The organism is Vibrio sp. 1F263 (genome assembly GCF_041439035.1).
Classification (GTDB): domain Bacteria; phylum Pseudomonadota; class Gammaproteobacteria; order Enterobacterales; family Vibrionaceae; genus Vibrio; species Vibrio tasmaniensis_A.
In genome coordinates this window covers 1-57,671 of record NZ_JBGONI010000018.1, presented here as the reverse complement: position 1 = coordinate 57,671, position 57,671 = coordinate 1, and the positions used below count along the sequence as shown (strand labels likewise).

Sequence of the window (57,671 nt, the reverse complement as noted above, 5' to 3'; positions counted from 1 at the left end):
TAGTTTACGTAAAGCTCTAATCTATATAGAGCTTATTCAATTCGCTCTAATCTATGCCAAGAATACGTTTTACTGGCTTAAAGCTTTTACGGTAATGCTCGGTTACGCCATGTTTTTCAATCGCTTCAAAATGCGCTTTTGTCGGGTAACCTTTATGTTTAGCAAAACCAAACTCTGGATGAAGCTTATCAAGTTCTTCCATCTCTTGGTCACGAACCACTTTAGCGATGATAGACGCTGCGCTGATTTCAGCCACCCGTAAATCCCCTTTTACAATAGCCAGACCGGCCATCGGTAGCTCAGGGACTCGGTTTCCATCTATTAGCGCCATATCAGGTTGAACACTCAGCCCTGCAATAGCACGCTGCATAGCTACCATAGTTGCTTGTAAGATATTCAACTCATCAATTTCTTGTGGGGAACAACGCCCCACAGACCATGCCAAGGCTTTCTCTTTAATTTCAGGAAGCAGAGCAAGGCGCTTTTTCTCAGACAGTTTTTTTGAATCGTTCAAGCCTTCGATTGGGTTATTCGGATCGAGGATAACCGCGGCGGTAACTACATCACCAACTAACGGCCCACGCCCCACTTCATCAACACCAGCAAATAACTGGTAGCCTTGAGGATACTCAAAAGGAGGAAATTCTTTTTTCTCTTTTACTGCCATGACAATTCTCTTTGTAACTTTTAAGCAAATGCTTTTGAAAGAAGCACTTTATGATTCAACAAACTCTCGACCGATCAATTTCAGAACTGCGTTAGCCGCTTGTTTATCCGCGTCTTTACGAATCCAGTGATGCATTTCAGTAAAGCGTTCAATCAATGGCGCGTTGTCAGTTGAAAGCATCTTATCGACCGATGGGAAAAGGTAATCTGGGTGACACTCTTCAAGAATGTGTTCTTTTACGATTTCTTCACCCGCTAGGATATTCGGTAACGAGACAAATTCTGTGATCGACAATTTCTTCACGATATAGCCAGTGAGCTTGTTGACCTTGTAGCCTACGACCATCGGACGCTTAAGCAACATACATTCAAGTGCAACGGTACCAGAAGCTAGTAGAACTGAGTCGGAAGCGGTAATCACGTTTCTCGCAGTATCTTCCACTAGTGTGAATTCCAACTCAGGTGCCGTCGATTGCCAGATTTCTGTAAACTGTTTCTTGCGCTGTTCATTAACCAATGCAACAACAAAATTGATATCAGGGTACTTTTGCTTAATGCGCTGACAAGTTTCGATAAATGGTTGAGCAATCAAACTCATTTCACCACCACGGCTACCTGGCAATACCGCTAACCACGGCTTATCTTGATCTAAACCTAAAAGATCGCGAGCCTCTTTCTTATTCGGGTCCAGTGGAATGGTATCAGCCAACGTGTGGCCAACGAATTCACAAGCAACGTTATATTTATCGTAGAACGCTTTTTCGAACGGTAGGAAAGCCAATACTAAGTCGGTTGCTTTATCGATTTTAAAGATACGCTTTGGACGCCAAGCCCATACAGAAGGACTCACGTAATGCACCGTTTTGATGCCAGTATTCTTAAGATCTAACTCAAGTCTCAGGTTGAAGTCAGGCGCATCAATACCAACAAACACATCTGGCGGGTTTTGAGTAAAATACTTAACTAGTTCCGCTTTCACTTTTAGCAAGCGAGGTAAACGACCAAGCACTTCTACAAGCCCCATCACGGCAAGCTCTTCCATTTCGAAAAGAGACTCACAACCAAGCGCCTTCATTTTTGGTCCGCCAATACCCACGAAATCAGCATTCGGATATTGTGATTTGATCGCTTTAATAAAGCCTTCGCCAAGCGTGTCACCAGAGAGTTCTCCGACAACGATACCTACACGCAGAGGTTCATTCGAAACAAAGTCCAAGCTATTGGTTGCTGCTTCTTGCTGTGCCATAGTTTTCTAATTCCCTTCTTGCCTAAAACAAAAAAGATCGCCTAACGAGTAGCGATCTTTTTGTTATACCAATCTAACGAGGTAACTATTGTCATACTCATATTGATTGGTACATAACCACATCAAGTATTAACGAATAATACCGCGCTCAGAGCTCTCTAGCATTTCTAACATAGGAGTTACCGAAGCAAACTCTTTCGCCATTTCAACTAAAGCGGCTTTCGCTTCTTCAAGTGTTTTGCCTGAACGGTATAACTCTTTGTACGCTTTCTGTAATGCTCGAATTTCTGGTTTCTCAAATCCGTTACGCTTCAAGCCCACTAGGTTGAGGCCGAATGGAGCGGCATGATTACCCTGTGCAAGCACGTACGGCAGTACATCTTGAACAACCGCAGAACAGCCGCCAATGTAAGCGTAAGCACCAATTGAACAAAATGGGTGAATAGCAGAAAGCGCCATAACACCAGCATAATCGCCAACCTTCACGTGACCGCCAAGGATAGCGTTATTACCAATGTGAGTGTGGTTTCCAACGATTACATCATGCGCTACGTGAGCATTTACACAAAGTAAGTTGTCGTCACCAATCACTGTGGTTGCTTTGTCTTGAGTTGTACCACGGTGGATCTGAACTGCTTCACGAATCACATTACGGTCACCGATCACAACAGTCGTGTCTTCACCACCGTATTTCTTATCTTGGTTTTCTTCTCCAATCACTGCGTGTGGGAAGATTCGGTTTTGCTTACCAATTGTCGTGTGACCTTTGATCACAACATGCGACATCACTTCAGTGTCGTCACCAATTGTCACGTTACCAGCAATGTAAGTGAAAGGACCAACCGTCACGTTAGCACCGATAGTTACATCACCTTCGATTACTGCTGCCGGGTGAATTTTCGCTGTTTCATGAATCATATTAAAACTCTCTACGAGCACATTTAAGTTCAGCTGAACATACAACTACGCCGTCAACTTTCGCTACACCGTTGAACGATGCAATGCCACGACGTTCTTTTAAGAACTCAACTTCGATAACCAATTGGTCACCAGGCACTACTGGCTTGCGGAACTTCGCTTTATCTACGCTAGCAAAGTAGTAAAGCTCATTACCAGAAGGAGCACCAAAAGATTTAAATGCTAGAAGACCTGTTGCTTGCGCCATTGCTTCTAAGATCAACACACCTGGGAATACAGGAAGTTGTGGGAAGTGGCCTGTGAACTGAGGTTCGTTAACAGAAACATTCTTAATCGCAGTCAGTGTTTTTTCTTTTTCAAAGCTAGTCACACGATCAACCATTAAGAATGGGTAGCGATGAGGTAATAGTTCCTGAATTTCAGTAATGTTCATCGTTGTCTGTTCAGTAGTCAAAGTCGTATTCCTATGTATATTCTTTATTTAATGAGAAGGATTATAAACGAAAAAGACTCGCTGTACGCGAGCCTTTTATTAGAAATGCTGGAATTATGATTCCGCGCTGTTCTCGATAAGTTTTTCAACGGTTTTCAAACGCTTGTTCATTTCATCAATACGATGAACTCGCGTTGCTGTTTTACGCCAATCTTTATTTGGCTGCAAAGGAATACCTGAAGAGTACATGCCTTTTTCGGTGATACTGCGCATTACCATCCCCATACCGGTGATTGTAACGCCGTCAACGATTTCTATATGACCATTAATCACACAACCGCCACCAATAATACAGTACTTACCTATCGTTGTGCTGCCGGCGATGATAGTACCACCTGCAATAGCAGAACCATATCCGATGTGAACATTATGAGCTATCTGAAGTTGGTTATCTAAGATAACGTTATCTTCAATAATAGTGTCATCTAATGCGCCACGGTCAACGGTAGTACACGCGCCGATTTCTACGCGGTTACCAACACGAACTGAACCGACTTGCGGGATCTTAACCCACTCGCCTTTCTCATTCGCATAACCAAAACCATCGGATCCAATCACTGTACTAGATTGAATCAAACATGCTTCGCCAATCACCACTTCATGGTAAACACTTACGTTAGCCCAAAGCTTAGTACCTGCGCCAATTTTTGCATTTTGACCAATAAAGCAACCAGCACCGATAACGACGTCATCACCAAGCACTACGCCAGTTTCAATCACAGCATTGGCACCAATAGACACATTTTGTCCAATGGTCGCGTCGCCTGAAATTGAAGCAGAATCAGCAATACCCGTAGCTGGCGCTGGCGTGGAATCAAGCGCTTGAGCAACCTTAGCAAAAGCAACATAAGGGTCGCTGACCACAATAATGTTGGTCTTACACAGTTCACGCTCGCTCTCTTTAACCATAATAGCGGATGCTTTACAGTCACCAAGGTGCTTGCTGTACTTCACGTTCGAAAGGAACGTAATATTTCCTTCTTGCGCTTTATCCATAGGAGCGACTGCTGAAACGGTAACTGCACCGTCTCCGTGTAGCTCTCCACCGGTAATCGTTGCCAATTCGGCTAAGGTCAGATTCTTCATAAAACTTATTTCAGTGATTTAATTACTTTTTCAGAGATGTTGTATTCTGGCTTACCGTACTGCAGAGCTTGAATATCAACGATCATGTCGTAGCCTTCTTTCTCTGCAACTTTAGTTACAGCATCTTGAATTACTTTGAATAGCTTCTGCTTCTCTTGTGCTTCACGACGTTGGCTTGCTTTTTCTAGTGCTTGAGCTTTGATTTTGTATTTGCTGTCTAGTTGGCCGACTTCAATACGAAGTTTCTCTACTTCATCAGGCCCTAATAGCTCACCATCACGCTTAAGCTTTTCAATCTTAGTCTTAGCTTCAGCTTGGATACTTTGAAGCTCAGCAGCTTTATCTTTGAACTCTTCCTGCATTTTTTGAAGAACAACTTCACGCTGAGGTAGAGCCTGGAATACTTGTGCAGTATTTACATAGCCCACTTTTTGCGCAGCTTCAGCCGCTGTTGCAAAGAAAGAAGAGCTAAGAACTACAAGGCCTAAACCTGCTGCTTTAATCATATTTTTCAAAATATTGTCCTTTAAAGATTAGAAAGTTCTACCAATGGTGAATGTGAAGAATTCTTCGTCATCGCCTTCGTAGATTTTGATTGGTTTCGCTAGAGAGAAAACCAATGGTCCCATCGGTGACATCCACTGAAGAGCGGCACCATAAGATGAACGGTAATTTGTTGGGTCAGAGTAATCGTAGTAGTACTGTTGACCGCTATTCGGTGCGCCACGGTCTACGAATTCGGTATCCCAGACACTTGCCATATCGAAGAACACGCTAGTTCGAATCTGACTGCGCGCTTCATCAGAAGCAAACGGTGTTGGTACGATTAACTCTACGCTAGCCAAAGCAACCGCATTACCACCAACCGAATCATCGGTTGCAGAATTGTACGTCGGGTTGTTGCCCGTGCTATTTCCGTAAACAGCTTTTGGACCAGCTGAGTTAGAACCAAAACCACGTAGTGTTGTAAAACCACCCGCGTAGTAGTTTTCGTAGAATGGGAACAAGTTATCATTACCATCCGTTTGACCATAACCGTTACCATAGCCTAATCGACCACGCATCAATAGTGTGAACTCATGCTTTTTAGTCAACGGAATGTAATGTTTTACATCGTATTGCGCTTTGAAGTATTTAGCATCCGAACCAGGTACTGTCATTTTCGCGAAAGCACGTTGGTGGTTACCTTCAGTAGGGAAGAAGCCACGGTTAAGGTTGTTGCGCGTCCAAGAGATATTGATATCGAAGTCATCGGTTAAGATATGCTCATCACCGTATTGGTCAATACTTCTCGCAAACTGTTCAACTTGAATATAGGTAGGAACGTTACCGATCTTGTTGTGCGTATAACCAAAACCAAACTCGAGACGGTTCAGCTCATCCATAGGGAAACCCCATGTTAAGCTCGTACCATAACTTTGGTTGGTATAATCGACAATACCCGCTTCAGAGGCTTCAAATTCGTTGTAGAAGATTTTGCCGCCCATACTCACGCCATCAAGGTTCCAGTATGGGTCGCGGTAGTCTAAGCTCACATTCTTTTGGTAATCGTTCATCATGGCGCTTACGCCAACACGGTTACCAGAACCTGCAAAGTTATCTTGCTGTAAACCAACCTGGAAGCTGACACCCGATTCAGTACCGTAGCCAACACCGAAGTTGACGCTACCCGAGTTCGCTTCCTTAACGTTGTAAACCAGATCCACTTGGTCTTCACTGCCAGGAACACGTACCGTTTGCACATCAACCGTTTCAAAAAAGCCTAAACGGTTAAGGCGGCTCTTACCTGTATCAATCGACTTGGAGTTCAGCCAGCTGCCTTCCATTTGACGCATTTCACGACGCAGTACTTCATCTTTCGTTGAGTTGTTACCCGTGAATCGAATATCACGAACGTAGATACGGCTGCCCGCTTCTACATTGATAACCAACGACACTTCTTTGGTCTCATCGTCAAATTCAGGAATAGTACGAACTTGTGGGTACGCATAGCCAGATTCGCCTAGAATTCGTTTCACGCTCTCTTCTAAAGACGTTACAGAAGAACCGTTATATGTATCGCCATCTTCGAATGGCACTAACGCTTCGAAGTCAGCCTCGCGGCCGATAAGCTCACCACGGAAAGAGACATCTTTAACGGTATAAGCTTCGCCTTCGTCTAGGCCTAGCGTGATGTAAACACCTTTCTTATCAGGAGAGATCGCAACCTGAGTCGAATCTACCTTAAACTTAAGGTAACCACGGTCAAGGTAGTAAGATTTCAACGCTTCGATATCACCAGCCAGTACTTGCTTCTGGTATTTTTCATCCGCAAGGAAATTCCACCATGCAACATCAACGTTCAAGTTGAAACGACTAAGTAGATCAGCGTCAGAGAAAACTTCGTTACCGATAAAGTTAATTTGCTGAATCTTAGCGGACACGCCCTCAGTAAACACAAACTTAAGGTCAGAACGGTTACGAGGCAGAGGCGTCACTACGGCTTTCACTGTCGCGTTGTACTTACCAACACTGTAGTAAAAATCTTCAAGGCCCTTCTCAATGTTACTCAGTGTAGTACGGTCAAGGGCTTCACCTTCACGAACACCAGATGCATCTAGGTTCTGCTGAAGTTGTTCTTCTTTGATCGCCTTGTTACCTGAGAATGAGATGCTTGCGATGGTCGGTCGTTCTTTGACTTGAACAACTAAAACATCATCATCGCGAAGGACTTTAACGTCCTCAAAGTTGCCTGAAGCATACAGTGCACGAATGATCTCAGATACATCGCCGTCATCCACTTCATCGCCAATACGTACTGGCATTTTCAGTAGAGCTGCACCAAGTGCAACACGCTGTAAACCTTCGATCTTGATATCTTGAACTACAAAGTTTTGTGCTCCGTTCGCAGCCACACTAGTGGCCAATAGACTTGCGAACAGAATTTGCTTAATCGCCATACTTATTCTAATTATTCCTTGCTACTACCAATGCCTGTGAGAAACCATTCACAGACGAGTAAAATCATTAAATATTGCCAGAGCCATCAAAGAGAAGAGGATTGCGCCTCCCACTCTGTATCCCATTTCTTGAACTTTTTCAGGTACAGGTTTACGAGTAACGGCCTCAATAGCGAAAAAGAGCAAATGTCCGCCATCAAGCATAGGCAGCGGAACTAAATTAATAATACCCAAGTTAACACTAATCAGAGCTAAAAAACCTAAGAAGTAAACCAAACCGTAATCGGCGGTTGCCCCTGCGCCTTTAGCAATTGAAATTGGGCCACTCAAGTTATTTAAGCCAACATCACCAACGATAAGCTTCTTAAGCATTGTCAGTGTCAAACCTATGATTTGACCTGTTTTATCAAATGCTTTTCCTACAGACTCAATTACACCAAATTGTAACTCAAAGCGATAATCTTCTGGCCATTCTGCGACTTCGGGAGCAATACCCGCATAGCCGATTGTAGAACCATCAGAAAATTCGCGACTATTCGGCGTCATAACCAATGACCGCTCAACACCATTTCGTAATACGACAAGGTCCAAGGGCATCATTGGGTGTGAACGGATTAATTCAACAACCGACTTCCACTGTTCAATAGGCTGACCATTAATTTCGACAATTTTGTCGCCAGATTCTAGCCCTGCAGAATAGGCAGCACCGTCATCAATAACTTGAGCGAGCACTGTCGATATCTCTGGAGAATACGGTCTAAAACCAAGCGTTGTCATTGCTGACTCAGTTTCTGGGTTGAACGACCAGTCAGAAATATCCAATGTTATCTGTTGTTCAAAGCCGATGTCGTCTTGAGAAGAAACCGTTACAGTCATGGACTCATCACCAATATGTGATATCAAACCCAAGTTTACTGATTCCCAATCTGCGGTTTTGATTCCTGAAATAGATTTAAGTTCCATTCCACTTTCAATTCCGGCTTGTGCCACGATAGATTGAGGTGTTACCTCTCCAATCACAGGCTTAACCGCTGGTACACCAATCAAAAAAACCAGCCAATATGCGAACACGGCAAATATAAAGTTGAATGCTGGACCTGCACCCACAATTGCTGTTCGTTTCCACAACGGTTTCTTATCAAAAGCGTATTGCTGTTCGTCTTCAGAAAGATCATCAACACGACCATCAAGCATCTTAACGTAGCCGCCCAATGGAATGACAGACAAGCTGTACTCTGTGCCATCGCGGCCAACTTTACTCCAGATCGATTTACCAAAACCAATCGAGAATTTTTCTACTTTCACACCGCAACGACGAGCAACCCAGAAGTGTCCAAATTCATGAACAGCGACCAGAATACCAAGCGCTACAATAAAGGATGCGAAGTTCCACAGAATTCCACTCATGCTAGCTGCTCTTTTATAAATTGAATGGCTATTTGACGAGACATATTATCGAGCTCGAGAAGGCTTTCCAAGCTATCTAAGCCCTCAGAGTTATGTTGTTCACATACTTTGTTCATAACATGCTCGTTAATGATAGCAATATCGGTAAACTTCACTTGATTGTTCAAGAAAGCATCGACTGCAATTTCGTTTGCCGCATTAATCGCTGTTGTTGCATGCTGACCCAAATAGCACGCCTCAATGGCTAATCTCAAACATGGGTAACGAGTTAAATCGGGCTCTAAGAAGGTAAGCTCGCCCACTTTGGTGAAATCCAGAGGCTTAACACCCGCTTCTGTGCGTTCAGGATAAGACATCGTCAAAGCGATTGGCGTTGCCATATCGGGTTCGCCCATTTGAGCGAGCACCGAGCCATCCTTGTACTGAACCATAGAATGAATCACAGACTGAGGGTGGATAATGACTTTGAGTTGCTCTTGAGAGGCATTAAATAACCATTTCGCCTCAATGTACTCTAAGCCTTTATTCATCATAGTTGCTGAATCGACAGAGATCTTAGGGCCCATTGACCAGTTTGGGTGTGCAATCGCTCGTTCTGGTGTTACCGACTCTAGTTCTGCAACGTCTGTATAACGGAAAGGACCACCCGAACCAGTCAAAAGAATATGGTTGATACCGTTCTCTTCTAAATCACAACGGCCTAGGTTAGTTTGTACGTTTTGAGGCAAGCATTGAAAGATAGCATTATGCTCACTGTCGACAGGAAGCAGTTCAGCGCCGTACTTGTCTACGGCATCGATAAACAACTGTCCAGACATCACCAACGCTTCTTTGTTAGCCAGCAAGATGCGCTTACCAGCCTTAACCGCTGACATCGTAGGAAGCAAACCTGCCGCACCCACAATCGCAGCCATTACCGTGTCCACTTCATCTAGAGAAGCGATCTGACACATGCCTTCAGAACCAGAAAGAACTTTGATGTTTGGGTAATTCGTAGACAATACTTCAGTCAGCTTAGATGCTGCATCAGGGCAAGCCATAGCAACATAGCTTGGTTGCCACTTTTCAACTAACGCCAGCATCTTTTCAACATTCGAGCCTGCAGCCATTGCTACGACCGAATAGAGTTCTGGGTTTTGTTCAACGACTTTTAGTGTACTTGCACCAATTGAGCCGGTAGCGCCAAGGATAGTTAGATTTCGCATCACATATGACCGTAGAAATGTAATAAAGGGCAGAATCACTGCCCTTTTTTATTAGAATGCTAAATAAAGCAGAGCAAAGACAGGGAACGCAGCCGTTAAGCTATCTATTCTATCAAGTATACCACCATGACCAGGAATCAGATTACTGCTGTCTTTCACCCCAGAAACACGTTTAAACATGCTTTCAACAAGATCACCAAGAACAGAAATAACGACGGTCACAAGAGTAATAACAATCATGTGGAGAGGACTTGTGAATTGGATATCAAACAAGTCAGCAAAGATCCAGGCCACGATCACTGCTGTAATGATACCACCAATAAGACCTTCAATCGTTTTATTAGGACTCACCGCAGGGGCCATCTTGCGCTTGCCAAAGCTCTTTCCTGAAAAATAAGCACCACTGTCGGCAGCCCACACGATCAAGCAAACGAACATTACCAATTTTGCGCCGTGGTAAGGATCAACATCGATACCGTTCGCACGTAAGATAACCACACTCCAGAAGAATGGTAGCAAAGTCAGCACGCCAAATGCGTGACGAAGAATTGATGAGTCTTTCCATGCTGGCATAGACTTAGGATAAGTCACTGCCATACCACTCGCGATTACCCACCAAATTGAACCAATCGTTAGAATGGCGTAGTGAGCACCCGATAAGTTATTAAGGCTAAATGCATCAAAAGGTATAAAAGCAAAACTTGCAGCACTTACCACAACTGTTGGAATCAACGCTAAATAACGTGATTTGCTTTCAACAAACTGAGTCCACTCCCAAAAACCCAGTAGCGAGATTACCGCTAGTGAAAGAATAAACGTGGGAAGTGATAACTCGAAAATACCTAGAATAACTAGGGGAGCTAAAATCAACGCCGTAATAATTCGTTGTTTCAAACCAAAAAAATCCTTATTAACTGTCCATCAGAGCTTTAATTTGCTCACCGGTGCATCCAAAACGACGCTCGCGATTTACAAACCAAGTCACAGCTTCTACTAAGCTGTCTTCATTAAAGTCTGGCCAGAATTGTTCAGTGAAATACATTTCGGCGTAAGCTAATTGCCAAAGCATAAAGTTACTAATGCGGCACTCGCCACTGGTGCGGATAAGTAGATCGACTTCTGGAATATCTGCCATCGTCAGGTGCTGTGTAATCATAGCTTCATCAATGTCTTCTACATTAATATCGCCAGACTTAACCTGTTGAGCAATCGAAGTCATCGCTTGCTGGATATCCCACTTACCGCCGTAGTTAGCCGCAATATTAATAACCATACCCGTATTGGTGCTAGTCAAAGCTTCCGCTTCTTCTATTTTCTTTTGTAGTCGCTCATTAAAACGACTTTTATCACCAATAACACGAAGTTGTAGATTATTTTTATGAAGCTTTTTTACTTCACTCGACAGCACTGAAATAAACAGTTCCATCAAAAGACCCACTTCTTCTTCAGGACGACGCCAATTTTCACTACTAAAAGCAAAAAGAGTTACGGCTTTAATGCCAAGTCTGGCAGCTGAAGATATGGTTTTTCGAACGGCTTGAACGCCATTTTTATGACCAAAGACACGAGGCTTACCCTGAGCTTTTGCCCAGCGACCATTACCATCCATAATGATAGCAATGTGTTTAGGAAGAGAGTCTGTGAACGCTTGAGAATTATGCATAAAAGAGTGAATCAAATTCTAATAGTCGAACAGAATAGCATAAAAAAACGCTGCACCGTGAGTACAGCGTTTTTCCTGAAAGAAAAGAATATGGAAAATTAAACTTCCATCAACTCTTTTTCTTTAACAGCTAGAACTTCGTCTACGTTCTTAACCGCAGCGTCAGTTAGCTTTTGAATTTCGTCTTGTGCTTTACGATCTTCGTCTTCTGAAATTTCTTTGTCTTTAAGAAGCGCTTTTAGATCGCCATTCGCGTCACGACGGATGTTACGAATAGCAACACGGCCACCTTCAGCTTCACCACGAACGATTTTAACTAGGTCTTTACGACGCTCTTCCGTAAGTGGTGGAAGTGGAACGCGAATAACCGTACCTGCAGACATAGGGTTTAAGCCTAGGTCAGAAGTCATGATTGCTTTTTCAACAAGAGGCGTCAGTGTTTTATCAAACACTGTAATTGCTAGTGTACGTGCGTCTTCTGCAATAACGTTAGCTACTTGAGTCAAAGGCGTTGGTGCACCGTAGTACTCAACAGTAAGACCAGAAAGTAGGCTCGGGTGAGCACGGCCTGTACGGATTTTTTGTAGGCTGTTTTTTAGTGCATCAACACTTTTTACCATGCGCTCTTGAGCGTCTTTTTTGATTTCGTTAATCACAATTTCACCTTGATTATGTTCTTTCTTCAAGAAAGCTTTTTATTTGGAGTGATAAGGATAAGCTTACCGAAGCATTATACTTCAGTAAGCCCGAAAAATTAGTCAGCGTCGCTGATTAATGTACCTTCAGTTTCACCCATAACCACGCGACGTAGTGCGCCTGGCTTATTCATGTTAAATACACGGATTGGCATTTTGTGGTCACGTGCTAGCGTAAATGCGGCCAAGTCCATTACTTTCAATTCTTTCTCAAGAATTGTGTTGTAAGACAACGTATCATACAACTCTGCGTCTGGGTTTGCTACTGGGTCAGCAGTAAATACACCATCTACTTTTGTTGCTTTTAGAACTACGTCAGCTTCGATTTCGATACCGCGTAAACATGCAGCAGAGTCTGTAGTAAAGAATGGGTTACCAGTACCAGCAGAGAAGATCACAACACGACCTTGACGTAGTTGGCTGATTGCATCTGCCCAGTTGTAGTCGTCACATACACCTTTAAGAGGAATTGCTGACATTACACGTGCGTTTACGTAAGCACGGTGTAGTGCGTCACGCATAGCAAGGCCGTTCATTACCGTTGCCAGCATCCCCATATGGTCACCAACAACACGGTTCATACCCGCTTCTGCTAGGCCTGCGCCACGGAAAAGGTTACCACCACCGATAACAACACCAACTTGAACGCCTAGTTCAACTAATTCTTTTACTTCTTGAGCCATACGATCAAGGATCGTTGGGTCAATACCAAAACCTTCTTCGCCTTGTAGCGCTTCACCGCTAAGTTTTAACAGAATACGTTGATACGCTGGTTTAGGGTTCGTAGTCATGGAGCTTACCTTCCAAAGAGTTGATGATTAACAGTCATGGATAAAAACTGAAGAGCTCAGTTTGCATTCATAACAGCTAAAAGCCGGAAATAATTCATTATTCATAAAAAGACCGCAGCATTTGCCACGGTCTCTTTTCAAACAATACGCTAAGGATTAACCTTTTTGTACCGCTGCAACTTCGTCTGCGAAGCTCATTTCAGCTGCTTTCTCGATACCTTCACCAACTTCTAAACGAACGAAGGTAGTAACTGATGCGCCTTTCTCTTTAAGAATGTCAGCAACAGTTTTCTTAGGTTCCATGATGAAAGCTTGACCAGTAAGAGATACTTCGCCCGTGAATTTCTTCATACGGCCGATAACCATTTTCTCAGCGATCTCTTGTGGTTTGCCTTCGTTCATAGCGATTTCAACTTGAACAGCTTTTTCTTTTTCTACTACGTCAGCAGGTACGTCAGATGGGTTAACGTACTCAGGCTTAGAAGCAGCAACGTGCATAGCGATGTGCTTAAGCGTTTCAGCTTCGCCTTCACCAGCAACAACAACACCGATTTTCTCGCCGTGACGGTAAGAAGCTAGTGCAACACCTTCAACAAGCTCAACACGACGGATGCTGATGTTCTCACCGATCTTAGTTACTAGAGCGATACGTGCGTCTTCAAACTTAGCTTGAAGTGCAACGATGTCTAGACGTTCAGCTAGAGCAACTTCAGCAACTTCGTTAGCGAATGCAAGGAAACCTGCATCTTTAGCTACGAAATCAGTTTGGCAGTTCACTTCAAGAAGAGCAGCAACGCCAGCTTCTTCTTTAATGATGATTGCGCCTTCAGCAGCAACGTTACCAGCTTTTTTAGCTGCTTTCGCTGCGCCAGATTTACGCATGTTTTCAATTGCTAGCTCGATGTCGCCTTCAGCAGCAACAAGCGCTTTTTTACATTCCATCATGCCCGCAGCTGTGCGTTCACGAAGTTCTTTAACTAGAGCTGCAGTTACAGTTGCCATTCTCTATTCCTCAGTAAATTCTAAAAAAGATAAAAAACAGGGGCCTAATTAATTGGCCCCTGATATTGACTGTATTCAGTTCTTAAGCCATCGATTATGACCGCTTAATATGAACTAAATATGGCTCAGAGCCGCTATTATTCAGCTTCTACAAAACCGTCTTTTTCAGCAGCTACAGCAGCAACATCTTTGTTACGACCTTCTTTAACCGCGTCTGCAGCAGCGTTTAGGTAAAGCTGTACTGCACGGATTGCATCATCGTTACCAGGGATAACGAAGTCAACACCGTCTGGGTTAGAGTTAGTATCAACTACAGCGTAAACTGGGATACCTAGGTTGTTTGCTTCTTTAACTGCGATGTGTTCGTGATCAGCATCGATAACGAATAGAGCGTCTGGAAGGCCGCCCATGTTCTTGATACCACCAAGAGACTTCTCTAGCTTCTCCATTTCACGAGTGCGCATTAGAGCTTCTTTCTTAGTAAGCTTGTCGAAAGTACCGTCTTGAGCTTGCGCTTCAAGTTCTTTCAGACGCTTGATAGACTGACGAACAGTTTTGTAGTTCGTTAGCATACCGCCTAACCAGCGGTTGTTAACGTAGAACTGGTTGCTGTTGATAGCAGCTTCTTTAACAGCTTCAGATGCAGCGCGCTTAGTACCAACAAAAAGAACTTTACCTTTCTTCTCGCCAACTTTAGCGATTTCAGCTAGAGCGTCGTTGAACATTGGTACAGTTTTTTCTAGGTTGATGATATGTACTTTGTTACGAGCACCAAAGATGAATGGCTTCATTTTTGGGTTCCAGTAACGAGTTTGGTGACCGAAGTGAACACCAGCTTTAAGCATATCGCGCATTGATACAGTTGCCATTTTAAAATCCTCTATGGGGTTAGGCCTCCACATCCCCCATGAATCCGACCCCTAACAACTAACCACTTTTCAGCCGTTATCTGTGTTGTTGAGGCACCCCGGAACATGTGTCGGAATGTGTGTGATTTAAAGAAATAAGTTAGTGGACACAAAGCTTGTTTCGCCAATTGGAGAAAACAGTCCTGATGTCCGGCGCGCTTTATACCATATTTTGTCTATCTATGGCTAGAAAAAAATCCAAAAATGGCGACTGCTATACTATAGCCTATTAGCGGATTTCACCGATAAATCGCGGCCTAATCAAATCGATTCAGCATCGTCTTACAGCGCAATATCGGCTTAAGTTAAGCAGTATCCACCAGCATTGTATGGATATGGGAATGTTGCGCTAAAATGCTGCACTGATAGAATAGCCCCAATATGCACACTTAGGTGCTACCAAATTAAGAGATATGCAATGGCTGTAAAAATTAAAACTGCTGAAGAAATTGAAAAAATGCGCGTCGCCGGCAAGCTGGCTTCTGAAATTTTAGAGATGATTGAACCTCACATCCAAGTGGGTACAACGACAGAAGAGCTTAACCAAATCTGTCACGAGTACGCTCTAGAGAGAGGCGCATACTCAGCACCACTTGATTACCACGGTTTCCCTAAGTCTATCTGTACGTCTATCAACCACATCGTGTGTCATGGTATTCCAGCATCACAAGATGAGACTGGTAGCACAGGTCAATTCAAACCTGCAGTATTGAAAGATGGCGATATTCTAAACGTTGACATCACTGTGATTGTTCCTGATGACGAAAATGCAGACCTAAGCACTCGTCCGCAGGGTTACCATGGTGACACATCTAAAATGTTCCTTGTGGGTGAAGTTTCACCAGCAAACAAACGTCTATGCATGGTTGCTCAAGAAGCACTTTATGAAGGCATGCGTCAGGTTAAACCAGGCGTTCAACTTGGCCAAGTTGGTACTGCTATCGAGAAGTACATCAAGACAAACAACAAGAATAACCCACGCGCTAAGTTCTCTATTGTAAAAGATTACTGTGGTCACGGCATTGGTTCTGAGTTCCACGAAGATCCACAAGTCGTTCACTACAAAAACAGCGATCGCACAGTGCTAAAAGCAGGCATGTGTTTCACAATCGAGCCAATGATCAATGCTGGTAAATTTGGTTGCCGTCTAGATGACGAAGATAGCTGGACAGTATACACAGCTGACAGCAAGAACTCGGCTCAGTGGGAACACACATTAGTTGTGACTGATACAGGTTGTGAAGTACTAACACTACGCAGCGATGATACGATTCCACGTATTATGAAGAACGCTTAGTTCAACAAACTGAACACCTCAGACTTTTGAAAATATCCTCGCATTGCCGAGGATATTTTTTTATCCGCTCAATTTCGATTTTGCATCAGCTTCTGTTAAATTGTTTACTATTCTCATTTGCTTGCACGGATAGCAGACTATGCCTTATCAATGCCCTATTACGTTCAATGACGAACAACTTGAAATCTGCGAATTAAAAAATCAGCTCGAAATCTTCACGCAGTATCAAAAGAGCGAATTTCTAAATCATCATCCAGTTACCGATTTGGTTCTGCTGCGCTCCGAATACATGGATTTGCTTCTCAATCGTTTATGGGAACATTTCGGATTTAGCAAACTGCCACATATCGCACTGGTCGCAGTAGGCGGCTATGGCCGTGGTGAACTACACCCTTTATCCGACATTGATATTCTCATCGTCTCGCAAAAAACTCTGCCACCAGCACTAGGTGAGAAAGTCAGTCAATTCATCACCCTATTGTGGGATTTGAAGCTAGAAGTCGGCCACGCAGTGCGTACCATTGCCGAGTGTCTTGAGATCGGCATCGATGATTTAACCGTTGCGACCAACTTGCAAGAGTCACGTTTACTATGCGGAAGCGAAGACACCTTTCAAGAGTTAAAGCTAAAGATTCATTCCGATTCATTTTGGCCAAGTGAGACCTTCTACAAGGCGAAGATTCAAGAACAGAGAGAGCGTCACGCTCGTTATCACGACACAACTTACAATCTAGAGCCGGATATCAAATCAACTCCGGGCGGACTCAGAGACATCCACACCCTAAGTTGGGTAGCACGTCGCCACTTCGGTGCGACTTCTTTGTTAGAAATGAGCAAGTATGGCTTTCTTACCGATGCTGAATATCGTGAACTCGTGGAGTGCCAAGACTTCTTATGGCGCGTTCGCTTTGCATTGCATATTGAACTGCGCCGCTACGACAATCGTCTTACCTTTGCGCATCAGGCTCAAGTAGCCGAACACCTTGGTTACACTGGTGAGGGCAATCGCGGCGTAGAAATGATGATGAAGGAGTTCTACCGAACACTTCGTCGTGTAGCAGAGCTCAACAAAATGCTGCTTAAGCTGTTTGACCAAGCAATCATTAACGGTGGTCAAACACAAGAAGCCGAGATTCTCGACAATGACTTCCAACGTCGAGGTTCATTAATCGAAGCGCGTAAGCCAGCCCTATTCCAAGCACGACCAGAAACGATTCTCGATATGTTTATCCATATCGCGAATGACTCGACGATCGAAGGGGTAAGCCCCCCAACATTACGACAACTGCGAACGGCGCGTCGCCGATTGAACCGCTTCTTGCATACCATTCCTGAAGCTCGTGACAAGTTCATGGATTTAGTTCGCCACCCCAACGCACTGCACAAAGCTTTTAGCTTGATGCATAAACTGGGCGTGCTATCGGCGTACTTACCGCAATGGAGCCAAATTGTCGGCCAAATGCAGTTTGATCTGTTCCACGTTTACACCGTGGATGAACACAGTATTCGCCTGCTCAAGCACATTAACCGCTTTAGCCAAGTAGAGAACCACGACAAACACCCAATTTGTTGTGAAGTGTACCCTCGAGTTCAGAAAAAAGAACTCCTGATCCTAGCCGCAATCTTCCACGACATCGGAAAAGGCCGTGGTGGAGACCACTCCGAGATCGGTGCTGTTGAAGCTTACTCTTTCTGTATTGAGCATGGACTATCGAAGCCTGAAGCCAAACAAGTTGCGTGGCTAGTACAAAACCACCTGTTAATGTCAGTGACCGCTCAGCGCCGTGATATCTACGATCCGGATGTGATTACCGAATTCGCCAAAAAAGTTCGCGATGAAGAGTCACTTGAGCTGCTGGTTTGCTTAACTGTCGCTGATATCTGTGCAACCAACCCAGAGCTCTGGAACAGCTGGAAACGTACCCTACTCGCAGAGCTATTCCATTCTACGCAGCGAGCACTGCGTCGCGGCTTGGAAAACCCAGTCGATGTCAGAGACCGTATTCGTCACAATCAACAAATGGCATCTGCACTGCTGCGTAAAGAAGGTTTCTCCGCTCGTGAAATTGAAGTGTTGTGGCAGCGTTTTAAAGCTGACTATTTTTTGCGTCATACACACACTCAAATTGCTTGGCACTGTGAGCACCTACTTCGCTTAGAAGATCCGAGCCAACCTTTAGTACTTATCAGCAAAAAAGCAACACGAGGTGGTACAGAGGTATTCGTATACTGTAAAGACCAAGCGGCACTTTTCGCAACCGTTGTTGCCGAGCTCGACAGACGTAACTTTAACGTTCACGACGCACAGGTCATGGTCAGTAAAGATGGTCACGTTTTGGATACCTTTATCGTTCTTGATCAGCATGGTGAAGCGATTGATGAAGCAAGACACAAAGCCGTTGCGAAACATCTAACTCATGTTCTAGCTGATGGCCGTCCAACTAAGATTAAGACACGTCGCACGCCTCGAAACTTGCAGCATTTCAAGGTGAAAACTCGGGTTGAGTTCCTACCAACTAAGAGCAAGAAGCGCACCTTGATGGAATTGAGAGCTCTTGACACACCGGGTTTGTTGGCTCAAGTCGGCGCAACCTTTGCTGAGTTAGACATCAATTTGCACGGCGCTAAAATTACCACCATCGGCGAACGTGCAGAAGATTTGTTTATACTGACCAGTGACGCGGGAGGAAGGTTGTCTGAAGAGCAAGAACAAGCCTTAAGAGAAAGATTAACCGAGCACGTTTCAGAACTCGCACCTTAGAAAGCTAATTTAGAGCTAGAAATAAGTTGTGACGAGGAAACAAGTTTAGCTCTAGGAGCTGCTTTAATAGCCAAATAAGTGTGGGCAAAGATAGAGAGCGATCTTGCCCACAACTTACAATCAATTCACAGATATCAACTATCTAGCTCGTCGTTAGGCTGCTACATTGATCAAGTCAATTACATAAAAGTATTACATTCATAACCTAGAGGTCGCTTATGTATCCAAACCTCACTGGCTTAGGTATCCACGAACCTAAACAGATTGAACGTTACTCCCTTCGCCAAGAAGCGCACAAAGATATCCTGAAGATTTACTTTCGTAAGCAGAAAGGTGAACTGTTCGCGAAAAGCGTTAAGTTTAAGTACCCACGACAAGTAAAAAGTGTGCTTGTTAGCGGCGGCAATAATCAATACAAAGAAGTGACCGAGATTAACCGCAACCTCACTCTTGTGATTGATGAACTCAACAAAATCACCAAACCGACGCCAACGGCTGAGGTGGATGTGAAGCAGAAGATCCTTACTGACTTACGCCATCTAGAAAAAGTGGTATCAAGCAAGATCGCAGAGATCGAAGCCGATCTAGAAAAACTTAAATGATCCCGCGATTAACTGTTAGCGATTAACGATTAACTAACCTACATTAGTTATGCCGTTAAGGTCGCACAGACATCAAAAAGGGCTGATATCACTATCAGCCCTTTGTTTTTATTCTATTTTCTCTATTCACTTAGACTCGCGATTGCTTAAACACGCGTGACTTACTTCGACAAGCAAGTTTGAGCATCGATTAAGTTGGCATCCCACTCAAAAGTTTCAAACAACCTTAACCACGTTTCATCTAAGTTCGCCTTCATCACCAATTCTTCTTTAGTGAAAGGATGAATGAAGCGCAATTCAGAAGCATGCAGCAACAGACGGTGTGAGTCTAAATCATCACGGAACAGTCGGTTATGCTTACCATCACCATGTGAAGTATCGCCCACGATTGGGTGTCTTAGATGAGCCATGTGACGACGCAGCTGATGTTTACGTCCTGTCTTTGGCATCATCTCAACTAAGCAATAACGACTGGTAGGAAAACGGCCTGTTGAATACGGCACTTCAACTTTAGCTAACGGCTCGTAAACAGTGACGGCTTCTTGTGGTTCTTTATCTTCTTTCGCGAACTTATCGGCGATCTTATCCAGCTCAACCTTAAGCGCATAATCGAGCGTATCGCCCTCTTCTATCCAACCACGCACAATCGCATGATAGGTTTTTTGCATCTCGTGGTTGGCGAACATCGGCATCACCTCAGAGGCAACTTCACTCGACAGAGCAAACACCAATACGCCAGACGTTGGACGGTCTAAGCGATGCAGAGGAAATACGTGCTGACCAATTTGGTCGCGCAGAGTCTGCATCACAAACTGAGTCTCGTGTTTATCCAACCATGAGCGATGCACTAGCATACCCGCAGGCTTATTCACCGCGACAAAATACTCATCTTGATAAATGATCTCTAACATTACGCGCATACCTCATCAATGCTCTGAATCGTCACTAGCAGCTCAGCTTTGTCTGCCTCATTTTTCCACACTTCACCAAAATAAGGATGAATCGCAAAGCCTTTCGGTAGGCTCATTTGGGCATCCATCATTGCGTTGATCTTTACGATAAAGATCCACTGCAACCACTCTTCTGGCTGTAGCGAGTCAATCGCAAAAGGCTCAACGCTCGCCAAAGCTTCATCCGAAGGCGAAACATCACTCCATAGCGAACATTGGCGCATTTGTTGTTCTAATTGTTGAAGTAAAAGAGGTAACTTTGTGGCTGCTGTCATTTTTCACCAAGTTATTTATCTAGTGACCTTGAAATTGGGGCATAGAGTACCATCTATTTAGGAAAGAAAGTTAGGAGCTTTATTACTATGGAAACGATTCACACGCTCACTCAGTTGCTAAAGAATAGCGGTTGCCAATACGATATCTACGACCTAGGTCGTCGTATCCAGAAGATCGACAATACCCTATTCTCTGACGTTGAGCAGGGGAAACAGCCATACCCGTTTCCACTTCAAAAACAAGCTCACTTAGCGATTAGCTACTGGAACGAACACAAGCAACCTTGGATCTGGTTCCTAAAATTCAAACTCGATGAAAGAGGCTTACTGCATCAAGGGGATGTGGGTAATTTTCTTAAGTTTGTTATCGAAGCGATGGGCACGCGTTTGAACGGTGACATCAGCGAAGAGCAACAGCAAAAGCTGTCAAACAACCCTTATACCTTCAAGCCTTCAGAAGACAAAATGGCCGTATTTCATAGCCAAGTAAGAGCAGGGTTAGACCTAGCGACGAGCCAATATTACGAACACGCTCAACACTACTTCACTGGCGACCTAGGTTGGGACAACTGGAAAACCGTTGGTCTTCAAGGCATCACCGATATGTGTGCTCGCTTAGGCAGTCAGCAAAACGGTGTCGCTATTCGCAAGGCATTGAATAAACTGCCATCAGAGCCGCTATACGCAACACTAGGGGCGCTTGAGCACACGCAAATCAATGACAAACTCGCGCAACGCTTACAAGAGATGGCAAACAATGAGATTAACAGTCAAGAGCCGGATCTGTTCTTACTGTCAGCTTTGGTTCGTGCCCTTTCCGGTGCAGAACAAGGGATCGCGAATAACATCATTAACCAAGTTCTCGCGAGTCCACGCTTGAGCCACCAAGAAGTGTTGATTGGTTTAGCGGGTCGCAGCTGGCATGCGCTACAAGATCCAGCGATTGCCGAGCAATTCTTGTTGCGCCTCGCACAAACAGGCAACCAAAACCTGTTCAATCAGTTATTTGCAGATTTAGTGATGATTCCGACACTAAGAATGGTATTTTTGCCGTTGTTGAATTCGAACCCATCACCAGAACTCGCAAACGCATTGATTGAGTTACAACAAGCGGCTAAGTCGCAATAAAAACTAGACAGAACAGCTCAGTAGCTCGTAACAACGAGCTCAAAACACAATTGGAATAGAAAGATAAAAGGAAGTATGGACTAAATGATAGATAACTTAGTGGCTATTTTGATGCTGTGCTTCTTTTGCTTTCTGTTTTGGCAGCAGCGCAGGCAATCCGAGCTTGCGAAAGCTGCCATTGCGAGAAAGTGTAAAGAGCTCGACTTGCAGCTATTAAGCGTTGCCTTCAACGGTCATAAACTTAAGATGCGCCATGAACTCACGACCATTTGGCGCTGGCATACTGTGTACCATTTTGAATTTTCGGCATTAGGTGATGACCTATACCAAGGAAAACTGACCATGGTCGGCTTCCGCTCTATGCGGTTTGAGCTACAGCCTCATAGAATGTAACGTCGCAGTGCGCGTTATAGCTATATTCATGATAAGGGCCAAACGAATCTTGTTTGGTTTCCTTAAATTCAAACCCTAGTTTTTCTAATAACTTAATCGATGGGTTGTGGCCGACATTCACAGTCGCAACAACATTCGTTAGGCGCTCTTCAAAACACACCAAACTTAAAAATGGTTTTAGCACCTCACTAGCAAAGCCGCGATTCCAATACTCTTTATCCAAAATAAAGCCAAGCTCATGCCTACCCTCTTCTGATGAAATAAAGACATGCCCAAGATATTCACGGGTTTGGTTGTGGATGATAGCGCGGCAGAAGCCGACGTTGTCTTGCAGTATCTCTTGAAATAAGAACTTCGCAGAGGCAATAGAGTGCGGCCCATTCATTTCAGAACGATTAACGGGGCAGCAATTCAACTTGATAAAGTCGTGTTGTAGCTGTTCGGTATAAGGTACCAACAGCGTTCTTGAGGTTGCTATCGTCATAAAACACTCCTTGTGTTGACCATTAGCAGAAAAGCAGATGTCGCGATCTTAGATAAAAGCTCCTGAATTAAAGAGCCCCCTAGAGAGAAGAAAAGCCTCAGATAAAGAAAAGCCCCGACACCGAAGTGTCAGGGCTAGGGTCTTACTCGCAGCAGTCCGGCTACTAATAAATGCTCCATGCATCATCCATAATAGTGGCTGTAATCCTTCAGCTCTTTCCTTTACTTCGCCGTCCTAGCGGTGTCCAATCATCCTGAAAGCTAACAATCCTAGTTAGCGCACATCACTTGTTCCGTGAGCGGTGTCCTTTACATCGTCCTGATGCTAATCCAACCCTTTAAATCCTAAAGGTGTCCATTGTCATTCCGTTGCAGCTAACTTCCTGTTAACTGACTGTATCCCTACAATGTCCTTACGCTCCATGCTTGACTACTCAATCCTAAGTAACCAAATCTTCATCCTGAAGATAACCAAATCCTTGGTGCTTTCCTGTTCCGTGTCAGAATCCTTCCGACAAGGTTTAATTTACGCGATTTACGATTTGGGACAATAGATTTGCATCACACTTTGAATTCATAAAAGTTGTTAATTATATAAAACAACAAAAAATCAACCACTTAATCATATGCACCTCAATCTCTCTAGCGATGTATTCGTGTTATCTCACAACCTTTGTAAGAGATCTCTCACAAGCTATGGGCGGTTTTATGATTCGCTATCACTCACCAGAGCGAGTAAAATGGCTGAAGACTAAAAATGGAGGTCAACATGCTGACAAAAGATGTGTCTGAAGAGTTGAAATCAGTGCTTGAAGGACTGCAAGCACAAGGGAAAGAGCCTACAGTTGCTTTAGTTAAAGCTCGTATGAGTACATCGGTTCCGATGCCCGCTTTAATCACAACCATCAAGAGCTGGAAAAGCGCGAATCGCGTTCCTAAAGTTGAAGTCGCGACACAAGAAGAGCCAGCACTCGATCGTGTTAGCCAACTGGAAAAGCAAATCCTTGAACTTACCACCCGCGTTGCCACGCTAGAAGCCAAGTTAACGGAACAATAAGTTAACTGAGCAATAAGCTAACAGAGAAATAGAACACTATGAAAATATGGGTTGATGCGGACGCTTGTCCCAAGGTTATCCGAGAAACAATCGTACGCGCAGCTGAGCGCACAGGGGTCGAATGTACCTTTGTCGCGAACCATTTGGTTCCCGTTCCCAAGCGTAATAACATTCACTCAATTCAAGTCCCAAGCGGATTTGATATTGCAGATGATGAAATCGTAAAACGCACTGAACCCGGTGATCTCGTGATTACATCCGATATCCCTCTCGCCGATGAAGTGATCACCAAAGGTGGTCAAGCACTTAGCTCTCGTGGCGAGCTCTACACCAAAGAAACCATCAAAGCGCGCCTGAACATTCGTGACTTTATGGATACCATGCGTTCAAGCGGCATCCAAACGGGTGGACCAAGCGCCCTCTCACAGACCGATCGTCGTGAGTTCGCGAATCACCTTGATCGCCTGCTAGCAAAGCGATAATCATTAAGAAACATTGATATTCGTTCATAGCCATAACCGTGAACCTGTAGATATGTTTGTCGACATACTCCGTTCTTGTTACTTAACACTTGATACTAAGTGTTACTTTAACGGAGTATTGATGATCCATCTTGCCACCATCTCTTCTTTTTAAATCATCCCAATTTTCTACACTCTTTCAGATCACTTTCCGTGATTGGTACACCATAATTTCGATCAAAAAAAACCTGCACGAGGCAGGCTTTAAAATCTAACAATATGACTTGTACTAACGTTACTACGGCGTGTAGAACGTTGCTGCACCTGGGCCTACTGGAAGACCAAATACGAACACCCATAGGTAGAACAAGATGCTCCAACCGAACATAAAGCAGATTGAGTATGGAAGCATTGTAGCAATCAGAGTACCGATACCAAGGTTCTTCATGTAACGCGTCGCTACAGCAAGAATAAGACCGAAGTAGCTCATCATTGGTGTAATGATGTTCGTCGTTGAATCACCGATACGGTAAGCAGCTTGAATCGTTTCTGGTGCGTAACCAACAAGCATTAGCATAGGTACAAAGATAGGTGCTGTTACTGCCCACTGAGCAGAAGCTGAACCGATCATTAGGTTAATGAAGCCACACATTAGGATAAATGCAAAGAACAACATTGGGCCAGTAAGACCGATATCTTGTAAGAAGCTAGCGCCACCAACAGCGATTACTTGACCAAAGTTAGTCCACTTAAAGAAAGCAACAAACTGTGCAGCAAAGAATACAAGAACAATGTACATGCCCATTGAAGACATAGACGTTGCCATCGCGTTGATCACGTCACGATCGTTCTTCATTGAACCGGTAACTTTACCGTAAACAAAACCAGGAATAGCGAAGAATACAAAGATAAACGCAACAATACTCTTCAAGAATGGAGAACCCGAAACCGTACCAGACGCTGAACGTAGAACACCGTCAGCTGGAACGATAGTCCACGCTAGAAGTGCAGAAACAGCCAATACAGCAATACCTGCTAGTTTTAGACCTTTCTTCTCAACATCCGTCAGTCTGCCCATCGAATCATTTGATAAATCTTCAGAAGCTTCTTCGTCGTTGTATTTACCCAACTTAGGTTCAACAATCTTCTCAGTTACAAATGCACCTGTAATCGCGATGAAGAAAGTAGAAACAAACATGAAGTACCAGTTTGACTCAGGACCAACCGTGTAAGACGGGTCAATCATCTGTGCCGCTGTTTCTGTAATACCAGAAAGCAGTGGGTCAACCGTACCGATAAGTAGGTTTGCAGAGTAACCACCTGACACACCAGCGAATGCCGCAGCAAGACCAGCAAGAGGGTGACGACCTAAAGAATGGAAAAGCATTGCTGCTAGTGGAATAAGTACCACATAGCCAAGCTCTGATGCTGTGTTAGAGATAATACCTGCAAACACAACCGTTACTGTAACCATGCGCTTAGAAGCACCCATTACCATGCCACGCATTGCAGCAGATAGTAGACCTGAGTGTTCAGCAATCGCTACACCAAGCATAGCAACAAGTACAGTACCTAGTGGAGCAAAACCAACAAAGTTCTTAACTAAGTTAGTCACAATAAGTTGTAGACCTTCTGCGTTAAGCAGACTTACAACGTGGATCATGCCGTCAGCAGCACGACCTTTAGCACCTTCTGGTCGAGGGTCCATAACAGACACTTCGAAGTAACCAGCAATACCTGAAGTAACGAGGATTGCTAAGCAGAAGATTGCGAAAAGAGTGATTGGGTGGGGTAATAGGTTCCCCAAATATTCAACGCCATCTAAAAAGCGAGTAAAAATAGGTTTTTTAGGCGAATTGTTTTTTATTGAAGCTGATGAACTCATCAGTTCCCTCCTTGTAGTGATTCCTGTGCAATTGTGACAAAGATGTTTAAATTGCCCGCGCAGATTACTCGACAAAAGGGTCAATTAGAAATCGCAAATGTTACAAAGTGTGTAACAAACCATTCTTTTTAACTTAATAAAAACAAAAAATTAGCAAATAACTCCAATTAAAGTATGAAAGTTAGGTTTATAATTGGTATGGATGCATTCATTCGGTTTATGCTTGCGCTTGTAAGCCATTGATAAAGTGACAAATAAGAAACAACGTACGCTAAGTGAGCACATACTCTCCTACAAAGTTCCTCTCGAAGGAAAAGAAAAACAGACAAATGAATGAAGTTTGACTTTCCCCTCGTTTTTACACTCATGTCACATCAAATTGACTGACTATTTTTGAACCGCTTTGAATCTCGGGTTGGATTTACAGATGACATAGAGACGGCCTCTACGCTTTACTATTTGGCAATCTGGGTGACGGCTTTTCGCACTTTTCAGTGATTTCACAACTTTCATTCTATTTCGCTCCCTTACCTAATTGACCAAAACGACGAGTGAAGTTCGCAACGCGTCCCTCTTTATGTAGCACTCGCTGTTTACCCGTATAGAAAGGATGCGACTTTGACGACACCTCAATCGTGAAGTAAGGATAAGTATTTCCGTCTTCCCATTCGATAGTGCGATCTGTTTTCAATGTAGATCCGATTAAGAAGTACTCATCGACACTGGTGTCATGAAAAACCACGGGGCGGTAATCAGGGTGGATATTCGGTTTCATTGTATTTCCCTTAAATGGCTAATTTGATACGTTATAACATATCAAATGATAATTATTATCAAAAGAAAAACAAGTGATTTTATGATATTTTTCCGTCTTAACTGAAACCAGAGAACACCTTGCTATGTACACCATTGAACCTGTTGGCTTTATTGAGTCTCCTTATAAAGAGAAGTTCGCTGTGCCAAGACAGCCTAGGTTAGTACCCACTTCTACCTCAAGAGTCAGGCTAGTTGAAGCAGCGAACTGCCTTGAGTCTGTTCGTAATATTGAACAATTTAGCCATGTGTGGTTGTTGTTTTTGTTCGATAAGAACCTTGAAGCAGGATGGAAACCAACCGTGAGGCCACCTCGCCTTGGCGGGAACGAACGTATTGGTGTATTCGCGTCTCGTGCCACATTCAGACCGAATGGAATAGGCATGTCTGCAGTTGAACTCAAAGGGGTATCTCAAGAAAAGGGACAAACTTGGTTGGACTTGGGCAGTGTTGATCTCGTTGACGGCACACCGATCATCGACATCAAACCTTATATCCCCTACTCGGATTCAATTCCCGATGCACTAGGGGGGTTTGCCGCCGATGAACCAGCAGTGCTCGACGTTAACTTCTCGCAACAAGCGCAAAGTAAGCTCGCAAGCCACCCACAAGCACGCCATATCATTCAGGTGATCAAAGAAGTATTAGGCCAAGATCCTCGCCCTGCCTATAAGAAAGGTAAGCCTGACAACAAGGAATATGCGGTAAATTTGTTCGATCTTAACGTGAAATTCGTGGTTGAAACGCTTTTCATCAATGTAACTGACATTGAACGCTTTTGAGATCCCAAATAGGCTGATATTATATGCGGCTATATCAGATTTGCTGTTGTCATTAACCACAGCAAGTTTTCTTTTATCAATGATGAAACGGATACCATAGAATGCGTACCAGTAACTACCTTCTTTCTACTCTGAAAGAGACTCCAAACGACGCAGAAGTTATCAGCCACCAGCTGATGCTACGTGCAGGTATGATCCGTAAGCTAGCTTCAGGTTTATATACTTGGCTACCTACTGGTCTACGTGTACTGCGTAAAGTCGAAAATATCGTTCGCCAAGAGATCGATAATGCAGGTGCCGTTGAAATCTTGATGCCCGTAGTTCAACCGTTTGAGCTTTGGGAAGAGACTGGCCGTTCTGAAAAGATGGGTCCTGAGCTACTTCGTTTCACAGACCGTCATTCTCGTCCGTTTGTTCTTAGCCCAACAGCTGAAGAAGTTGTGACGAGCCTAGTACGTAACGAGATCAGCTCTTACAAACAGCTTCCTCTAAACCTGTACCAAATCCAGACTAAATTCCGTGATGAACGCCGCCCTCGTTTTGGCGTAATGCGTGCACGTGAATTCTCGATGATGGATGCGTACAGCTTTGATATCGATAAAGAAGGCTTAGAAAAGTCTTACCAAGCAATGCATGATGCTTACTGTAAAGCATTCGACCGCATGGGCCTTGAGTACCGTCCAGTATTAGCAGACTCTGGCGCAATCGGCGGCAGCGGATCTCAAGAGTTCCACGTTCTTGCTGAAAGCGGCGAAGACCTAATCGCATTCTCTTCAGAATCTGATTACGCAGCGAACATCGAGAAAGCAGAAGCACTTGCTCCAACGACTGAAGCGGCAGCGCCAACTCAAGAGATGGAACTGGTTGATACGCCAAACGCAAAAACAATCGCAGAACTTGTAGAGCAACACGGCCTAGCAATCGAGAAGACAGTTAAGACTCTATTCGTTAAAGCTTCTGATGAAGTAGACGCTGATATCATCGCGCTAATCATCCGTGGCGACCACGAGCTTAACGAAGTGAAAGCAGAGAACCTTCCACAGATTGCTTCTCCACTAGAGATGGCTTCTGAAGAAGAAATCCGTGCACTTGTTGGTGCAGGTCCTGGTTCACTTGGCCCTGTTGGTCTAGAGCTACCATTCATCGTTGACCGCTCTGTTGCTGTAATGAGCGACTTCGGTGCTGGTGCAAACGTAGACGGTAAGCACTACTTCGGTATTAACTGGGGTCGTGACGTTGAGCTTGCTCAAGTTGAAGACCTACGTAACGTAGTTGAAGGCGACCTTAGCCCATGTGGTCAAGGTACCATCCAACTTAAGCGCGGTATAGAAGTTGGTCACATCTTCCAACTAGGTAATACTTACTCTAAAGCAATGAACTGTAACGTGCTTGGTCCTGATGGTAAGAGCGTAATCCTAGAAATGGGTTGTTACGGTATCGGTGTTTCACGTGTTGTTGCATCTGCTATCGAGCAAAACCACGATAAATTCGGTATCACTTGGCCAGACGCACTAGCACCATTCCAAGTTGCTATCGTACCAATGAACATGCACAAATCTGAGCGCGTTAAAGAAGCCGCTGAGAAGCTATACGCTGAATTAACGGCTATGGGAATCGAAGTACTATTTGATGACCGTAAAGAGCGCCCAGGTGTTATGTTTAAAGATATCGAGCTAGTGGGTATCCCTCACACTATCGTTATCGGTGATCGCAGCATGGACGAAGGTAACTTCGAATACAAAAACCGTCGTACTGGTGATAAAGAAGCAATCGCTATGGACACGGTTATCGAGCACCTTACAGCTCAACTAGCTTAGTAATCCGATTACTCGCTAGATAAACATTGAAAGGCTACCATTAGGTGGCCTTTTTTGTGCCTGTCGTTTCTCTTCAAACTCCCTTCTATTTATCACCAGAGTAAATAACGTAAGTTAATCCCCTGTTCATCTTTAAATCCGTATATTGGGTTCATCAACTCTTTAGACACGATTACATTGGAGGTATCAATGGATATCAAAAGCTTACTTAACCAAGCACTTAAGTCAGATCTCGTTAAACAAGGTACTCAGAAGTTTTCCCAAGGCTCTTCAAGTTTAAGTGGCCTAACTCAAGGCGGCAGTGGTAAGAATATCAACAAAAGCACGCTCGGAGCCTTCGGCGCAGGCGCAGTTGGCGGCGGACTCTTAGGTGCGTTAATGGGCTCTAAGAAAACCAAGAAAATGGGTAAGAAAGCCGCTGGTATTGGTGGCGCAGCGGCACTTGGCGCACTCGCTTACAAGGTCTATAACGACTATCAGTCTAAACAAGGCCAAGCACCGAATTCCGAACAAGCTCAATTTGATGAGAACGACTCAAACCATAGTGTGCTGATTCTAAGATCGATGATTGCTGCGTCCAAAGCCGATGGTCATGTCGATGAAGAGGAGATGGCAAAGATCGAGCAAGCGGTCGAAAATATGGGCGCCGATTATCAACTGACTAAATTGGTCTCTGAAGAGCTGCATAAACCACTCGATCCAAGTGAAATTGCTCAATTAGCAACGTCACCTCAACAAGCGAGTGAGATCTACTTAGCCTCTTTGATTGTAGCGGATGAGCAGAACTTTATGGAGAAGGCTTACCTCAAAGAGTTAGCAAAGCAGCTCAACTTAGCTGATGAGGTCACTTATCAGCTTGAACAGCAGATCTCTAGTTAAGCGGTAATTATCAGGCGAATCAGTAAATATCACGCTAAGTAACAAGTTAGCAAAGTGATACATTGAGCATCAACAGAATGAGATATTGAGCAAGAACAAACTAACTCGGAACTTAGTCAGATCCACTTTGTTTTTGCTTATCTCTATGTGTATATTGAGATCAGTTATCATTTGGTTAGGTATAAAAATGAAAGTATACGATTGTTGTGATTTGGTGCGTGAACTGTATTCTCAAATTGGCAGTGGCGACCAAGGCTATATCCCTAAAGCGATCACCTGCGCGGTAAAAACATTGAACGACCTTGCTGCAGATGAATCTCTTCCTAAAGAAGCAAGAGATCGTGCTGCATTTGCCGCAGCGAATCTACTGATCTCAGATTTCGAGGACTAATATGAACCTCGCTAACTTTGAAAAGATGGATCCTGTGATGTTGATGAGCATCGTCAACATGAAACTGCGTGACGATTTCGGCGGTGACTTGGATCGAGTAGTCAACTTCTATGAAATCGACAAAGCGGCATTGACTGCAAAACTTGCGTCTGCCGGTTTTGAGTTTCTTCCTGAAGCCAAACAGTTTCGGTAGTAATTAAGAACAAACTTAATTTTAAAGACCAACCTCCGTGTTGGTTTTTTTATTTTTGGTCGGGTACATAATAGGCTAAAGACGAATAAACTTATTAGAAATTATCTGGTTGCGCCTATACTTTTATATCCTAGAGTCAGCGAACGCGCCTTGAATCAAAGCGTGTTGTTGTATAGGCTACTCCAAACAGCATATAAAACTCATCACCAAATTCGATGATATCGAAGGACTAACAATGAAAAGACTCGGACTTTTAGCCGTTATCGCAGCCGTATTTACCGCAGGTTGTGCTTCAAATACTCAACAAGACAACTTCCGTGAAGCCTCTTTTGAGCTGTGTAATACTGAAGTCGATATCTACTCTGTAAGCCATGATGAAAGAGTACGTATCGTCTGCTCTGACGGCTCTAAATTTGCCTTAAACAGTGAAGATACACTAGAAATTATGCGCGATATCAACATCGACTATTGTGATGGCGAAGGCTTAGGTAAATTCAACGAAAGCCGTCACTACTACTCTTTCAAGTGTAAGTCAGGCACCCTACTTAGCATTAAAAAGTAGAAGCGACACAACAAGAAAGCAATAAAGGGTTGATGTGAAAGCATTAACCCTTTTTAGTACCTGCCTTTCTGTATTCTCAGATAACCTAAATCTCATACCTACAGATACAAAAAAGGCCCCAAAAGGGACCTTTAAATCAATTTCAAAGTAGTCGTTTGAAATTCTAGGAGAGCACGCGGAGCTTACGGATGTAAGTGAGCATGCTCGACAACGAAGTTCAAATTACTACGCAGAAAAATTAAGCGTAAACAGGTAGACGCTTACAGATTTCTAACACTTTCGCTTTAGTTGCTTCGATAACAGACTCATCACCCATGTTATCTAGGATGTCACACATCCAACCTGCTAGCTCTTTCGCGTCTGCTTCTGAGAAACCGCGACGAGTGATAGAAGGAGAACCGATACGGATACCAGAAGTAACGAACGGGCTACGTGGATCGTTTGGTACTGAGTTCTTGTTAACTGTGATGTTAGCTGAACCTAGTGCTGCATCTGCTTCTTTACCTGTGATGTCTTTGTCGATTAGATCAACTAGGAACAGGTGGTTCTCTGTAGAACCTGAAACGATGTTGTAACCGCGTGCTAAGAATTCAGCAACCATTGCTTTTGCGTTAGCCACTACGCGAGCTTGGTATTCTTTGAACTCTGGTTCTAGAGCTTCTTTGAACGCTACTGCTTTACCAGCGATAACGTGCATTAGAGGGCCACCTTGACCGCCTGGGAATACTGCTGAGTTCAGCTTCTTGTAAAGATCTTCGCCTTCGTTAGAAAGGATAAGACCACCACGAGGACCAGCAAGCGTTTTGTGCGTTGTTGTTGTAACAACGTGAGCGTGTGGAACTGGGTTAGGGTAAACACCTGCAGCGATAAGGCCAGCAACGTGCGCCATATCTACGAAGAAATAAGCACCTACTTTGTCAGCGATTTCACGCATGCGCGCCCAGTCACAAACTTGAGAGTAAGCAGAGAAACCACCGATGATCATCTTAGGTTTGTGCTCGATAGCTAGCGCTTCCATCTCTTCGTAATCGATTTGACCTGCTTCATCGATACCGTAAGGGATAATGTTGTAAAGCTTACCAGAGAAGTTTACCGGAGAACCGTGAGTTAGGTGACCACCGTGCGCTAGGCTCATGCCTAGAACAGTATCGCCAGCATTCAGTAGTGCCATGTATACAGCGTTGTTTGCTTGAGAACCTGAGTGAGGTTGTACGTTCGCGTATTGAGCGCCAAACAGTTCACATGCACGTTCGATTGCTAGAGTTTCAACTTTATCTACGAACTCACAACCACCGTAGTAACGCTTACCAGGGTAGCCTTCAGCGTATTTGTTTGTAAGTTGAGAACCTTGAGCTTCCATTACACGTGGGCTTGTGTAGTTTTCTGAAGCGATAAGTTCGATGTGCTCTTCCTGACGAAGAGTTTCTTCTTGGATAGCTGCGAATAGGTCCGCATCGTAATCAGCAATGTTCATGTCACGCTTAAGCATCTGTATCTCCTGACTCAGATTGTACTGAAAGTTTCAAAAAAACCACACAACGACCGAAAGCAAACGTTTCCGTCACCGTTTTGATGTGACGCATTCTACATAATTTGATCTAGGTCATAAAGAGCTAATTGCAATTTTATCATGCAGTTTTTTCATAATCACAAATAAGATTCATCATGGTTATTGAGCTTATCCAACCAAAGATGACGCTTACTGTCAATTTTACGCTTTACACCCTGTAAAACGCAGATTACATAGGTTTACCTTAATTTTGCACCTCAAGCTACCGAAAGCTAAGGTTTTTCTCTACTATGCACGCCTTTATTGGTTAGGTAATTATAAAAACGATGGAAAAACACTCACGTAAAGAAGATTGGGTAGCCATTCTTACTGGCACGTTTTTAGTGGCGTTAGGCGTCTTCTTTTTACAGTCAGCAAATCTGCTTACCGGTGGTACTACTGGCTTGGCTCTGCTTTTGAGTCAATTCTTACCTGTAACCTTTGGTATTTTGTACTTTGTTGCCAACTGTCCATTCTATTTATTAGCTTGGAAACGATTTGGTCGTAGCTTTGCCATTAGCAGTGCAATTGCTGGCGCTTTAGTGTCTGTTTTTGCCGATCATTTATACCTAGTTATCTCACTAGAAGTTCATAACGAAATCTACTGTGCTGTTGCTGGTGGCTTACTAATGGGCTTAGGTATGCTAATCCTATTCCGTCATCGCTCAAGCTTGGGTGGCTTCAACGTACTGTGTTTGTTTATCCAAGACCGCTACGGTATATCAGTAGGAAAAACTCAGATGTGCATTGATGCTTGTATTCTGTTTGCATCCTTCTTCTTTGTATCACCTTGGGTGATTACCGTATCTGTATTAGGCACCGCAGTATTGAACATCGTATTGGCAATGAACCACAAACCAACTCGCTACTCGGTGAATTACGCGTCTTAGCGTTCATTACCTGCTCTGTCGTTACTGGCACTCGATACGCAAGTTTTTCGCAAGCAAACTCGAGGCACGATTAATCCATACATCAGTAAAACAAAAAGGCTTTGGGAAGCACTCCAAAGCCTTTGTAGAGGCCTAATTCTTAAGGGGAATAGAATTAGGTTTATTGAAATAGTAACGAGGCTAATCTTCAATCAAGAGAATACGAGTCTCGTAAGGTCGCAAAACTTGATGATGAGATGCCACTAAACTCTCGCTCACTTGATAATTAGACAACAAGCTCTTAGCCTTCGCCATCTCAAAACGTTCAGGTAAAACGCATTCAGCCTCTTTACCATAATAGTTGTTAATGCACAGTAGAGTTTGCCCTTCACTCTCACGAACATACGCAAATAAAGATGAATGCTCAGGCAATAGATCTTGATAGCTGCCATCCGTAATCACCGGTAGCTGTTTACGTAACTCAATCAAAGCCTTGTAGAAGTAAAATACAGAGTCTTTATCTTCCAACGCTTGCTCGGCGTTGATTTCAGTGTAGTTATTCGCCACATCAAGCCATGGTTGAGCTTGTGAGAATCCGGCGTAGGGCTCACTGTTCCACTGCATTGGAGTACGAGAGTTATCACGAGATTTCTGCGCTAAGATCGCCATCATATCTTGATGCGCCACACCATCACGGTTCACCATGATGCCGTACATGTTGGTGCTCTCTACATCACGATACTGGCTGATCTCGGTGTAACCCGGGTTGGTCATGCCAATCTCTTCACCTTGATAGATATAAGGTGTGCCTTGCATCATGTGAACCGAGGCGGCAAGCATCTTGGCTGATTCAGCGCGATATTGTTGATCGTTACCTAAGCGGCTCACCACTCGTGGTTGGTCATGGTTACACCAGAATAGTGCGCCCCACCCTTTTCCGTTTAAGCCAGTTTGCCAATGATTGAAGATCGACTTGAGCTGTAAGAAATCAAACGGCGCATTGGTCCACTTTTCACCATTAGTGTAATCAACCTTAAGGTGATGGAAGTTAAACACCATTGATAGCTCGCTGTTATCAACGTTTGAGTATTGCTGACAATGTTCCAACGTGGTTGAAGACATCTCACCTACGGTTACGCTACCGTATTTTTGGAATACCGCTTCGCTGATCTCTTTCAGGTATTCGTGCACTCGTGGGCCATCGGTATAGAAACGGCGACCATCACCGATATCATCATTTGGGAAGTCTTGCTGCTTTGAAATCAGGTTGATTACGTCCAAGCGAAAACCATCGACGCCCTTCTCAGCCCAGAAGCTGATGACATCTTTTACTTCTTCACGTACAACCGGATTCTCCCAGTTAAGGTCGGCCTGTTCTTTCGCAAATAAATGCAGGAAGTATTGCCCAGTGGCCTTATCCATTTCCCATGCATTACCACCGAATTTAGACTGCCAGTTGGTTGGTGCTTGGCCGTTCACAGGGTCTTTCCAGATGTAGTAATCGCGGTATGGGCTGTTTTTGTCACCCAATGCAGACTGAAACCATGCATGCTCTGTTGAAGTATGGTTGACCACAATATCCATCACGATGCGAATGCCACGTTGGTGCGCTTCAGACAATAATAAGTCGAAGTCTTCCATAGTGCCGAATTGAGGGTTAATCGCGTAGTAGTCTGAGATATCGTAACCATTGTCGATCATGGGTGACGCGTAAACTGGGGTTAGCCAAATCGCATCGACACTCAAATGTTTGAGGTAATCCAGTTTCGAAATGATCCCTTTGATATCGCCAGTACCCTTACTGCCACTGTCGCAGAAGCTCTTTGGGTAGATTTGATAGATGGTCGCGGTTTTCCACCAGCTTTCATCATGTTCAGTCATCGCCATCTCTAACACTCACTTACCAGAAAATATAAAATAAAAATCACCATGCAAATCATGGTCGAATAGCCGTTATGACTAAGAGAAAAAGCGATAACTCACATTGGACTCATCGCTTATTAAATGTATTACGCGTTGGCGGTTTCTAACTCACCCTTGGATTGGGCTCGCTTGTAGAAGAACAGGGTTAGCGTGATAGGCAATACTATCGCCACTAGCATCGCGACTAGGTAAATCGACCAATATTGAGGTTGAATCGATAAGATGCCCGGCAAGCCACCAACACCGATACCATTCGCCATCACACCTGCGCTGCCACAGATTGCAGCCGCTGCGGCACTGCCGATCATTGCGCTCAGCATTGGGAATTTGTATTTAAGGTTGATGCCGTACATCGCTGGTTCCGTCACACCTAAGTACGCAGAGATTGCCGCAGGTACCGAGATGTCTCGTTCGCCTTCGCGCTTACTCAAAATAATGATGCCGACAACCGCTGAAGCTTGTGCAATGTTTGATAGCGCAATCAAAGGCCAGATTGGTGTGCCACCTAAGTCTTGCATTAGTTGTAAGTCCACAGCGTTGGTTGTGTGGTGAATACCCGTGATAACCAAAGGTGCGTATAAGAAGCCAAAGACTACAGACCCAAGAATGGCGAAGTCACCAGTCATTGCCACTTTAGCCGCGAATGCCACACCATCACCTAACATACGACCGAATGGGCCAATGAAAGCGTGAGCCAGAATCACAGACAAGATGATCGAGACAAATGGCACGACAACTAGGTACAGATAAGAAGGTACAATGCGTTTAAGGTTGGTCTCAATGAAGGCCAGAGCCACACCCGCTAACATCGCAGGGATCACCTGAGCTTGATAACCGACCTTCTCAATCACGAACAAGCCAAAGTCCCACACTTCAGGCACCGACTTACCTATCATGTAAGCGTTCATCAATTGTGGGGAAACCAAGGTCACACCGAGCGTGATACCCAAAATAGGGGTTCCGCCGAGTTTCTTAACCGTCGCCCAACACACACCAACCGGTAGGAAGAAGAAAATCGCTTCGCCAATCAACCATAAGAAAGAGTGAACGGTTGCCCAAAATTGGCTGATCTCAACCAAGGTTTTGCCGTCGAACATGCGAATGTCGCCAATCACATTACGGAAACCAAGAATCAAACCACCAGTAATAATGGCAGGCAGCAGTGGTACGAAAATTTCGGCTAAATGGGAGATACCACGCTCAAGGAAGTTCATGTTCTGGCGAGCAGCCAACTTCGCCTCATCTTTTGATGATGCATCTTTGCCAGTTTGCTCAATCAAAAGTGCGTACACCTCATCAACCTCGGTGCCAATAACCACTTGGAATTGACCTGCGTTAGTAAAGCAACCTTTTACCAGCTTAAGCTTCTCTAATTCTGCTTTGTTCGCTTTTTCTGTATCATTCAATACAAAACGCAGTCGAGTCAGACAATGGCTGACACTCGCAATATTCTCTTCGCCACCGACTAACTCGATAAGACGCGCAACGTCTTGCTTCGCTATCTTACTCATACTACCCCACCCTGGTTTCATTCAATTACTCATCTAAACCATGCAGCTATAACCACTCGGATTTAGATTTATGGGAACATTCCCAATTACGGTTATTATAATGCCCACATGAATGATAAATTAAAATGGGAACAGTCCCATTAATTGAAAGAGATCACACTCTAATTTTAATCTAAGCAGTTCAATTTCGCTTGATTGACTGGATTATAGAATAGGTGATTGAGTGTGATGAGAGATCTCTGCATTGCCTAAAAGCTGAGAGATCAATAAATTAGCGGCCAACTTACCCGCAGATTGATACCCAGGATCAATGCTAAATACTCGCGGGAACAAGAAAGAGAGAAGATCATTGCCACCAACACCGGTCACCACTACATCTTCACGTTGCAGCTCTTGCAGACGTTTGATTACGCCAAGAGCCAATGTGTCACTGGCACAAACAATCGCTTGAGTCGTAGGAGCGAGCACCTCATCCACCAGCTGATAAGCACTTTCATGATGAAGTTGACCAGTACGATAGTTGGCAATCACTCCAGCGCTTTCACACCAATCTAGATAGGCCTTAAGACGCAGTTCACCGGTTGATTTGTCGCTAGGATCAACGCCAATGAAACCAACCTCAGAGATTTCCTGCTCTGCTAGATGCGTTAACGCACTATTGATCACCTGTTGGTTATCATAGTTAATCGACGTCACGTTCTCGGTATCCAGAGCAATCACCACCGCTTTGTGTTCCCAAGCTTCAATGGCAGGAATATCACAGTCAGTAAAGCCAAACACAATGATGCCATCTACATTGCGACGCTTGAGAACCTGCAGATGCTCATTGGCTTTTTCTCTATCAAGCTGACTTTCCATGATCACGACATCGTAATCCGCTCGATACAATTCGGCCAGCATCGTACTTACCGCTTTGTTTTCAGAGGGGGAATCCAGACGAGAGATGATGACACCGATGACTTTTTGACTGCCACCACGCATCGACTGCGCAGACTTCGAAGGCGTGTACCCAGATTCTTGAATTACTCTTTCCACCCTTTCACGGGTTTCAGGTTTTACTTTGGGATCATTGGTCAGAACGCGAGATACGGTAGACTTACCAACACCGGACAGCTTAGCAATATCGAGAATAGTGAGTTTTTTGCTCATAAAAAGTCTGACGTTAAAGGGAAGAGAAAGAAAAAGTGAGGGCGAACTCCCTCACTTAACTGTTTGTAAATCCTAGTCGTTCACTATGACCTACTTTCGGCAGTTTTTATAGATAACACGACCAAGTTCTAGACGTGCATTGTCACCTTTAGTTCGTAAAGTTACGCTATTGATCAGTTCAGAGGTTCCATCATCTAAGATGTACTTCGTTCCTGAGCCTGCCGCTATTTGAGTGAGGCGATATTCATTCTCGGGTAAACGTAATACCGCTTTTTCATCACCAAGGTAAGCGACCTTAAATGAAGCGTCAGACTCACATTGATAAATCACGAATTGATCGTCCGATACTGCGCTCTCAGTCTCAGGAGCTGCTGATTTAGAGCATCCGAATAACGCTACCGTACATAGAGATGCTATCAACAATGCTTTCATACTGCGTTCCTCATCTTTATATAGTGAATAACACTTATATCTAAGTGAAAGAGACTTAGTGTCTTAACCTTTTAAGAATGCTGGTACATCTTTAATACTGTCAAGCACGACACTTGCAAGCGCTTCACCTTTTTCAGTGATTGGCTTACCGGTTCTTACCAGTACTTTAGTGCCAACACCCGCCGCTTCTGCAGCCATCATGTCTTCAGCTTTATCGCCGATCATGACCGAGTTAGCCATATCAATCTTCAGAAAGTCACGCGCAGAAATGAACATGCCTGGCTTTGGTTTACGACATTCACAATCTTGTTTGTAGTCACCAACACCGTGCTCAGCGTGGTGCGGGCAGTAATAAATACCATCTAGCTCAACGCCGTTATCAACAAAGTTCCAATCCATCCACTGCGTTAGAGAAAGAAAACGGTCTTCACTAAACATGCCGCGAGCAATACCAGATTGGTTGGTCACTAACACCAATAAATAACCCATATCTTTAAACGCTTTCGCCGCTTCAAACACACCATCGATGTATTCAAAGTCATGTTCATCATGTACGTAGCCGTGATCAACGTTAATCACACCATCACGATCTAAAAAAACAGCAGGTTTAGACAAAATTCAGTTCTCTATCAACTCTCTATTAATCATTAATTATTACACGCTTTATTTGCTTCATCACTATCTATTTAGTTTTGCGTTCGTTAACGATTTGTTTCTAGTTTAACTTCTCAACTCGCGTTTAGCCGTCTAGACGTAAAAATATCTATTGACTTAGATCATAGAACACCATAGCATCATCTGTAAATCGAGTGAGTCATCAATATATTATTCTGTTCTACCTGCACGGGTTTCTCTATGATTAAAGTGAATCAAGTCAATAAGGTTTTTTATCAAGGCACTAAAGAAATCAATGCCTTAATTGATATCAACCTCCACATTCCTCAAGGTCAAATCTTTGGAGTCATCGGCTCTTCAGGTGCAGGCAAAAGTACCCTTATCCGTTGTGTAAACATGTTGGAAGCTCCAACGTCAGGTGAAGTGATTGTTGACGGTATCGACCTGACAAAACTCAGCAAATCAGAACTTAGCGAAGCACGCCGTAACATCGGCATGATATTCCAACACTTCAATCTGCTGTCTTCTCGTACTGTATTTAACAATGTAGCACTACCTTTAGAGCTTGCAGGTAAAGATAAAGCTGCGATTGAAGCGAAAGTGAGTGAACTACTTGAGCTTGTCGGCCTATCGGATAAGCGTGATACCTACCCTGCGAACTTAAGTGGTGGTCAAAAGCAGCGTGTCGCGATTGCTCGTGCGCTAGCTTCAGACCCGAAAGTACTACTGTGTGATGAAGCGACCAGTGCTCTGGATCCAGCAACGACTCAATCTATTCTTGAGCTGCTACGTGAAATCAACCGCAAGCTACACATCACGATCCTACTTATTACGCACGAGATGGACGTAGTTAAGAGCATTTGTCACGAAGTCGCGATCATTGGCGGTGGCGAGCTAGTAGAGAAAGGCACAGTTGGCGACATCTTCGCACACCCTAAGACAGAGCTAGCACATCAGTTTATTCGCTCAACGCTAGACCTATCTATCCCTGAAGATTATCAAGCGCGTTTGCAAGAGACTCGCGTTAACAGTAGCTACCCATTAGTACGTCTTGAGTTTACTGGTGCAACGGTTGATGCTCCACTGATGACGCAAATTGCGCGTAAATTCAATATCGATGTCAGCATCTTAAGCTCTGACCTCGATTACGCCGGCGGCGTGAAGTTCGGCATGATGGTCGCTGAGCTGTTCGGTAACGAAGCCGATGATAATGCTGCTATCCAATTCCTACGCGACAACAATGTAAAAGTAGAGGTGCTTGGTTATGTCCTTTAGTTTCAACGAGATTGCTGACTGGATCAGCCTTAACGGCAACCTTCTATTGGAAGCAACAGGCGAGACACTTTACATGGTTGCTGTTGCTGGCATCGTTGGTTTCGCTGTCGGTATTCCATTAGGCGTTATTCTACACACGACTAAAAAAGGTGGCCTGTTAGAGAACACCAAGCTAAACAAAATTCTTGGTGCGGTTGTGAACGTGGGCCGTTCTGTGCCTTTCTTAGTACTGATGGTAGCGATCATCCCTCTCACTAAGATGCTGATTGGTACCTTCATCGGTACAACTGCAGCGATTGTTCCGCTGACGATTGGTGCTATCCCATTCGTGGCTCGACTTATCGAGAGTGCACTACTTGAAGTACCAACAGGTCTAGTGGAAGCAGCTCAGTCAATGGGCGCAACACCAACACAAATCATCAATAAGGTTCTGCTTCCTGAAGCACTGCCGACTATCATCAACTCAGTGACGATTACGCTAGTGACTCTTGTGAGTTACTCGGCAATGGCCGGAACTGTGGGTGGTGGTGGCCTAGGTGATGTCGCGATTCGTTACGGATTTCACCGCTACGATGTGACCATTATGGCTGTGACAGTCGTCATGTTGATTGTGCTGGTACAAATTATTCAATCAATCGGTGATTCATTAGTTCGCCGCGTTGACCACAGATAACGACTTACAGACCAAAATCAAAGTCGTATAAACCAAATTAAATAGATTTATTAAAAGGAGATTATTATGAAATTTAACCTTAAAGGTTTACTTACTATTGCAGCAGCAGCTTCAGCGCTAGTACTAGCAGGTTGTGGTGATAAAGAAGTCGATACTTCTAAGATCAAAGTTGGCGTAATGGCAGGTGCAGAAGCACAAGTTGCTGAAGTAGCAGCTAAAGTCGCGAAAGAGCAATACGGCCTGGATGTTGAACTGGTCACTTTTACGGATTATGTAACACCTAACGCAGCGCTAGATGATGGTTCTATCGACATCAATGCATTCCAACACACGCCGTACCTAGATCAGCAAGTTGCTGACCGTGGTTACAAGCTAACGGTTGCAGGTAACACTTTTGTTTACCCTATTGCAGGTTACTCTAAAGAAGTTAAATCGGTAGACGAAATCCAAGATGGTGCTCGTATCGCTGTACCAAACGATCCAACAAACCTAGGTCGTTCTCTACTGCTTCTTGAGCAGCAAGGTTTACTTGAACTTCGTGAAGGTGCAGGTCTTCTAGCTACCGTTCGTGACATCGTTGGTAACCCTAAGAACCTAACGATTGTTGAACTAGACGCAGCTCAACTGCCACGTTCTCTTGATGATGTGACGTTATCTATCATCAACACTACTTACGCGAGCTCTATCAACCTGACTCCACAAAAAGACGGCGTATTCGTTGAAGACAAAGATTCTCCATACGTGAACCTAATCGTTTCTCGTGAAGACAACCTAAATGCAGAAAACGTACAAAACTTCGTTAAAGCATATCAAACTGAAGAAGTGTACAACGCAGCTTCTGACATCTTCCAAGGTGGCGTAGTTAAAGGTTGGTAATCAGCTTAAATAGACACTTATAGATACCGAAAGGGGCTGACTCAATGTCAGCCCCTTTTTTAATGATGAAAGTTTGCTAGAAAGTAAAGCTTCTCAGGGTGAATCAAACGAAGTCGATTACTTGAGGTGATCCCAAGAAATGTTGGATACCAGACGGCAATCATCACACTTGAAATAGAAAATATCGTGGATTGGTGCATCAAGCAGCCATTCACCACCACATTGTGGGCATTTTCGCTCTTTTTCATCTTTCAGGCTGATCCCACCGACACGATATAAGTAGTAGTAAGTTGGAATCTTAGTCAGAAATTCAATGCGCCCTCTTAGACCCCAACCACGTTTAAACAGCACACTCTTAGTATCACTGATCTCGGTTAGCGTTGCATGTTCAGCACGGCAACCACCACCCATTTGCACTTCATCACAGGCTTGCCATTCGGTCTGCCATTTCAGTACGGCTTTATGATCGCCATTAAATGTCGGCGGGTTACGATATAGTGGAATAGGCAACAAGCTGTCGCCACTGCGCAGCGGTGAACAGGTATGCACGAACGTCGTGTACAACACTTGCCAGCTCGGCGTTTCATCTTCGGCTACTTCTTCGGAGTTAAGATCTCGGCCAAGCAGACGCATCTTAGGCGCTAATAAACTCGCCGCAGATAAGCGCTCGAAACAGACTTTGACGAAGTCTGAATGATTACGTGGGTGTAAGCTATCTTGCTCCGGACACACAACGCGAACATAGAATTCACCGTCACCCATCACGATTGGAAACTCACGACCTAACACTTGTCCGTTATAACGAAGAGCATCCATTAAGCCATTAACCGCCTTATCGACAGCGCTTACCGTTGTGTTATCAAAACACTCAAATTGAAGTTCTAGTACGTACATCTATTTATACCGCTGGTTGTAGCTTTTCTAAAAATTCTGCCAATGTCTCGGCTAGTACATCACGATTTTTGGTTCCTAAGCGCTCTAGGATCACGTTCCCCGTTAGGTTACAGATAGAGATAACATCCAGTTCAGCATCAGTCGCAGCAATGAAAACCGTTGGTTTTAGCTTCAAACGACGCTGAGTCACTAGGTGACCTAAGATGTTTTCTTGTAGGCATTCGAAATCTTCATCACTCCAAATCTGTAACAGAGTCAGTTCGTTACCATCAAAAGTCGCGTTCATATCCGCACTAAATTGTGCGCCGTAGAAAGTCTTAACGTCTTCATGCAGAGTCAGCTCAATACCCGTTTCAACATTGGTGAAATCTGCGAATTGCTCACGTGGATAGTGTTTCCACAACACGGCATCACCACTCTTTTCTTCTACGCATGGCGATACAATGTCCACCAACTCCTCATTACGAGGTAAGCTTTGGTGTTGCTGCTGCCACGCGTCAACGTATCGCTGACTGAAAGAAAGTAGTGCGTCTTGAGCGCGTTGAGTCATGAAAATCTCCTAAACACAAAATAATAAATAGAATCCGAGCCCTTTCCGTGCCGATTAAGCGATGACTTAATGACAGGGTAATGGGGATTCAGTAAAATCGACCCCATTCTAATCGAATTTGAAACGAAAGTATGAGCAAATATTCTGACGCAAAAGAGCTAGCGGGTTTAACCCTAGGCCAAAAAACTGAGTACTCTAACCAATACGATGCAAGTTTATTGCAACCAGTACCTCGTAGCCTCAATCGTAATGATCTTGCGCTAAACGGAGAGTTACCTTTTGTCGGTCATGATATTTGGACGATGTACGAGCTTTCGTGGCTAAACACCAATGGCTTACCACAAGTGGCTGTTGGTGAAGTGTTCATTCCGGCAACTAGCCAAAATTTGATTGAGTCAAAATCTTTCAAGCTGTACCTAAACAGCTACAACCAAACTCAGTTTGAAAACTGGGATCAAGTCACTGAGCGTCTAACTCAAGATTTGTCAGCATGTGCAGGCGAATCTGTGATTGTGAATGTAAATTCAGTAACCGATTACACCAACCAACCTATCGTGACGATGGAAGGTGACTGTATCGACAATCAAGACATCCAAATCACGAGCTATGATTTTGAAGCGTCACTGCTTGAAAGGGCTGCTGGCGAGCAAGAAGTAGAAGAAACTCTACATAGTCACTTATTGAAGTCAAACTGCTTAATCACCAATCAACCGGATTGGGGCAGCGTAGAGATCGCATATTCCGGTAAGCAAATTGACCGTGAAGCTCTGCTACGCTATTTAGTTTCTTTCCGCGAGCATAACGAATTCCACGAACAATGTGTTGAGCGTATCTTCACTGACATCATGAAATACTGTGCACCATCGAAGCTAACCGTATTTGCACGTTACACGCGTCGTGGCGGTCTGGATATCAATCCATACCGTTCAACTGAGCAAGATAGACCAAGCCACAATAAGCGTATGGCTCGCCAATAATCGGCGTGAACCGCCCACACTTATTTGAACCTACAAAATCTTTAAAGGGACATTGAAATGCGTTGGTTATACGTTGTTAGTCTATTCATTTTAAGCTTAAGCACATCGGTTAATGCGTCGGTCTATTCGTCGGCGCTCCTCAATGAAGCCAATAACTTGGTTGAGATAGAACCGAGTCAAGCAAAGCGAATGGCCAACAGCTACCTAACGCTACGTATCCTTTCAGATCAACGCGAAAAGAGCCCGTCAGCTATTTCTCGTGAAGAGGCCGACTCTTCGATTAGAACCCCGAACAGCAGTATCGATGCGTATAAGATCTTAGCGAAAGCAGAGTTTAATCTAGGCAACATTCGTATTGCGATTCAGCACATCGACAAAGCCTCTGAGCTAGCAAAAACCTATAAGCTTGAGTATCTAAAGTTAGATCTGGAAATACTTAAAGTTAGGTTACTTTGGCTTACGGACAGAAAATCTGCCCAAGCAGAATCAGAGCTAAAAAAAATAGAAACAAGCTTAGAGTCGGTTAATAAGGCCTTACGCCTGACGGAAGGGATTACCTATCGCTTAATCATGTTGAAAGCCGACATTTCCTCTTATAACAACAACGTAGGGGAAGCAGAAAAACTCTATCAAGAAGCAAAAACTTACCTAGAACAGCGTCACTCGGAAAAAGTCGTCATTGATTATCACATCACCGTCGGCGAGTTTTATCTTACCCATAAAGAGTACAACCATGCACTATCTGAGTTATTGTACGGCTACTGGAAATCAGTAGAAGGTAACCTGAGTTCGCGCTTGGCTAAAGTAAACCGCCTACTTGCACAGCTTTTCTTTGAACGTCAAGTATTAGATAAAGCTCTAGAGCACCTGTCTCAAGCTGCTGACTTTTATGATAATTTTGAAAGCTCTCCCATATTAGCGCAAGTACTAAAAAAGATGGGTGATGTGTACTTCAATCAAGGCAAATATAACCTTGCCCTCGTGCACTTTTTCAATGTCCTTGATCATGAGAGTACAGACCGAGACATCTACCAAGTCATTGACATTCGTCTAAGTTTATCTGCGACTTACTTACGACTTTATAACTACCCTCTAGCCGAGCAATACCTAGCACGAGCTCTTGAACTGCTGGAGTATTCCGACATTCCTAAATTGGAAGGCCGCGCTGCACTCTTATCCGCAGGTTTGGCATACCACCTACAAGAAAGCGAAGATGTAATTAAGCATGCGACACGTGCGCTCAAGATTTCGCGTCAGGTAGAAAACATGCGCCTGTCGCAACACTCCTACCACTTGCTCTCTTTAGGTTATGAGCAAGCAGGGCGTCCACAACAAGCGCTAGCAAATCTCAAACAATACAATATCCTTGTCTCTTTGGAACAACAAAAACTCAACCGTGTTGGTGAAGACGCATTCCGCCAACAAAAAGAGTTTGCCGAGCAAACGCTCCACTATGCAGGTCAAGAACAAGAATTAGAGAAATACAAACTTGAGCACCATAAGTTCCAGAAAATATCGTTCGCCTTATTTTTGTTCAGCATTGTCTTGTTCTTCTTTGTGCTACGCCGAGGCTACATCATTCAAACCTTAGTCACGGAAATGGATTCACTGCGTACCGACCTATTTACACACTCACGCTCAAAGCTTCCAAATCTAAGAATGCTGAACGCGAAGCTATCAAATTCTCTAGAACAAACCAGCCAAAACTTCGAACAATGGCAACTTGGTGAGTTGATTCATGAACCACTCAACGACCGTTTACGCTTTGTGATGATAGATTTACCGTTCCTACGCAATATGTACACTCAGAACGGTTATAAAGCAGGTTTAGAGCTCGAAGATGCTTTCGGCGAGTTCCTTAAATCTAAGCTTGAAGGTCCTGCGCGCGTCTACCACTTCTCGGATGCGAACTTGCTTTACATCGAACCAAATGCTGACCGTGATACATCGCCTGAGGCTATGTTCAGAAAGATTCAATCTTGGATTAATCACTTCGAACCAGAGCGAAACATTAATCGAACCGTCCGCATGGGCATCGCTGACTACCCGTTCTTGCCACGCGCTTATACCGCGATTAACGACCAAGAACTCCTCGATGTACTATTAATGTCGACCAACCTGGCACGTGAAATCAGCCTCAAAGAACGCAGTAGCCAATGGGTTTACCTTAAAGCCATCGACAATGCCCCCGCAGCGAGCCTTGCAACGGGTAACATAAGAGAGGCTTGTAAACATGCGATTAATCAAGGGTTAATAAAGATACAATCCTCACACCAGAATGAGGACAATATCAAAAAAATGCTAAAAGATGACTGATTTGCGAGCGGTTAAACGTCGTAGGTCGTGACCTTATTTTTAGTTTTGTTATTATCAAGGTCACGGAATTTCATCTATACGATCGAGTACGATCTACGCGGCGCTAATTAATACATCTATGGGCATTCTTGAAAAAGACATTCAGGCGCAACTCCACCAGCTGAAATATCAGTTGGATCAAGTCCGCTTGACGCAAAGAGATACCTCGTTCAAATTTATTCGAGAACAAAAAGTTCTCAAGCGTATCGTTACGTCTTTAAGTGATGCATGTGTTGGCAGCAACACTCATTTAGATGAAAATCTCATTGCCCTTAGGGAAGAGCTCGAAAAGCAAAAAGACATTAGCTCAATGATCCCCAAGTTGGCAGTATTAGAAAGGATGCTCAAGCAAAAAACGTTGGCTATGGATAAACAGAACGGATATCTGGATGATAGTATTAAGCACAGTGGGGAAACGCTGCAGCGTATAACTGGCCTTCCGGCACAGCTAAAGCGCGATCTAAGAAACTTACTTAGCTTCTCCGAGTGTCATGGCAGTCAAAAAGTCGACCATGCGATGAAGCTTCTCAGTATTTATGAGCGTGCCATTAAGATTATGGCAAACAACTCACGCACTCATTTTGCCGACGTAGATCAATCAACTGAACAAGAACTCCTTTCCGAACTATCAAACGAATTACAACACCTGATCACTGAACTCGACTTCGAGGGTGAATCGGGGGATCTACTGACCGATATTCGAGCGAAGCTACTACTTGGTGTTTCAACACAAAACCTACTTGAGCTAGCACTTCAGATCCTCAAACTGGTGATTGATGGCACGAGCCTAGAGCGTAAGCAGTCTGAACAATTTATAGAACAACTCAATTCCTCGCTCGCTTCTAGTATCAAAACAGCAGATCAAAACTCCGACCAGAGCCAAAGCTATTTTGAACATCGCCAAGGTCTTAATTCTGAGTTAAATGAACTTGTTACTAAGAGCCAAAGCTCTGTTGATAAAGCAACGGATATTGATAACTTAAAACTTTCGATAAACCCGCTGCTCAGTGAAATTGCCTCTCTTTCAGAAAGACTGAATCACGCTGAACAGAAAGAACAAGCTCTAATAGAAAGAATGAGCTACGGAAAAAACCAATTAGATTCGCTCTATGAAGTCACCCAAGATTACCGCAAGCGTCTAGAAGATCAGGCTCAGCGTATGCTGCTTGACCCTCTGACTAAGATCTACAACCGTACCGCCTTCACCGATCGTTTAGAGTTAGAATATCGTCGCTGGATTCGCGCACAACACTCACTAAGAGTCGTGCTGCTAGATATCGATAACTTCAAAGCAATTAACGATAGCTTTGGCTATACCGCTGGTGACAAAGCACTCAAGATCATCGCAAGAGCGATCACCAAAGAAATTGGTACTACCGATACTGTCGCTCGCTTTTCTGGTGAAGAGTTCATCTTGCTACTTCCCGAGCAAAGCGATGAATATTGCCATCAAGTGACTCAAAGCATCCAGAATCAAGTCAGCCGCTTACCTTTTAAATTTCGTGACCAACAGATCACAATTACCTTGTGCGCGGCAAGTACTCCGTTTAAAGAGTCAGACACACCTGAAGAAGTATTAGAGCGACTCAATAAAACACTAAACAAAGCCAAACAGCGCGGTAACAACCAACTTGTTTGGGACTAAGACAGCCCTAGATTTAATTTATTTCATTTTTTCAAATACTTATCACATACCATATCCCTCAATGTTTGCTAAGCTAATGATTAACATTCGCTTAACAAGCATTCTTGGCAAGCAACGCTGTATTTAAAAGAGCAACGCTGTCGTAATCGTTTCGTCTGGTTAATTCTCTCGCCTTTAACCAAACACTTTCAACGTTAGCTTCTCATCTCGAACTAAAGGGCCACTTCCAACGTCCCCTAGTTCTTTTCAACAAGGAGGCACTATGATCACTCATATCAGCCCTGCCGGTAGCATGGATTTACTCTCTCAACTTGAAGTTGAGCGTCTTAAGAAAACCGCATCTAGTGATCTGTACCAGCTTTATCGTAACTGTACGTTAGCGGTACTCAACTCGGGTAGCCACACCGACAACTCCAAAGAGCTGCTCGATAAATATCAATCGTTTGATGTTGAGGTCGTGCGCCGTGAGCGCGGGATCAAGCTTGAACTGAGCAACCCTCCAGAACATGCCTTTGTCGATGGTGAAATCATCAAGGGTATCCAAGAACACTTATTCTCAGTATTGCGCGACATTGTTTACGTCAACATGCACCTTGCAGACAACCAAAGACTCAACCTGACCAATGCCACTCATATTACCAACCTTGTATTTGGCATTTTGAGAAATGCAGGCGCACTTACGCCAGGTATCGAACCTAACCTGATCGTGTGCTGGGGTGGTCATTCAATTAATGCCACTGAATACCAATACACTCGTGAAGTGGGTAATGAACTTGGCCTACGTGAACTGAATATTTGTACCGGTTGTGGACCGGGGGCAATGGAAGGGCCAATGAAAGGGGCTGCAATTGGTCACGCGAAACAGCGCTATACCGACCACCGTTACTTAGGGCTAACTGAACCATCAATCATTGCGGCTGAGCCACCAAACCCAATCGTGAATGAACTGGTGATCATGCCAGATATCGAAAAGCGTCTTGAAGCCTTCGTGCGTATGGCCCATGGCATCATTATTTTCCCTGGAGGCCCCGGCACTGCCGAAGAGCTGCTGTATATATTAGGGATCATGATGCACCCTAATAACGTCGACCAACCCATGCCGATTGTTTTAACAGGCTCAAAAGAGAGTGAAGCTTACTTCCGTTCGATTGATAAGTTCATCGGCGAAACCTTAGGGCCTGATGCGCAGAAACACTATGAGATCGTGATTGATGACCCAGCACGCGCTGCGAAAATCATGAAGCAGGCAATGCCAGATGTACGCTCTCACCGTAAAGAGACTGGCGATGCCTACAGCTACAACTGGTCACTGCATATTGAACCTGAGTTCCAACTGCCATTCGACCCTACACATGAATCTATGGCGGCGCTTGATCTGCATATGGATCAGAAAACAGAAAGCCTTGCGGCGAATCTACGTAAAGCCTTCTCAGGAATTGTGGCAGGTAACGTCAAAGCTGAAGGTATTTTGGAGATAGAGAAACATGGCCCCTTCCTGATTGATGGCGACAAAGAGCTGATGACAAAAATGGACCAGCTGCTGAATGACTTTGTTGAACAGCATCGAATGAAACTGCCGGGCGGCACTGACTATGTTCCTTGCTATAAAATTATGCCTAGCAGCGAATAACGGCAAGTAACTGATAACAAGCCACAAGCATAAAGTTAAACAAGTCATGACGTTTACGTCACCAAAGTTTCAACTCACCAAGTGATACGTTACTATAAGGGGCTAGCAGCCCCTTATTTATTGCCTATTTAGTGGAAACTTATGTCTATCCATCTTGTTATTATCGATGCCTTGAACCTCATCCGACGCGTGCACTCTGTTCAGCCGGACCCAACCGATATTGCAAGAACCATCACCACCACTGCTCGTACTCTTAATCGCATCCTAAACGAATCAAAACCCACTCATATCATTGCGGTATTTGATCATCATTTACAAGATCGAGGTTGGCGCGCGGAAGTCCTTCCCGCTTATAAGCAAAACCGTAAGCCGATGCCAGAACCATTGATGAAAGGTCTCGATGCGATTCAACAAGCTTGGTGGGAATTAGGGATTGATTCACTGCTCTCTGACGGTGATGAAGCGGATGATCTAGTTGCAACATTGGCAAAGAAAGTCGCTGACCACGGAGAAACTGTCACTATCATTTCGACGGATAAGGGCTACTGCCAACTGTTGTCTCCAACGCTACAAATCCGTGATTATTTCCAACACCGTTGGCTAGATAAGCCCTTTATCGAAGCGGAATTTGGCGTAAAGCCAGAGCAACTGGCAGATTACTGGGGATTAACGGGCGTCAGCTCAAGCCAAGTCCCCGGAATTCCAGGTATAGGGCCAAAAGCAGCCAAAGAGATATTAACGACATACCCTGATATCGAAACAGCATTCCTAGCTGAAGACTTACCGAAAAAGTATCGTAAGAAATTCGATGATCATATCGAGTCGGCTCGCGTATGTAGGCTCGTTTCTGCACTCAAAACAGACATCGATTTAGGTTTTAATCTGCAAGATATTCGCTACGAAGCGGTGTCTTAATTCGACGTTACAAGCTCAATCGCTAGAAAGCTAACCGTTAGAAACAGATCGCTTATAAATCAAAAAATTAGAAACTCAATCATTAGAAAGCAGAAAAGCCTTAGTCTGAACTAAGGCTTTTTTGTTGTTTCATTTTAAGACGAAACATTGCACTTATACTGATAACTCTCTATTTTTAGAGTAACTTTCAGCTAAGAGCAGATTAGAAGCTATAAGCGATAGAAGCTTTAAAGTTACGACCCGCTTCATAGCTGGTGTACTTTTCTGAACCCCAAGAGATACCAAAACCAGTATGCTCAGCGTACTTCTTATCAAGCAGGTTATCGATACCAAGGTTCATCTCTAGGTCTTTAGCAAACGTCGGTGTGTAAGCCGCCCAAATGTTGTGCGTAGCGAAACCAGAGCGTTTGATCTCTTTGCCTTTTTCGTTCTCGTAATCGTTCCCCGGAACAAAGCGTGAGTCCCAACCAAACACAAATTCATTGTTTAGGCTGTAGTTAAAACCGGCCTTAAAGTTATGAATACCGGTTTTATTCATGTGGCTTGTCTTGCCGGTTTTCAGGCTTTTTTGCTCACCATCTGAGTAAGAGTGGTTAGCGTAAACACTTAAAGCATCTAACTGATAGCTCAATACAGTCTCTACACCCCAAACTTCAACATCATACTTATTCGATAATGTTGCGTTGTTCTTAGTTGGGTGCATTTGGTTATCAAGGTCGTAGGTATAAGCCGTGAAACCTAGAATCGCGTAATCAGCCGCAAGCAAACGTGTTAGCTCGTAATCAAAGCCCGCTTCGTAGTTATTACCCGTCATCGCCTTAGTATCAGACTGCTTAACTTTACTTGGTGCTTTCATCGTTAGCGTTTCTGGTAGTGACGCGCCTTTAAACAGACGACCGTAACCCACACGAAGTTTTAGATTTTCCGTTGTTTGGTATTCACCTTTGAACTTTGGAGATAGCTGATCAAACTCGCCCTTATACACGCCACCCAGTTTATGAACGTCGTAACGAAGACCTGTTGTCAGACGGAAATCGTTGAATTCGTACATATCTTGTAGATACAGGCCGTAAGCCGTCACCGTACCACCATCCATGCTGTACTTCTCAGTTTGGCCTTGCTTAGTACCGCTTAGATATACGCCTTCACCAGCATCAATCCATTGCTTGGCTTTGTAGCCCTCAAGACCATAAGTAAGCTCATGCTCACCAACCCAAGAAACGTTACGAATGTCACCACCAATGGTTGTTACATTGTATTCACGCTTAGGGTAAGACATTTTGCCATCTTTGAACCATTTACCTGCCGGTGTTTTGCCCCAAGCGGTACCTTCAAGAGCATCACGATCCATGTATTGACGGTTGTAGTAAACATTACTTTTCAGATGAACTAGATCACTACCTGCATCGTATTCGTGCTGTAGCGTCACTGTATCGCGATTAAGCGAATGATAGTCGTGTTTATCGTCAGCATACAGAGCACCCGCCTTTTCGCCAGAAAGCTGACGCGTACCACCATCACTGTATCGGTTGAAAGTCAGTTTAAATTCATTGGCATCATTAGGAATGAAAACAACTTTAGCCAAACCCGACTTAAGCTCACCCTGCTTAGAGGTTACCGCTTCTTGATCAGGAATGTGCAGATCGCCATCTTCTGAATAGTTCGCAATACCCATGAACTGTAGCTTGTCGTTCACTTTTGCATACACAGCAACGTTGGTTGCAAAACGCTCATAAGCTGTTTGATAGCTTGTTTTTACTCGAGCACCAACGCTTTCACCCGGCTTAAGAAGATCGCTTGGGTCTTTCGTTTCGTAGCTAAATGAACCATTGATAGCACCAGAACCTGACAGTGCAGAGTTACCACCTAATTCAATTTCAGCTCTTTTTAGCATTGCAGGATCAATCGCTTGGTCACCAGAGTGGTGGAAAAGCTGACCTTCTTGTCGCGCACCATCAATAGTCACTACGGCAAATTTGTCTTCCATACCACGTACAAATACTTTGCGAGAGTAACGTGCGTTCCCGTCAACCGTAACGCTAGGCATAGTATTCAAAACATCTTTGATGTCTGATGCTTGCTTCTTTTCCAGTGTGTCAGAGTTGATTTCAGTCTGAATCAATTGGTCAAGGGCAGAACCGATAACGACTACGGTTTCTGGTTCGTCGGCAGCAAATGCTGTAAATGAGGTTAAGGCAACCGTAACGGCTACTGATAGTGCTTTAAGTTTCATAATGCGACTTATATTTTATAGATTTAAGTGAAAGTGCACGAATGGTACACGACACTAATTACAATGTTAATAGTAATAGTTATCATTTACATTCTTTACTTGCATTTACTTACTTATAATAAAATACAATTTGATTAGGATGTTCTTGCTGTAATTTACTGCTGAATTTTAAATAAACCCTTCTTCGTTTCATCGCTGAACTAGGTAGCCGTAAGTATCGATAGCTTACGGCTTTTTTGTCTCATATCGACACTAATAGTCGACAATTCGACGACTATCAACCAAGTTGAATTAGTCATATTTACACTTAAATATGACTAAAAAACGCACATAGACCAACCTTTCTAAACTATCCGTACGAAGCGATAATCAAGCTCATAAACAAACTTAAGATATAAAAAATGCCCCTAAAGGAGCATTTTATTTATCACTGACACACTAATGTAAATATTAGTACGGTGAGATATTCGAAAGCGACTGAATATGAACCGTGATCTCTTCGCGATCGTGGTAAAGGTGCTTCGCCTGCATCTTGAACTTCACTTTGTTATCAATCAGGAACTGTTTTAGGTTTTCGATATCCTGCAGAACTTCATCGTAACGGCCTTTCATTGGCAGTTTAAGGTTGAACAGTGCTTCTTTCGCCCAGCCTTTGATGATCCACTCCCCCATTAAATGAGCAACACGAGCCGGCTTCTCAACCATGTCACAGATAATCCAAGTGACGTTCTTACGGTCAGGTTCGAATTTAAAACCATCCACCATGTGGTGCTTAATTTGACCCGTTTCCATTAGGCTGTCTGCCATCATGCCGTTATCAACACAGTGAACAAACATAGAGCGCTTAACCAATTGGTAAGTCCAACCACCTGGACACGCGCCTAAATCTACGCCCCACATACCCGGAGCCAGACGTTCGTCCCACTCATCACGAGGGATGAATACGTGGAATGCTTCTTCTAGCTTCAATGTAGAACGGCTTGGCGCATCTGATGGGAATTTCAAACGAGGAATACCCATGAAGAACTGTGAGTTGTTAGTTGGGTAAGAGTAACCAACAAAACAGTGACCCGGCGCGATGAAGCATAAATGAAGCACTGGCTTCTTAGCGTTGTCTTTCGCTGTCATCAGCCCTTTACCGCGCATTGCCTGACGCATTGGCACAGTAAACTTACGGCAGAACTTCAAAAGCTCTTTCGCTTCATTAGTGTCTGGTGTTTCAATACGGATATCGCCACAACGTGGGAAACCTTCTTTCTCAGAAAGCGCCTCAAGAATTGGAGAAATACGATCATCAGTCGGCAGATCTTTGATTTCAACCGCTACCGCGATCATTTGACGAGCAAAGATCAACGATTGGAAGTCGATCTCTTTTACCAGTTTATCGGCTTCGCCTGCTTGATAACATTCAAACAATACAAAGCCTGTATTGTTCTTTAAGCGAGGAAAACCAAACACTTCCAGTTGTGTTGCCTTGTCTTGAATTTCGCCAGCACATTCTTTTTCAAAACCAGAGCGACAATAAAGTAGTACGTGTTTCACTGAGTTACCTCTTTTATATTCAAAGCAGCGAAGGAGAAGACTCCCCAACCAATGATAAATAGTAGACCACCAAACGGTGTTATAGGGCCAAACCATTTTATTCCTGTCAGTGCTAAGCCATAAAGGCTGCCACTAAAACAAAGGATGCCGATGATAAAGCAAATTGCCGCAATGAAAAAATATTTTTGTGATTTAGCACCAAGTTTCATCTGTAGCAGAGCACCACACGCCAATATTGCTAGTGTATGGATAAACTGGTACTGAACACCTGTCTCAAACACGCCTAGCAGATACTCTGGCAAGACAGCTTTTAACCCGTGAGCGGCGAAGGCACCTAGCATTACGGCTATTGCGCCAGAGATACCTGCAAAAGTGAGTAAATACTTACTTCTCATTAAGCACCTCTTTGATAAACGCCGATAGTTTCTCAACGGTTAACGCTATGTTCTGCTGTTCGGTGTAGCCAGAGCTCTTACGAGGCTTAAAGCTGTGATCGCCATCAGGAATAAACTCAACGCGAATCGAATCCGACAGGTCGAAATCAGCAAACTCTTCTCGCTTACCAAAGGTATCACGTTCACCTTGTAGAATAAGACACGGCTTTGCTAACTCAGCCAAGTGCTCACCTTTGTATTTCTCTGGTTTGCCTGGTGGATGGAAAGGAAAGCCTAAACAGGCCATTGCAGCCACCTTATCCACTTCAGACAAATGACTCGCCATACGTCCTCCCATCGACTTACCGCCAATAACAAGCTTATCGACATCTACCTGTCCGATAATCTCTTGGTAAGCTTCGAGCAGTTTAGGGGCTCGATCAGGTGGACGACGCTTACCATCTTCAGCACGCTTGATCATGTAAGGGAAATTAAAACGAATCACTCGTATCCCTTTAAACGCCAACCCTTTTGCTACCGACTGCATGAATTCATGATCCATGCCTGCGCCAGCACCATGTGCAAAGATAAAAGTTATTGGGTTGTCTTCACCATCAATGATGAGGTTATTCATCAAGTAAGTCCTCTTGTTCACTTTGCGCTTTCGCCAACATCCAATCACGGAAAGTCGCAATACGCCCCATGTCAGCTTGTTTCTCATGACACACTACATAGAAGGCGTTCTTACTTACCAACACTTCATCAAAAGGTGCAATCAAACGACCTGCTTCGATTTCAGGTTGCGCCAACACATTATTACCCAAAGCAATACCTTGCCCGTGAGCGGCCGCCTGCAATACCATGGTTGAGTGACTGAAGATAGGACCGTGATTAACGTTTACTCCGTCAATGCCATTTTGCTTAGCGAACTGTTTCCAATCCTTTCGAGAAGTATCATGCAATAGCGTATGACATGCCAAATCACTGAGAGATTCTAATGGTTTTACTCCTAGCAGCACAGAAGGTGAGCAAAGAGGGATCAAGTATTCTTGGTAAAGCTTATCGGCTCTGAGCCCCGACCAATTACCTCGGCCATAATAGATAGCGACGTCTACATCATCGGTCAGCGAGCCTTCATCCATATCAACGGCTTTAATTCTTACATCAATATCAGGTTCTTGCTGATTAAAGTCAGCGAGTCTTGGTACTAACCATTGAATAGCAAAACTCGGCGGCAAACTGATGGTCAATGCGCCCTTCTCACTTCGCTCAAGCACTTTGTCTGTCGCTTCTGCCAGTGATGTAAAAATATCTTTGATATCCAAGAAGTAGCTTTGGCCTTCTTCCGTCAGCAACAAAGAGCGGTTTCTTCGACGAAACAGCTTCAAAGATAAGAATTCTTCAAGCGCTTTGATCTGATGACTGACCGCGGCTTGAGTAACAAACAACTCTTCTGCGGCACGCGTAAAACTCAAGTGTCGAGCAGCAGCTTCAAACACTCTTAGCGAGTTTAATGGGGGTAATCGACGAGACATAGTTACTCTCTAAATAAGCATTAGTTTTTTTTATCTGAAACATTATAATTTGTCCATTGCCTAGCGGCCAGAGAAATTCTATATTTCATCCCGCAGCAGCTAGCCTGAACGGCTTGATTCTCTCTAGAATCAATTGGCTTAGCTCCTGCGATGTTGTGTTTGCAAACTCGTTCTTTTCGAGTTGGGTAGAGTTCTACCAAATGTTTTGTTGCAGTTCCATACTGAAACGAGGCATGTACTTCCTGTATTTATTTTGACCTGTCTGTCAAATTTGTTTACACCGCCTTATGGGCGGTGTTTTTTTATGTCCTAAGAAAAGTAACAATAAGTTTATCAATAGCTGTGCGGCTCTTCTCCGCTTAGATGAGTCTATAAATTAACAATAAAATCAATAAAGCATT

The 57,671-nt window shown here is 44.0% G+C and carries 56 protein-coding genes; 22 read left to right on the top strand and 34 right to left on the bottom strand.

All coding sequences use genetic code 11. From position 1 onward, the window contains the following. Positions 1-46: 46 nt before the first annotated feature. The 15 genes from rnhB to rpsB all read right to left on the bottom strand — a co-directional run bounded on the left by rnhB (position 47) and on the right by rpsB (position 14,980). Positions 47-667, bottom strand: a complete 621-nt coding sequence (gene rnhB / locus ACED25_RS13040) for a ribonuclease HII (protein WP_012604594.1) — start codon at positions 665-667, stop codon at positions 47-49. Between the two features lie 48 nt (positions 668-715). Further along, positions 716-1,912, bottom strand: a complete 1,197-nt coding sequence (gene lpxB / locus ACED25_RS13035) for a lipid-A-disaccharide synthase (protein WP_371695427.1) — start codon at positions 1,910-1,912, stop codon at positions 716-718. Positions 1,913-2,041: 129 nt separating this feature from the next. Next, the gene (gene lpxA, locus ACED25_RS13030) at positions 2,042-2,830 is read right to left on the bottom strand and encodes an acyl-ACP--UDP-N-acetylglucosamine O-acyltransferase (RefSeq protein ID WP_371695426.1); all 789 of its coding nucleotides are present in this window, start codon (positions 2,828-2,830) and stop codon (positions 2,042-2,044) included. Position 2,831: 1 nt separating this feature from the next. Further along, the gene (fabZ, locus tag ACED25_RS13025; RefSeq protein ID WP_009847408.1) at positions 2,832-3,284 is read right to left on the bottom strand and encodes a 3-hydroxyacyl-ACP dehydratase FabZ; all 453 of its coding nucleotides are present in this window, start codon (positions 3,282-3,284) and stop codon (positions 2,832-2,834) included. A 93-nt stretch (positions 3,285-3,377) separates the two neighbouring features. Beyond that, a complete protein-coding gene (lpxD, locus tag ACED25_RS13020; RefSeq protein WP_371695425.1) occupies positions 3,378-4,409 on the bottom strand; it encodes a UDP-3-O-(3-hydroxymyristoyl)glucosamine N-acyltransferase in 1,032 nt (343 codons plus the stop codon). Positions 4,410-4,414: 5 nt separating this feature from the next. Next, positions 4,415-4,915, bottom strand: coding sequence for an OmpH family outer membrane protein (locus ACED25_RS13015; protein ID WP_009847410.1), 501 nt, complete (start codon positions 4,913-4,915; stop codon positions 4,415-4,417). Positions 4,916-4,942: 27 nt separating this feature from the next. Then, entirely contained in the window at positions 4,943-7,348 is a 2,406-nt protein-coding gene (gene bamA / locus ACED25_RS13010; RefSeq protein WP_012604598.1) for an outer membrane protein assembly factor BamA, read from the bottom strand. 48 nt (positions 7,349-7,396) lie between these two features. Beyond that, on the bottom strand, positions 7,397-8,755 hold the full coding sequence (rseP, locus tag ACED25_RS13005) for a sigma E protease regulator RseP (protein ID WP_102249087.1): 1,359 nt from the start codon (positions 8,753-8,755) through the stop codon (positions 7,397-7,399). Beyond that, a complete protein-coding gene (gene ispC / locus ACED25_RS13000) occupies positions 8,752-9,960 on the bottom strand; it encodes a 1-deoxy-D-xylulose-5-phosphate reductoisomerase (RefSeq protein ID WP_371695424.1) in 1,209 nt (402 codons plus the stop codon). Before ispC ends, rseP begins: the two co-directional genes overlap by 4 nt. Positions 9,961-10,011: 51 nt before the next feature. Beyond that, on the bottom strand, positions 10,012-10,854 hold the full coding sequence (locus tag ACED25_RS12995; RefSeq protein WP_065679076.1) for a phosphatidate cytidylyltransferase: 843 nt from the start codon (positions 10,852-10,854) through the stop codon (positions 10,012-10,014). A 16-nt stretch (positions 10,855-10,870) separates the two neighbouring features. Then, positions 10,871-11,623 carry an isoprenyl transferase gene (locus tag ACED25_RS12990; RefSeq protein ID WP_009847415.1) on the bottom strand — a complete coding sequence of 251 codons (753 nt, stop codon included), beginning with the start codon at positions 11,621-11,623 and terminating at the stop codon, positions 10,871-10,873. 98 nt (positions 11,624-11,721) lie between these two features. Continuing rightward, positions 11,722-12,279 (bottom strand): ribosome recycling factor, encoded by a 558-nt coding sequence (gene frr / locus ACED25_RS12985; protein ID WP_009847417.1) that lies wholly within the window; start codon positions 12,277-12,279, stop codon positions 11,722-11,724. 98 nt (positions 12,280-12,377) lie between these two features. Then, positions 12,378-13,109, bottom strand: coding sequence for a UMP kinase (pyrH, locus tag ACED25_RS12980; protein WP_009847418.1), 732 nt, complete (start codon positions 13,107-13,109; stop codon positions 12,378-12,380). A 156-nt stretch (positions 13,110-13,265) separates the two neighbouring features. After that, positions 13,266-14,111 carry a translation elongation factor Ts gene (tsf, locus tag ACED25_RS12975; protein ID WP_009847419.1) on the bottom strand — a complete coding sequence of 282 codons (846 nt, stop codon included), beginning with the start codon at positions 14,109-14,111 and terminating at the stop codon, positions 13,266-13,268. 137 nt (positions 14,112-14,248) lie between these two features. Next, a complete protein-coding gene (rpsB, locus tag ACED25_RS12970; RefSeq protein ID WP_009847420.1) occupies positions 14,249-14,980 on the bottom strand; it encodes a 30S ribosomal protein S2 in 732 nt (243 codons plus the stop codon). Positions 14,981-15,437: 457 nt separating this feature from the next. On the opposite strand from rpsB, the gene map reads away from it, so the two are divergent. The 3 genes from map (at position 15,438) to ACED25_RS12955 (ending at position 19,679) form a co-directional block, all read left to right on the top strand. Next, positions 15,438-16,316 carry a type I methionyl aminopeptidase gene (gene map / locus ACED25_RS12965; protein WP_012604605.1) on the top strand — a complete coding sequence of 293 codons (879 nt, stop codon included), beginning with the start codon at positions 15,438-15,440 and terminating at the stop codon, positions 16,314-16,316. 139 nt (positions 16,317-16,455) lie between these two features. Next, entirely contained in the window at positions 16,456-19,077 is a 2,622-nt protein-coding gene (gene glnD, locus ACED25_RS12960; protein ID WP_065679078.1) for a bifunctional uridylyltransferase/uridylyl-removing protein GlnD, read from the top strand. 218 nt (positions 19,078-19,295) lie between these two features. Further along, entirely contained in the window at positions 19,296-19,679 is a 384-nt protein-coding gene (locus ACED25_RS12955; RefSeq protein WP_004734354.1) for a DUF3461 family protein, read from the top strand. 161 nt (positions 19,680-19,840) lie between these two features. On the opposite strand, the gene truC is transcribed toward ACED25_RS12955, so the two are convergent. Together truC and ACED25_RS12945 are read right to left on the bottom strand one after the other, a co-directional pair. Beyond that, the gene (truC, locus tag ACED25_RS12950) at positions 19,841-20,590 is read right to left on the bottom strand and encodes a tRNA pseudouridine(65) synthase TruC (protein WP_009847423.1); all 750 of its coding nucleotides are present in this window, start codon (positions 20,588-20,590) and stop codon (positions 19,841-19,843) included. Beyond that, a complete protein-coding gene (locus ACED25_RS12945; RefSeq protein ID WP_012604609.1) occupies positions 20,590-20,904 on the bottom strand; it encodes a YqcC family protein in 315 nt (104 codons plus the stop codon). Before ACED25_RS12945 ends, truC begins: the two co-directional genes overlap by 1 nt. An 87-nt stretch (positions 20,905-20,991) precedes the next feature. Between ACED25_RS12945 and ACED25_RS12940 the strand changes: the two genes are divergently transcribed. Both ACED25_RS12940 and ACED25_RS12935 read left to right on the top strand, forming a co-directional pair. Beyond that, positions 20,992-22,032 (top strand): DUF3549 family protein, encoded by a 1,041-nt coding sequence (locus ACED25_RS12940; protein ID WP_371695423.1) that lies wholly within the window; start codon positions 20,992-20,994, stop codon positions 22,030-22,032. An 84-nt stretch (positions 22,033-22,116) separates the two neighbouring features. Further along, positions 22,117-22,425, top strand: coding sequence for a DUF3301 domain-containing protein (locus ACED25_RS12935; protein WP_009847426.1), 309 nt, complete (start codon positions 22,117-22,119; stop codon positions 22,423-22,425). Here the strand turns inward: ACED25_RS12935 and ACED25_RS12930 are convergent. Beyond that, positions 22,391-22,909, bottom strand: coding sequence for a GNAT family N-acetyltransferase (locus tag ACED25_RS12930; RefSeq protein WP_009847427.1), 519 nt, complete (start codon positions 22,907-22,909; stop codon positions 22,391-22,393). The two genes, ACED25_RS12935 and ACED25_RS12930, sit on opposite strands and share 35 nt — an antisense overlap. Positions 22,910-23,677: 768 nt before the next feature. Here ACED25_RS12930 and ACED25_RS12925 point away from each other — a divergent pair. After that, positions 23,678-23,965, top strand: coding sequence for a hypothetical protein (locus ACED25_RS12925; RefSeq protein WP_009847428.1), 288 nt, complete (start codon positions 23,678-23,680; stop codon positions 23,963-23,965). 38 nt (positions 23,966-24,003) lie between these two features. Beyond that, positions 24,004-24,447, top strand: a complete 444-nt coding sequence (locus ACED25_RS12920) for a YaiI/YqxD family protein (RefSeq protein WP_009847429.1) — start codon at positions 24,004-24,006, stop codon at positions 24,445-24,447. 277 nt (positions 24,448-24,724) lie between these two features. Here the strand turns inward: ACED25_RS12920 and ACED25_RS12915 are convergent, their stop codons facing one another. The 3 genes from ACED25_RS12915 to ACED25_RS12905 all read right to left on the bottom strand — a co-directional run bounded on the left by ACED25_RS12915 (position 24,725) and on the right by ACED25_RS12905 (position 27,086). Then, positions 24,725-26,311: an AbgT family transporter gene (locus ACED25_RS12915; protein WP_009847430.1), complete on the bottom strand. Its 1,587-nt coding sequence runs from the start codon at positions 26,309-26,311 to the stop codon at positions 24,725-24,727. 387 nt (positions 26,312-26,698) lie between these two features. Then, entirely contained in the window at positions 26,699-26,824 is a 126-nt protein-coding gene (gene ykgO, locus ACED25_RS12910) for a type B 50S ribosomal protein L36 (protein WP_009847431.1), read from the bottom strand. Between the two features lies 1 nt (position 26,825). Further along, positions 26,826-27,086, bottom strand: a complete 261-nt coding sequence (locus ACED25_RS12905) for a type B 50S ribosomal protein L31 (RefSeq protein ID WP_009847432.1) — start codon at positions 27,084-27,086, stop codon at positions 26,826-26,828. A 124-nt stretch (positions 27,087-27,210) separates the two neighbouring features. Between ACED25_RS12905 and tsaA the strand changes: the two genes are divergently transcribed. The 6 genes from tsaA (at position 27,211) to ACED25_RS12875 (ending at position 31,748) form a co-directional block, all read left to right on the top strand. Next, on the top strand, positions 27,211-27,906 hold the full coding sequence (gene tsaA, locus ACED25_RS12900) for a tRNA (N6-threonylcarbamoyladenosine(37)-N6)-methyltransferase TrmO (RefSeq protein ID WP_102582458.1): 696 nt from the start codon (positions 27,211-27,213) through the stop codon (positions 27,904-27,906). A gap of 101 nt (positions 27,907-28,007) precedes the next feature. Then, the gene (locus tag ACED25_RS12895; RefSeq protein ID WP_371695422.1) at positions 28,008-29,723 is read left to right on the top strand and encodes a proline--tRNA ligase; all 1,716 of its coding nucleotides are present in this window, start codon (positions 28,008-28,010) and stop codon (positions 29,721-29,723) included. A gap of 189 nt (positions 29,724-29,912) precedes the next feature. After that, positions 29,913-30,602: a tellurite resistance TerB family protein gene (locus tag ACED25_RS12890; protein ID WP_371695421.1), complete on the top strand. Its 690-nt coding sequence runs from the start codon at positions 29,913-29,915 to the stop codon at positions 30,600-30,602. 187 nt (positions 30,603-30,789) lie between these two features. After that, a complete protein-coding gene (locus ACED25_RS12885) occupies positions 30,790-30,993 on the top strand; it encodes a YaeP family protein (RefSeq protein WP_009847436.1) in 204 nt (67 codons plus the stop codon). A gap of 1 nt (position 30,994) precedes the next feature. Further along, positions 30,995-31,186 carry a DUF4250 domain-containing protein gene (locus ACED25_RS12880; protein WP_009847437.1) on the top strand — a complete coding sequence of 64 codons (192 nt, stop codon included), beginning with the start codon at positions 30,995-30,997 and terminating at the stop codon, positions 31,184-31,186. Between the two features lie 235 nt (positions 31,187-31,421). Then, positions 31,422-31,748: a hypothetical protein gene (locus ACED25_RS12875; protein ID WP_009847438.1), complete on the top strand. Its 327-nt coding sequence runs from the start codon at positions 31,422-31,424 to the stop codon at positions 31,746-31,748. Positions 31,749-31,986: 238 nt separating this feature from the next. Here the strand turns inward: ACED25_RS12875 and glyA are convergent, their stop codons facing one another. After that, the gene (gene glyA, locus ACED25_RS12870; protein ID WP_017084166.1) at positions 31,987-33,237 is read right to left on the bottom strand and encodes a serine hydroxymethyltransferase; all 1,251 of its coding nucleotides are present in this window, start codon (positions 33,235-33,237) and stop codon (positions 31,987-31,989) included. 347 nt (positions 33,238-33,584) lie between these two features. Between glyA and ACED25_RS12865 the strand changes: the two genes are divergently transcribed. Next, entirely contained in the window at positions 33,585-34,187 is a 603-nt protein-coding gene (locus tag ACED25_RS12865) for a YitT family protein (protein ID WP_371695420.1), read from the top strand. Positions 34,188-34,367: 180 nt separating this feature from the next. Here ACED25_RS12865 and treC read toward each other — a convergent pair whose 3' ends face one another. The 5 genes from treC to gmhB all read right to left on the bottom strand — a co-directional run bounded on the left by treC (position 34,368) and on the right by gmhB (position 39,796). Continuing rightward, positions 34,368-36,053, bottom strand: coding sequence for an alpha,alpha-phosphotrehalase (gene treC, locus ACED25_RS12860; protein WP_371695419.1), 1,686 nt, complete (start codon positions 36,051-36,053; stop codon positions 34,368-34,370). Positions 36,054-36,175: 122 nt separating this feature from the next. Then, positions 36,176-37,600: a PTS trehalose transporter subunit IIBC gene (gene treB, locus ACED25_RS12855; RefSeq protein ID WP_371695417.1), complete on the bottom strand. Its 1,425-nt coding sequence runs from the start codon at positions 37,598-37,600 to the stop codon at positions 36,176-36,178. Between the two features lie 204 nt (positions 37,601-37,804). Then, complete coding sequence (gene treR / locus ACED25_RS12850; RefSeq protein WP_371695416.1) at positions 37,805-38,749, bottom strand: trehalose operon repressor TreR; 945 nt, start codon at positions 38,747-38,749, stop codon at positions 37,805-37,807. Positions 38,750-38,839: 90 nt separating this feature from the next. Then, positions 38,840-39,181 carry an MliC family protein gene (locus tag ACED25_RS12845; RefSeq protein WP_012604623.1) on the bottom strand — a complete coding sequence of 114 codons (342 nt, stop codon included), beginning with the start codon at positions 39,179-39,181 and terminating at the stop codon, positions 38,840-38,842. A gap of 63 nt (positions 39,182-39,244) precedes the next feature. Next, positions 39,245-39,796 carry a D-glycero-beta-D-manno-heptose 1,7-bisphosphate 7-phosphatase gene (gene gmhB / locus ACED25_RS12840; RefSeq protein ID WP_012604624.1) on the bottom strand — a complete coding sequence of 184 codons (552 nt, stop codon included), beginning with the start codon at positions 39,794-39,796 and terminating at the stop codon, positions 39,245-39,247. A gap of 240 nt (positions 39,797-40,036) precedes the next feature. Between gmhB and metN the strand changes: the two genes are divergently transcribed. The 3 genes from metN (at position 40,037) to ACED25_RS12825 (ending at position 42,620) form a co-directional block, all read left to right on the top strand. Further along, positions 40,037-41,071, top strand: coding sequence for a methionine ABC transporter ATP-binding protein MetN (gene metN, locus ACED25_RS12835; protein WP_012604625.1), 1,035 nt, complete (start codon positions 40,037-40,039; stop codon positions 41,069-41,071). Next, positions 41,061-41,744: a methionine ABC transporter permease gene (locus ACED25_RS12830; RefSeq protein ID WP_009847449.1), complete on the top strand. Its 684-nt coding sequence runs from the start codon at positions 41,061-41,063 to the stop codon at positions 41,742-41,744. Before metN ends, ACED25_RS12830 begins: the two co-directional genes overlap by 11 nt. A 66-nt stretch (positions 41,745-41,810) precedes the next feature. Continuing rightward, positions 41,811-42,620 carry a MetQ/NlpA family lipoprotein gene (locus tag ACED25_RS12825; protein ID WP_009847450.1) on the top strand — a complete coding sequence of 270 codons (810 nt, stop codon included), beginning with the start codon at positions 41,811-41,813 and terminating at the stop codon, positions 42,618-42,620. Between the two features lie 117 nt (positions 42,621-42,737). On the opposite strand, the gene ACED25_RS12820 is transcribed toward ACED25_RS12825, so the two are convergent. Together ACED25_RS12820 and syd are read right to left on the bottom strand one after the other, a co-directional pair. Beyond that, on the bottom strand, positions 42,738-43,514 hold the full coding sequence (locus ACED25_RS12820; protein WP_012604630.1) for a Zn-ribbon-containing protein: 777 nt from the start codon (positions 43,512-43,514) through the stop codon (positions 42,738-42,740). A 4-nt stretch (positions 43,515-43,518) separates the two neighbouring features. Further along, positions 43,519-44,064: a SecY-interacting protein gene (gene syd / locus ACED25_RS12815; protein WP_009847453.1), complete on the bottom strand. Its 546-nt coding sequence runs from the start codon at positions 44,062-44,064 to the stop codon at positions 43,519-43,521. A 131-nt stretch (positions 44,065-44,195) separates the two neighbouring features. On the opposite strand from syd, the gene queF reads away from it, so the two are divergent. The 5 genes from queF to xni all read left to right on the top strand — a co-directional run bounded on the left by queF (position 44,196) and on the right by xni (position 51,586). Next, positions 44,196-45,041 carry an NADPH-dependent 7-cyano-7-deazaguanine reductase QueF gene (gene queF, locus ACED25_RS12810; RefSeq protein ID WP_269335675.1) on the top strand — a complete coding sequence of 282 codons (846 nt, stop codon included), beginning with the start codon at positions 44,196-44,198 and terminating at the stop codon, positions 45,039-45,041. Positions 45,042-45,098: 57 nt separating this feature from the next. After that, positions 45,099-47,357, top strand: a complete 2,259-nt coding sequence (locus tag ACED25_RS12805; RefSeq protein ID WP_269335677.1) for a lipopolysaccharide assembly protein LapB — start codon at positions 45,099-45,101, stop codon at positions 47,355-47,357. A gap of 118 nt (positions 47,358-47,475) precedes the next feature. Beyond that, on the top strand, positions 47,476-49,041 hold the full coding sequence (locus tag ACED25_RS12800) for a GGDEF domain-containing protein (RefSeq protein ID WP_012604633.1): 1,566 nt from the start codon (positions 47,476-47,478) through the stop codon (positions 49,039-49,041). Positions 49,042-49,303: 262 nt separating this feature from the next. Then, positions 49,304-50,671 (top strand): nucleotide 5'-monophosphate nucleosidase PpnN, encoded by a 1,368-nt coding sequence (gene ppnN / locus ACED25_RS12795; protein ID WP_009847457.1) that lies wholly within the window; start codon positions 49,304-49,306, stop codon positions 50,669-50,671. 141 nt (positions 50,672-50,812) lie between these two features. Continuing rightward, positions 50,813-51,586, top strand: coding sequence for a flap endonuclease Xni (gene xni / locus ACED25_RS12790; RefSeq protein ID WP_371695415.1), 774 nt, complete (start codon positions 50,813-50,815; stop codon positions 51,584-51,586). A 202-nt stretch (positions 51,587-51,788) separates the two neighbouring features. Here xni and ACED25_RS12785 read toward each other — a convergent pair whose 3' ends face one another. The 5 genes from ACED25_RS12785 to ACED25_RS12765 form a co-directional block, all read right to left on the bottom strand. After that, complete coding sequence (locus ACED25_RS12785) at positions 51,789-53,819, bottom strand: TonB-dependent receptor (RefSeq protein ID WP_371695414.1); 2,031 nt, start codon at positions 53,817-53,819, stop codon at positions 51,789-51,791. 450 nt (positions 53,820-54,269) lie between these two features. Then, positions 54,270-55,361 carry a 23S rRNA (cytidine(2498)-2'-O)-methyltransferase RlmM gene (gene rlmM, locus ACED25_RS12780; protein WP_029223796.1) on the bottom strand — a complete coding sequence of 364 codons (1,092 nt, stop codon included), beginning with the start codon at positions 55,359-55,361 and terminating at the stop codon, positions 54,270-54,272. Further along, entirely contained in the window at positions 55,358-55,756 is a 399-nt protein-coding gene (locus ACED25_RS12775) for a DUF423 domain-containing protein (RefSeq protein WP_017069500.1), read from the bottom strand. Before ACED25_RS12775 ends, rlmM begins: the two co-directional genes overlap by 4 nt. Beyond that, positions 55,746-56,369, bottom strand: a complete 624-nt coding sequence (locus tag ACED25_RS12770) for an alpha/beta fold hydrolase (protein WP_135383008.1) — start codon at positions 56,367-56,369, stop codon at positions 55,746-55,748. Before ACED25_RS12770 ends, ACED25_RS12775 begins: the two co-directional genes overlap by 11 nt. Further along, positions 56,362-57,270, bottom strand: coding sequence for a transcriptional regulator GcvA (locus ACED25_RS12765; RefSeq protein WP_012604639.1), 909 nt, complete (start codon positions 57,268-57,270; stop codon positions 56,362-56,364). The genes ACED25_RS12770 and ACED25_RS12765 overlap by 8 nt, the downstream gene beginning before the upstream one ends. Between the last annotated feature and the right edge of the window lie 401 nt (positions 57,271-57,671).

What these genes read in the sequence shown, in the direction of transcription:
- ACED25_RS12885 (WP_009847436.1), top strand. Translation starts at nt 30,790, where the DNA reads ATGAAAGTATACGATTGTTGTGATTTGGTGCGTGAACTGTATTCTCAA.
- rpsB (WP_009847420.1), bottom strand. Translation starts at nt 14,980, where the DNA reads ATGGCAACTGTATCAATGCGCGATATGCTTAAAGCTGGTGTTCACTTC.
- ACED25_RS12805 (WP_269335677.1), top strand. Translation starts at nt 45,099, where the DNA reads ATGCGTTGGTTATACGTTGTTAGTCTATTCATTTTAAGCTTAAGCACA.
- ACED25_RS12845 (WP_012604623.1), bottom strand. Translation starts at nt 39,181, where the DNA reads ATGAAAGCATTGTTGATAGCATCTCTATGTACGGTAGCGTTATTCGGA.
- metN (WP_012604625.1), top strand. Translation starts at nt 40,037, where the DNA reads ATGATTAAAGTGAATCAAGTCAATAAGGTTTTTTATCAAGGCACTAAA.
- ykgO (WP_009847431.1), bottom strand. Translation starts at nt 26,824, where the DNA reads ATGAAAGTTGTGAAATCACTGAAAAGTGCGAAAAGCCGTCACCCAGAT.
- ACED25_RS12925 (WP_009847428.1), top strand. Translation starts at nt 23,678, where the DNA reads ATGCTGACAAAAGATGTGTCTGAAGAGTTGAAATCAGTGCTTGAAGGA.
- ACED25_RS12875 (WP_009847438.1), top strand. Translation starts at nt 31,422, where the DNA reads ATGAAAAGACTCGGACTTTTAGCCGTTATCGCAGCCGTATTTACCGCA.
- ACED25_RS12825 (WP_009847450.1), top strand. Translation starts at nt 41,811, where the DNA reads ATGAAATTTAACCTTAAAGGTTTACTTACTATTGCAGCAGCAGCTTCA.
- bamA (WP_012604598.1), bottom strand. Translation starts at nt 7,348, where the DNA reads ATGGCGATTAAGCAAATTCTGTTCGCAAGTCTATTGGCCACTAGTGTG.
- ACED25_RS12945 (WP_012604609.1), bottom strand. Translation starts at nt 20,904, where the DNA reads ATGACAGCAGCCACAAAGTTACCTCTTTTACTTCAACAATTAGAACAA.
- map (WP_012604605.1), top strand. Translation starts at nt 15,438, where the DNA reads ATGGCTGTAAAAATTAAAACTGCTGAAGAAATTGAAAAAATGCGCGTC.
- lpxD (WP_371695425.1), bottom strand. Translation starts at nt 4,409, where the DNA reads ATGAAGAATCTGACCTTAGCCGAATTGGCAACGATTACCGGTGGAGAG.
- lpxB (WP_371695427.1), bottom strand. Translation starts at nt 1,912, where the DNA reads ATGGCACAGCAAGAAGCAGCAACCAATAGCTTGGACTTTGTTTCGAAT.
- ACED25_RS12865 (WP_371695420.1), top strand. Translation starts at nt 33,585, where the DNA reads ATGGAAAAACACTCACGTAAAGAAGATTGGGTAGCCATTCTTACTGGC.
- ACED25_RS12990 (WP_009847415.1), bottom strand. Translation starts at nt 11,623, where the DNA reads ATGCATAATTCTCAAGCGTTCACAGACTCTCTTCCTAAACACATTGCT.
- ACED25_RS12785 (WP_371695414.1), bottom strand. Translation starts at nt 53,819, where the DNA reads ATGAAACTTAAAGCACTATCAGTAGCCGTTACGGTTGCCTTAACCTCA.
- truC (WP_009847423.1), bottom strand. Translation starts at nt 20,590, where the DNA reads ATGTTAGAGATCATTTATCAAGATGAGTATTTTGTCGCGGTGAATAAG.
- tsaA (WP_102582458.1), top strand. Translation starts at nt 27,211, where the DNA reads ATGTACACCATTGAACCTGTTGGCTTTATTGAGTCTCCTTATAAAGAG.
- rnhB (WP_012604594.1), bottom strand. Translation starts at nt 667, where the DNA reads ATGGCAGTAAAAGAGAAAAAAGAATTTCCTCCTTTTGAGTATCCTCAA.
- ACED25_RS12890 (WP_371695421.1), top strand. Translation starts at nt 29,913, where the DNA reads ATGGATATCAAAAGCTTACTTAACCAAGCACTTAAGTCAGATCTCGTT.
- ppnN (WP_009847457.1), top strand. Translation starts at nt 49,304, where the DNA reads ATGATCACTCATATCAGCCCTGCCGGTAGCATGGATTTACTCTCTCAA.
- xni (WP_371695415.1), top strand. Translation starts at nt 50,813, where the DNA reads ATGTCTATCCATCTTGTTATTATCGATGCCTTGAACCTCATCCGACGC.
- ACED25_RS12920 (WP_009847429.1), top strand. Translation starts at nt 24,004, where the DNA reads ATGAAAATATGGGTTGATGCGGACGCTTGTCCCAAGGTTATCCGAGAA.
- ACED25_RS12820 (WP_012604630.1), bottom strand. Translation starts at nt 43,514, where the DNA reads ATGTACGTACTAGAACTTCAATTTGAGTGTTTTGATAACACAACGGTA.
- ACED25_RS12895 (WP_371695422.1), top strand. Translation starts at nt 28,008, where the DNA reads ATGCGTACCAGTAACTACCTTCTTTCTACTCTGAAAGAGACTCCAAAC.
- ACED25_RS12775 (WP_017069500.1), bottom strand. Translation starts at nt 55,756, where the DNA reads ATGAGAAGTAAGTATTTACTCACTTTTGCAGGTATCTCTGGCGCAATA.
- ACED25_RS12905 (WP_009847432.1), bottom strand. Translation starts at nt 27,086, where the DNA reads ATGAAACCGAATATCCACCCTGATTACCGCCCCGTGGTTTTTCATGAC.
- queF (WP_269335675.1), top strand. Translation starts at nt 44,196, where the DNA reads ATGAGCAAATATTCTGACGCAAAAGAGCTAGCGGGTTTAACCCTAGGC.
- treB (WP_371695417.1), bottom strand. Translation starts at nt 37,600, where the DNA reads ATGAGTAAGATAGCGAAGCAAGACGTTGCGCGTCTTATCGAGTTAGTC.
- ACED25_RS12955 (WP_004734354.1), top strand. Translation starts at nt 19,296, where the DNA reads ATGTATCCAAACCTCACTGGCTTAGGTATCCACGAACCTAAACAGATT.
- ACED25_RS12930 (WP_009847427.1), bottom strand. Translation starts at nt 22,909, where the DNA reads ATGACGATAGCAACCTCAAGAACGCTGTTGGTACCTTATACCGAACAG.
- pyrH (WP_009847418.1), bottom strand. Translation starts at nt 13,109, where the DNA reads ATGACTACGAACCCTAAACCAGCGTATCAACGTATTCTGTTAAAACTT.
- syd (WP_009847453.1), bottom strand. Translation starts at nt 44,064, where the DNA reads ATGACTCAACGCGCTCAAGACGCACTACTTTCTTTCAGTCAGCGATAC.
- ACED25_RS12800 (WP_012604633.1), top strand. Translation starts at nt 47,476, where the DNA reads ATGGGCATTCTTGAAAAAGACATTCAGGCGCAACTCCACCAGCTGAAA.
- glyA (WP_017084166.1), bottom strand. Translation starts at nt 33,237, where the DNA reads ATGCTTAAGCGTGACATGAACATTGCTGATTACGATGCGGACCTATTC.
- ACED25_RS12830 (WP_009847449.1), top strand. Translation starts at nt 41,061, where the DNA reads ATGTCCTTTAGTTTCAACGAGATTGCTGACTGGATCAGCCTTAACGGC.
- tsf (WP_009847419.1), bottom strand. Translation starts at nt 14,111, where the DNA reads ATGGCAACTGTAACTGCAGCTCTAGTTAAAGAACTTCGTGAACGCACA.
- ACED25_RS12940 (WP_371695423.1), top strand. Translation starts at nt 20,992, where the DNA reads ATGGAAACGATTCACACGCTCACTCAGTTGCTAAAGAATAGCGGTTGC.
- ACED25_RS12765 (WP_012604639.1), bottom strand. Translation starts at nt 57,270, where the DNA reads ATGTCTCGTCGATTACCCCCATTAAACTCGCTAAGAGTGTTTGAAGCT.
- ACED25_RS12770 (WP_135383008.1), bottom strand. Translation starts at nt 56,369, where the DNA reads ATGAATAACCTCATCATTGATGGTGAAGACAACCCAATAACTTTTATC.
- ACED25_RS12880 (WP_009847437.1), top strand. Translation starts at nt 30,995, where the DNA reads ATGAACCTCGCTAACTTTGAAAAGATGGATCCTGTGATGTTGATGAGC.
- ACED25_RS12935 (WP_009847426.1), top strand. Translation starts at nt 22,117, where the DNA reads ATGATAGATAACTTAGTGGCTATTTTGATGCTGTGCTTCTTTTGCTTT.
- ACED25_RS12915 (WP_009847430.1), bottom strand. Translation starts at nt 26,311, where the DNA reads ATGAGTTCATCAGCTTCAATAAAAAACAATTCGCCTAAAAAACCTATT.
- treC (WP_371695419.1), bottom strand. Translation starts at nt 36,053, where the DNA reads ATGGCGATGACTGAACATGATGAAAGCTGGTGGAAAACCGCGACCATC.
- treR (WP_371695416.1), bottom strand. Translation starts at nt 38,749, where the DNA reads ATGAGCAAAAAACTCACTATTCTCGATATTGCTAAGCTGTCCGGTGTT.
- ispC (WP_371695424.1), bottom strand. Translation starts at nt 9,960, where the DNA reads ATGCGAAATCTAACTATCCTTGGCGCTACCGGCTCAATTGGTGCAAGT.
- glnD (WP_065679078.1), top strand. Translation starts at nt 16,456, where the DNA reads ATGCCTTATCAATGCCCTATTACGTTCAATGACGAACAACTTGAAATC.
- rseP (WP_102249087.1), bottom strand. Translation starts at nt 8,755, where the DNA reads ATGAGTGGAATTCTGTGGAACTTCGCATCCTTTATTGTAGCGCTTGGT.
- ACED25_RS13015 (WP_009847410.1), bottom strand. Translation starts at nt 4,915, where the DNA reads ATGATTAAAGCAGCAGGTTTAGGCCTTGTAGTTCTTAGCTCTTCTTTC.
- lpxA (WP_371695426.1), bottom strand. Translation starts at nt 2,830, where the DNA reads ATGATTCATGAAACAGCGAAAATTCACCCGGCAGCAGTAATCGAAGGT.